Genomic DNA, 57545 nt, shown 5'->3' with positions numbered 1-57545 from the left:
ACCCATAAAAAGGATGGCGCTGGCGCACTCCATCCTTGAAGCCATGTCGCGATATTCTTGCTCGAACGGCCCGCCGCCAATCACATACAGCCTCGAGTTCGGGACATCCCGGTGCGCTATTTGGAACGCCTCGAGCAGATCTGGGAGCCCCTTCCTGGGGTGCAGGCCGCCGACGAAAAGGACGCTGGGAGATTGCAATGCCAATTCAACATGTGTTCGGTTCCCGGAACGGGCACAACCGATTGTTCCGTTCAAAACCACACGCAGGCGTCGAGCACTGATGCCACGCTTGATCATGGAAGCGCCAACCGCGTCGCTCACCGCTATGACGCGTGAACCCAACCCCATCAAGATAGCACTTTTCTCAAACTCATTGTGGACAGTTGTGATGAGGGGAACGCCCACGATCTTGCACACCGGCCATGCGAGCACTGCGCTCGTCATCATATGGGCGTGAACGATATCAGGTTGCCAATTTCGGACAAAAGCGCGCAAGGCAGCAACTGACCTGAGTGCGGACAGGGGCGAGCGCTGATGGGAGAGAGTGGTCTGAGAAACCGAGTTTTTAGATAGCAGCTCATCGAAATCTCCGCCCCCGCTGGCCAAACAGACATTATGTCCCAGCTTGGCCTGAGCGCAAGCAAGATCCACTGCTGCATGGACATGGCCGTTGGAGCGATTTGTGTGATTGAGAATATGCAATATGCGCAAATACGCCTCCGGGCATTTTGTGGTGATTGCTGGACTTTCAAGCCACTTTCGGACTGCCGCCACGTCAGGTCAGAGAACCGGGCGTAAATTGAAGCAAACGGTTAAGCTGCTGATGGACGGAGCGCTTCTTCGGCCTCCACAGTTGAAGATCGTGCAGTGGGTTGATAATTGAACCCGCCTTGTCGACCGAAAGATTCAATGCCGAATACGCGCAGTTTTTCTATTGCCTCTGCTGCATGTTGGGCGGCTCCCCGTCTGTAGATAGGATAGGCATGGCTAAGCACGCGGGCGCCTTCCAATCTAAGCTCGCCTTTGAAAAGGCCGTTTTCAGAGACGTGTTCACGAAAATCTGCTTCAGCGCTCTCAATCGTACCGCCTGCGTGATGGGCGATGACCTCGGCACCAAAATACTCTCGAGCGTCAACCAGGCCGTAAAAATCCGAATGCATAGTCAGCCGCTTCCAAGCGCCTTTGTACGAGAAATTGTAGATAATTGGCTGGCGGAAACCGCGGTCGCCTTTGAAACTGAAAAACAATCCGATCAGCGTGATTGTTTCGAGAGGAGGGCCGGGGTCCAAGCCGCATAGTGCGACCGTCCGTTCGATCGGAATGGTAGATATAAGTCTGCTGGTGACGACGATCCGATCTTTCGTGCGCAACCGAAACTGACTTCCGGCTTTCTCAATGCTTCTCATTTGCGCCGACAAACTGACAGCGACCCCCTCGGTCTCAAGCTTGTCAACAACCACTTTATACAAAGCGCTGAAGCCGGCTTTCGGCCTGGCCAATTGCCGATTTGGTTTGCCCGAAGGTCGTCGCGGGAGCAACCGCGATAGTAGCTTTCGCAACGACGCGTGCTCGCTGATCCACATCATGCGCTTTTTGGCCAAATCGATATCGATCTCTGTGGTCGAGATGCCGTAGAAGCGCTGCATGTACGACTCCAGCCCAGAACGTCCCAGCAGGTATTCCCCTATCCAGAAGCGCGCAAAGTCGTGCGCATTGTCCATTCGCCGCCTGAAGAGACGAGAAAAGATGACCGATGCGAATATCCTGACGGTGCCCACGGGGCCACTACCAAAGATGTCATCGCGGATCGAGATTGGATAGCTCGTCACCATTCCCTGTGGGTTCAATCGCGCCCACTCCGGCTCAATTGGTAGATACAGAGGTAGCAATTCTGGGAAATAGAACAGGAGCGGTGAATCATCCTGGAAAACTAAGCTGCCAATATCAAAAGTATAACCATTTGAAGACCAGTCCAGGTGATTTCCACCAACGTGCTCATAGTCGTCAATGATGAGAATGTTACGGTGTCCTTGACGCGATAAAATGGCCGCCGATACGAGCCCCGATATTCCAGCACCAAGTACAACTGCGTCAAATTCTTCCTCAAGGAAATAGGATGCGCGGTCCTGATGAATAAGGTTGTCGGTCATAAAACGTCCCCGCTCCACCGCTATATTTATGATATCTCAAAAAAAAGAATTTTAAAGTCTAATTGGCAGAACAGGCGAGATATCTGCATCGTTGTTGAATTTGGTTCTGATCGTAGCGCACTATTTGTCCAAATATCCGAGATTTTCTTTGACTATGGCTGAGCGGACCGATTTTATATCCGGTAGCCTATATGTAGGAAAACGTGGTACGTCTTGGTGATGCATTTCCAGTGTTCTTCGACGTCTCCGTTCGTACTTGGCTGATATTTTCGCGATCAAAGGATGGATAAGTGCAGCGCCAACGCCTTGATGCCCCCAAGTCCAAAGCTCGATTGTGGGTGACGGCCGATTTTCTGCCGGTAGGATACTCTCTAGAAAGGTCGCGTTCGAAGATTCGCCCTGCTTGCTGTTTTTCGCTCAGCATTGGCCGACGCTCTTTTGTGAAAGTAACGTTGCGTGGCTGCGTTTTGTCACGTGCCAACCAAGTGAGCCACAATGCTTGCCTTTAAAGCGGTTCAGGGTGCTAGCTGGCTAATCGTCTCGCGGTTCGCAGGAAAAATAGTCGACTTCTTTACATTGCTAGTTTTGGCACGGATTTTAACACCGTCGGACTTCGGGCTAGCCGCCTTGGGTATGTCTCTTGTTGCAGTGGTGGACACTGTGCTCGAGATGCCCGTGACCCAAGCGCTATTGCGCTTAGACGTAATCGATAAGACGCATCTCGATACGGGTTTTACGTTGAGCATCCTGAGAAGCGTACTGATTGCGATCATCATCTTTTGCGCTGCATGGCCCTTTTCATTCTTCAATGATAACAGCGCGCTTGTACCCCTTGTCGCAGTTTTGACGGTTGGCCCCTTCGTCAAAGGTTTCAACAGCCCCGCGATGGTTCATTTCGCGCGTGATTTGGACTTTAGACGGGCCTTCATGATGGAGTTCAGCGGCAAATTTTTCTCATTCTTTTTGACGATCTCGATCGTCTTATTGGGCGGTGGATACTGGGCGATTGCTGCGAATTTTGTGTCAAACTGCATCATTTCGGCAATCGTATCCTATGTACTGGCACCCTACAGGCCGGCATTCTCACTGGCACGCTTCTCAGACTTCTCGAGTTTTATAGGTTGGTTCAGTGGGTCTCAGCTTGTCTCCGCGTTGAATTGGCAATTCGACCGCGTCTTCATCGGAGCGGCCACAGATAATGCAACACTTGGCCGATACGCGATTGCAAGCGATTTGGCTGGGTTGCCATCGCAGAGTGTGATTGGGCCTGCCATGCAGTCTGTCATGTCAGCATTTTCGCGTATTTCCGGGGATGTGGAGCGTCTCAGGCTCGCATTTTTAAAGACTGCCCGTTTTGCGATGTTGATATCGTTGCCGATCTGCGTGGGGATTTCCCTGACGGCAGATCTGCTGACGGAGATATTGCTTGGTGCAAAATGGCAAGGTGCTGCGCCGGCACTGAGTATCCTCGCCCTGTCAGTGATCACGACGCCGTATTTCCAAACCCTTTATTCGGTGGGTTTGGCGGTGAATCGCCCAAATATTCTCTTCAAACTAAATGCCATAGACCTGATGTTGCGGATTATTCTAATTTCGACGGGTATCTTGCTCTACTCCTACATAGGCGCGAGCGTAGCGAGAGTGCTCCTGTCTGTCATCATGTTCGGCTTCTACGTTTTGGAGGCTCGCCGATTGCTGTCGCTCAACATAGGTGTTCAGTTAAAAAATCTCTGGAAAGTGGGGGCAGCCAACGGGTGCATGGCGGTCATCGTTCTAGCATTGCGTTACCAACTTGTCGGGTATCCGTTGAACCATACCGTTGAGTTGGTGATGGTGTCTGCGGCTGGAGCAGTCGCCTATACGCTTTCCCTTCTGGCACTGGGGATGAGACTTTCCGTCGGCCGCGGCAGGTTCGAAATCATTGACCAGGCATGAAGCCCTGCTTGACCGCGAAACCGGTTGACGTGACCGCTAGTGTGGTCGGCCAGTTCGTCCGTCGGCGCTGATCGTTTCACCCTAGCGGGGACCGGGATTCATTGGGTTGAAGCCGCCAAAACGCTTCATTACTTTTCCGTTGCCCGAATTTTGATGGTGAAGTAACGCGCTAACAAGCATAGGACAAGGAATAGTTAGGGTCGATTTGAAAGCCCCGGAATTTCCTCAACTTGAAACAGCACTGTTCAGGGCGCTGCATCAACAAGCACACCGCGCTGGTAGTTGGTTGTAAGCATAATCTGACGGGCAGTGGACGCGGGACGTCGCGGGCTGCGTCTTGAAGCGGTCGAGCGAGACAGCACTCCTTCGATCAAGGTTTCGTCTTTCATCTGGTCGAGCGCCACCACCGCAGCATTTTGCTGGTTCTCAGGTGGCGGTGGCTCGCCTTTACTACGCCTTGGCACGGTTAAGGACGGTGCCAATTACATTTGCTCCGGCCCTGCGCAGTTGTTGAATTGTGTCAATGGCCTCATCGATTGTCGTGCGTCCCTCAGTAACGACCACCACAACAGCATCAGCATGTATGGCCAACGCCAACGCGTCTGTCGATCCTGTCAGCGGTGGCAGATCTAACAAGACATCGCTGGAGATGCGAGCTGTTTCAATGAGACGAGAGACTCGACGATCTCTGAAGTCGGCGAATAGATTTGATTCCGCATTCTTCGAGTGAATAGGGAGGACGGCGATGTCATCACAGTCGCCATGTGTAAATATGACTTCCTCGGGCTTCACGTCTGCGATCAAGATGTCCGCGAGATTCGTCGCCATGGATGTCTCTTGCGAGGCATTGTCAGGCAATTCGTTCACATCAGCTTTGAACAGTGTGACATGGCGGCCGCTATGGCTGATTAATTGGGCCAAACTCAAGCAAAGTGTGGACGCTCCGCTCGGTGCGTCCCAGCTGGCTATGGCAACGACGACGCTTCGTTCGCTGCGGACCGACGAGCAAGCAATCTCGATGGACGTTCGAAGATTGCGGACTGCAGCAGCGTATGGACTGCGGGGTTGACCAACAACCATGGCAGCTCTGTAGCCATCTGACCGCCAAGTTGCATTGCTGCGGCTACCTGCATCCGGAAGGATGCCGAGGCAGACTACACCCGTCTCTCGTGCCAACTCCTTGGCATTGCGAATTTTGCGGTTGAAGGCCAGGTTAAGTGCAAGGCTGAACAACCCGATCAATAGACCCAGCACTCCTCCCAAAGCGATGATGAGTGAGGTCCTGGGGCCGGACGGGCTCAACGGCGCCAAGGCTGCGCCAATGACGCGGGCATCCGCGTCCGGCGTTCCGATCGCTGGTAACGCTCCGTTTTTGATCGCTGTTGTGGCAGCGTCAACCTGCGCGTTGAGTGCATCGAGACGCCATTGTAAGGCCTCGGTACCGGAGATTGCCATCTGCAATTTAAAGGCGACGGATTGCAAGATGTAGGCTGAGACGGCCGCATTCGCTACAACTGCCGGCAAATCTCTCTCAGAGGATGAAAAGTCTATTTCTATGACATAGGATTGGCCAAGACGGCGAGCCTCGATGTGTCTGGTAAAGTTCAAAAATGCCGCCTGGCGAGCATCGGTTGTCTTTCTAAGCTCTTCCTCTCCCCCCAGGCCGACAGGGGTGGGAGTGGCCTCTTCCATGTCGAGTGCCGTGGAAGTCCAGGGAAACGCGGACCTCAACCGGCTTTCCGCCACAGCCCTTAAACTGGAGAGCAGTACGCTCACCTTGGATGGAGGGCGCGGACCGAATTCCGGATTTTTCTGCAGTTCGAGCGTGTCGAACACGGTACTCAAAAGACGCTCGGAACGAATGATTTGCAATTCACTGTCGGCGCGGTTCAAATCGAGCCCCTGTGCACCGCCGTCCTGACCAGACACGGCAGCTTGGCGCCGAGGTTCCAGGAGAAGGGTCGCCGTCGCTGTGTAAACCTTCGGAAGCGAGTGCGCATAGACCACTCCGAACGCAAGACCGACTGTGGTAAAGACGACAAGTTTATATTTATGACGAGTTGCAAGCACCCCAGCTGAGCGTAGAAGTGCAAGTGGTCCTTCGTTGACAGTTTCTGCGGGGGTAGTGTCAAAGCGCCATAGTCGCGAAGCGCGCTCCCAAGGTTGCGGACTGTTATTCGTCATCTCGACTTCGCTCCTACATTGACTTTAAGCGTACGGCTTGCAGAGGACAGCATTGCGGCCTTCTCAGGCGTGATTTTCCCACACACCACATCTGCGATGGCAATCAAGTTGCCCTTGGCTCGCCCGCGTCGGTCAATAAACGGCTCCGGCTTCAGGGCTTTTACGAAATTGCTCAGCATGTTTGCACCGATGTGCGTAAAGACCCGCTTTGACGACATGGTACCCTTCAATAGGAGATAAATGGGATTGGCGATCTGAGAGTAGCCGAGGCGGTCTCCTGCGACGCGGCCGCTTTTGACTCCCATATGGACGCCGAAAGCATCAGCGCCCTTGACGAGCCGACCGCCCGGTTTTGCAATGGCTGCTGCAAAATCCCGGTCCTCAAGCCAGCCATACAGTACCAACCGCTCATCGAAGCGCGTGTCGCCAATGGCGCTGACGCGAAACGCCATATTGCAGCCGTAAGGACTGTAGGGCTCTATCCATGTCCAATCGCAAGGCGGGGCGGAATCGATGAGACGGAGGCCCTCGTCGAAGGAGACGGCATCTCCAGTGATGCCATCTTTGAGGACGCGACCGGTAAAGCCAATGACCTGGCTTTCGTCGCGAAACGTCGCGGCGGCCTTCCTAAGCCATTCTTTATCTGCGATGAAATCGTCGTCGAAAAAAGCCACGATCTCGGCAGTCGGCGGCAATGCGCCAAGCGCGGTGTTTCGCTGTGCGGCAAGACCTGGAGGGCCCGTCAACACGGTCACCGCCGGGTTGTCAACAAGATCGCCGGCATCTGCAAGATTGACACATGAGACGATCAATGTCTCAGGCGCAAATGTTTGCGTACCAAGCAGATATTGAACAGTCGCCTTCACAACCTCAGGCCGTCCCCTTGTCGCGACAACCACGGCCGTGCGGGGAAGGCGTGGCTGCGGTGGATTATAGGATTGTGCCTGCGACGAGGGTCTCTCGAGCAAATCGAGATAAACTGCAGCTGCGTCGCACCATCGAAAGCGTTGCGCTTGCTCGTGACCGCGCCCGACAAGATCGGTACGCAATTCGGGCGAAAGCACCAGGGCCCGAATGCTGTCGACCCAAGCCTTAGCATCGTTCGGCGACGCCATTAGAGCTGCATCTCCACAGACTTCGGGCATGCTGGCACAGTCGGACGCGACAACCGGGCAGCCGCGCGCCATAGCTTCGATAATCGGAAGGCCGAAGCCCTCCGTAAACGATGGAAAAGCTAAGCAGAGGGCATTGTCGAGTAGATAGGCTAGATCGTCGTCTGTCACGCGCCCGATAAATTTTACGTTGGGACGACTTTGAAGAATGTCGGCCGCGTAGATTCCATCTCCGCCACCGGCAACCACAAGATTGATTCCAATCGCATCCAGATCTGGCGCCGCATTGACGAGCAACGACAGATTTTTGTGGCGCGCCCGTGATCCCAGAACCAGTACAAACGGACGTCCTGTCGTTGCTTCCAGGACTTGAATGAAGTCAGGTGCAATCTGGGCTTTTGCCGGATCCCATTTCAAGGCGTGTTCATGTCCATTGGGAATAACGGCAATATCTTTGAGGGAGACGGGCAAATGCCGTGCGATTTGGCGGGCTGCAGCGTGAGACACGGCGGTGACGCGGGCTGATCGTTGCGCCAGCACCGGCTGCAGCGTCTGATAGGCTGCGCGGAACGTGCGCCCGTAGCTCTCAGGGGACGCAAAGACATTTGCGTCGTGAATACAAAGGATTTGATCGGTCTTTAAAAGCGGCGCCGTGTTGCACAGGTTCAAAAGACGCCCCTGGCATCGCGCTGGCAGTATGATTTGCTCCCAGGAGTGGCCAGCGAGTGGGCCAGCCTCAATGAGGCTCAGATTCGCCAAGCCGAGATCGCGAGCGCCCCGTGGCGACACAATCTGCACGCGCTTCGCAGATGTTGCCAACAACTCATCCAACGCTTTGACAACATTTGTCGCGTACCGCTGCACGCCAGTTGCCTTCTGGACAAGGAAGCGACCGTTGATCGTGAAGGATGCCGTCTCACTCATGACTTAACTCCTAGGAAAGGATAGGGTATTGCGGCTGTCCGTGTCGCGCGCTCTGGCTCTGCTGTGGCTAAGGCTGCCAGCAGATAGAAGAACAAGCCTTGGTCAATTGCCGAAGACACCAAGAGATCTCCGAACATCAATCCTAGACAGCCATTACGGGCCGAAAGCCGGACATCTGCGGTGAAACTTCCAGGAAGGCCGCGGCGCTTGAGCAAAGCACCATAGGTAAAAGCGCAATAGAAAAATAATCCCGGTAGCCCGACATTTGACAGCAATGCGAGCAGCAGGCTCGAAGTACGCGCGGTCCCCAGACCAACACCCAAGTAATAGCTATCTACAAAATTCTTAATGCCGAGCGCGTTCCAAGAATTGCGTTCAATCCCTGAATCGGTTGACGCTTTACCAAGAACAACGAGGTCGGCGTAATTGTAAACGATCTTCGACAAAACAGGGTCGATAGCGACCCAGAGGCAAACCGCCAGCATGATGATGGGAAGGAAAATAATTGCCGCTGTTGTTAAACTGCGAGTCTTCTGACGACCGCTCAACGACAGGGCGGTCACATAAAGAAGAACGAGGATCACAGGAGCGCCGGCCAGGCCTGTCGATGACGTGGACAAAACGACAAGGATAAGCGAGATCAAACCGGTAAGTCCGGTCAAAAAAGGGCGTCTGCCACACAGCCAAAGCGTTGTGCAGAAAGCAAACGTACCAAGCGCCGTGCGTGCGAACGATGACGTTTCGGTAAATGATCCGACGATGCGCTTGACACCTGCAACCTGTTCATCCGTGTGAAGCGTGTATCGTGCGTTTCTCATGAAGCTCAGAACCGCTTGAGTTCCCGTGCTAAAGGTTGCGATATCGAGAAAGGCGAATACGACAATGAGCACCGAGCAAGCCAGCAACCCCGCGACAAGAGAATTGAAGCCTCGATGAGTTGATGCAACGGCAACGGTGATGGCAAAACAAATAAAATTACCAACCATGTAAACGCTTTGCGTCAAATTGCTGGACACAGTGGTCAGGGGAACGGTGGATCGAGTTTCGCCATAGACTGTGCTGCCGAGCGGCACGATCTGTGTAGCGCCTTCCAACAGGCGCGGTAAAAAGTAGGCGCTGATCAGTCCGTAGATGACCAGACCAGCAAGCCAAAAGCCAGGCTCGGAGGGGCGCAATGCCTGGACAAGGGCGCGCGCCTCCTCGCGCCGGGTCATGACACCCAATGCCAGAAAACCAAGAATAACGTGGCCTGGTTGGATATTCGCTGCGCCAACGAGCATTGCCGCAGATGCGCCGAAAATCGAAGCGATGGCCGCCGCGATAATTGTTGTGTTACTTCCCCGAAGGAGGCAATAAAATCCTATCAAGATCGTTGCAATGCCGATCGGCTCGACACTCATGCCAGCACACGCAACGGTGTCGCCACACACTGATGGCGAAGCCAGAAATATCTGCTGAAATGGTTTCGAACCACCGCCATCAACTGTACTCTATTAAACACGATATTTCAGGGGTTCGGTGAGCCTCACGTCGACGCGTCCATGTCTGGTGAGACATGCCTGTCAGAGGTCGACATCGGTTCACCTCTATCGGTAGTCTTTAGGCTGCGACCACGCGCCGGCCGTAGCGTTTATTTATTGGTCGTCGTACCGACCGCATGGCACGACAGCGTTGGTCTTTGACAGCACTTGTTCTTGAGAGTGAAGAGGCGGGAAATGGTTGTCATCTCCCATGCTCAATAGCTGCCACGCGTACTGAGAACGGCCGGAATAGTTTTTGCCATAATGACGAAATCGCCAACTAAACTTCGCTCTGCCACGTAGCGAACGTCAATTTCGACACGCTCGGAATAGCTTGTCTCGCTTCTGCCGCTCACCTGCCAGAGACCCGTCAATCCCGGTCGAACGGCTATGTAGTCAGCAATGTGAGGTCCGTAGAATAAAGTCTCGCTTTGTGTGATAGGGCGAGGACCCACCAAACTCATATCCCCACGAAGCACATTCAATAGCTGTGGAAGCTCGTCGATGCTGCTGCGACGCAAACTGCGCCCAAACGCCGTTACCCTAGGGTCTTTCTTGAGCTTTCGACTCGCATTCCATTCTGCTTGTATCTCCGGATTATCCTTCAGGTGTTTCTCCAGGATCTCATCGCTGTTTTTCACCATAGTGCGGAACTTGAAGCAGTGAAACGGCACGCCGCGCTTTCCGATGCGGCGATGGGCTATCAGGATAGGCGCCCCCTGGGTCGCCAGTAAAATCAGGGACACCATTGTGATCAATGGCAGCAACGCCACCAGAGCGATTAAGGCTAAAAAGGCATCTATCAGGTATTTGAAGAAAATTCCAAATCTATCCTCTGCTTTTCGGTGATCTACAGTTACCGGCGGCGGGATAGATGCAATATTCGCAGTAGGCTCCTCCGATGCGTCAAAGCCAGTGATCAGATCGACGCTTTTCATTCGATACTCCTCAATGAGACAACGCTAACCACCTACGGAGGCTCGGCTTTACACTCTGAAGATAGGTTAACAAGTAGTAAAGGGTTTGACAATAACATAATTAAACAGCATCATTTCCTCGCGACATTTAAACGTAGGTATGCAGTTAATCAAAATTCGGAGTCGTCCGATATATTTAGGTGAAGCAAACTGAATATGTTCTTGGATAAAGTATGGTTTATGGTCCTTTTGCTTCATATTCGCGAAGCACAATTCAATAACATAATCAATGGGGTTGCGTTTGCGTGTAGCTATAATACATTACTGGCTTGTTGGAATGCGTGGTGGCGAAAAGGTCCTCGAAACACTCTGCAGGATGTATCCATCTGCTGATATCTACACACATGCATATGACCCAACGGTCATATCAGAAGTAATAAAGAGTCATAAAATTATCACTACATTTATAAATCGACTGCCATATTCTACTAAGCTATATAAAAAATACCTTCCATTGATGCCAATGGCCTTAGAGCAACTTGATCTAAGTGAGTATGACCTTGTGATAAGCAGTGAATCGGGGCCAGCAAAAGGAGTTCTGCCTATGCCGGGCGCGGTTCACGTCTGTTACTGTCATTCCCCCATGAGATACATCTGGAATATGTATAATAAATATTATGAGAGCTCTGGATTGGTCACGCGAATGCTGATGCCTCCGCTTGCTCACTACTTGCGCAACTGGGATGTTGCGACATCTAACAGGGTCGATCACTTCTCTGCTAATTCCGCAACCGTTGCTCAGCGTATCAAAACTTACTACCGGCGCGACGCCCAGGTAATCCATCCTCCTGTTGATACCAATGCATTCAAGGCGGCCGCCATGCATGATGTCGGCGATTATTATCTGATGGTCGGAGAACTGGTCAGTTACAAGAGGCCGGATTTGGCCGTGATTGCCTGCAACCTCCTGAAAGCCAAGCTTGTCGTGATTGGCGGCGGAGAGATGCTCGAGCGAATAAGAAAACTTGCTGGACCGACTGTGACGATCTTGGGGCCGCAACCGTTTGACGTATTGAGGCACCACTATGCCCATTGCCGCGCGCTCATCTTTCCAGGGGAGGAAGATTTTGGGATTGTTCCTGTGGAGGCCATGGCCAGCGGTCGTCCTGTTATCGCCTACGGGAGAGGAGGGGCGACAGAAACGGTTATCGCGGATGAAAGCGGGGTCTTTTTCGATGTCCAGACCACGGAGGCGCTTATAGACGCCATCGAGAGGCTCGAAAAGATTGATTTCAATCCCGCCGCTGCTGTCAGGCGTGCCGGAGACTTCACCACCAATGCCTTCGTGGAGAGGTTTGGCGCTTTTGTCGATGAGGCGATCAGTCCCGCTCGTGCGATGAGGACGGCATAAAGATGCTGATTGCGAAGATTGCCAAACATCAAAGTTCAATTGGGGTGTAACCATGCGTTCAGCAGTTTGGGAGAGAGCCACGTCTAACGTCTTGTTGTTGTGCCAGCCATTGCGACGGCTGCGTATAACCCCGACCTGGCGCCTGCTGCTTGGATCGATTTTCGGCCTAGCGATCCAAAGTGGGTATTCTGCCCTCGCGGAAGATTACATCCTCGGTCCTCAAGATAAATTGAAGATCCGGGTGTTCGAATGGCGGCCGGTAACCGGCACCGCATTTGAATGGGTCCCGTTGAACGGCGAGTTTGTTATCTCTGCCGCAGGAACCCTGTCGCTGCCGATTGTCGGAGTGGTACCGGCGAGTGGGCTTACCGTCGATCAGATCTCAGATTCGATTGGCGAGCGGTTGAAGAACCAAGTCGGTATGCAAAAGCGACCTAACGCCTCGGTTGAAGTGTCGGAATATCGGCCGTTTTTCATCGCAGGTCTGGTGACCAAGCCTGGAAAATACGCTTATAGTCCTGGGCTGACGGTGGTTCAGGCGCTCTCCATGGCAGGGGGGATGACAGGTCCTGTCGATGTGAACGTGATGGGTCTGCAACGTGATGTGCTCACAATGCGGGGTGATCTTCGTGCTTTGAATATCGAGCGTTTTGGGCTCCTTGCCCGCCAAGCGCGGGTCGATGCCATCATCAACAATCAGCCTTCCGTTGTCTTTCCTCCAGAACTAACGACCCATTCGGGTCAGGCAATTGTCGATCGCATCATGAAAGAAGAGGCAGACCTCTTCGATACCCGCCAGCGGTCGATCAGCGCTGAGATCGTCGCACTCAATGAAGCAAGAGTTCTTGCTTCGAACCAGATCGAGGCGCTGCAGTCGAAAGCCACGTCCCTGGCAAAGCAGATTGACTTGGCCAGTAAAGATCTTGGAACCGTCAATAAGCTGGTATCTGCCGGACTGAGCGTGTCGGCGCGATCCTTGGGCGCCAGCCAGAATCTGGCAGACCTCGAAAGTCGAAGTCTTGATGTTTCGCTGGCCAATTTGAAAGCCCAGCAAGACGTTGCGAAGGTTGATCGGGACATAACCGATTTACGCAATCGCTACCGTGTGGATGCGTTGACCGAAGCAGCGGACGTCAGGGCGAAGATTGGAGCCAATGCTGAGAAAGTGCAGACAACGCGCGCGCTTTTAGACAATATTGCGCTACAAGCGCCTATGGTCGCCAACTCAGCCGTGGAAGACGGGTTGCAGTCATTTGAAACGACGATTGATCGACTGGTGAACGGTCATACCAGGACCCTCGCGGTGGGCGACAATGACGCGGTCGAACCCGGCGACCTCATCCGGGTTGAAAAATTGCCCGAGACAAATCTCGGTGCGCCGCAGACAAATTCTCGCAGGCCGGGCCCGTCAGACCAAAAACGCGACGGTTTTTAGAATCGGTCTTCTAAGTTCATCGATTTTTATCGCTGCGCGCGGGCAGAGATTTGCATAAATCGGGCGGCTGCTATAGACAAGATGGCACTGCTATTGTTGGCGGGTCTCGGAGCTAACTGTTGATGCATTGGAGTTTCTTAGTCTGGATTTTGGTGGGCATGGTGTGCGCCATCAGACTTCCAATACTCCATTTCACGCTTGTCGTGATTGCCGGCGTTTGCGTCTACGCAGTCCTTTTTCAGTCGTCTTATGTTTCCGCCGGACAACTGTTGGTCTGGTGCCTCATCTACGGCGCGCTTCTGCAGTTTGGGTATGTGTGCACACACTGTATCTTTTATCTCACCTACATCAGAACGGCGGTCAAAGAACGACGCTCGTCCAGTCAAAAAAATCGGTCCGGATCTTAGCCTGATTGAATGTGCTGATCGAATATTTCCAACGACACATGACAAAATCTTTTTCCTTCCCAATCTGGTGAGGATGTCATCTGTGCTCCGTTAAGCGCTCGATAATAGCCACCTTTAGCCCTTGTTGGTTGCGATGGGAATTGACAACTGGCCCCACCGATATTGTCTTGAAAGACAATTGGCCGATCAAATCACACAGTCTGACCGTCACAACCATGTGGCACCCGGTAGAAGGCAAGGTGACGCGCGCCGCGTTAACGGATGGTTGTGAAGAGGTCATTTTTGTCCAGCGAGCGCCTGACGCAATCGAATGCTTCCCACTGAGGAAACGCCGATCTCATATAGGCTTCGTCCGGAATCTTGTGATCTTTTCCCCAGTGTGGTCGGGCTGAAAATGAGCGCATGAGATCCTCGAAAGGGCGCAGGATCTCATCTTGTTCGCTTCGTTTAATCATCCAATAAATATTGAAACAGACAGCATCCTGGCCCGCATTTGGGCCAAGGTAGGACAGGTTATTGCCCTTGACGAATTTCATTTCCATAATTTTTCCGAAGTTTCTGCTAGCAAATTGACTTGCTGCGATACGATCCACAACACGCTCCCAGTCCTTCGTGTCGACCGAATATTGCATACTGATCCGAACGTCACTTTTTGATCGTGCTTTTGTCGCCGGCACGTTTGAGCGTATTATGTCTTGAGCCAAATGCACAGCCGGGCGGATTATCGATCTCAGCATCGACTGCCGTCTTGGCTCCCAAACTGCATTTCGATGGCTGACATAGGGATTGAAGCCCTCATGCCTATCTTGCCGCTCTTCCAGGCAATCGACCTTTATCTTGTTTGTGCCGAGCGACCAGTGGACCCAGACGTGCGAGTATCGCGACAACACGGCAGTGCGGGTCGCCATAAATTCGTCGAGGTCGATCTCAAGTTTGGTGTAGCGGACCCACGGCATATCAATTGCTTGAAAAACGACTTTGGTGATGACCCCAAGCATGCCGACTGAGACCCTGGCCGCACACATCTCGGCCTCAGACACCAATTTTCTATCGAAAGTCTTGAGCTCACCGGAGGCAAGCACGACGTCCATCGACACAACGAAATCGGACATTGTACCGCTCCGGTGGTTTGTGCCGTGCGTCGCCGTCGCCACCGCACCGCCCGCGGTCATTTCTGGAAGAAAAGCGAGTGATGGTAGACACAGGTTTCGCCGACCGAGCGCGCGTGTAATATCGCCCATGCGCACGCCGGCGTCGACCGTTATGGTCTTTGCAGCCCTATCGATGACACAGAGCCTTCGCAATCCATCCAATTGCAGAGAAATTCCTTTTGTGAAAGAGTGTTCAGACCAAGAGTATCCAAGGCCCATAGGCCGAATTTTCAAACCAGAAGATGTCGCATAAGATACAGCGCGAATGACATCATCTATAGATCGTGCGCGTATTACCTTGGCTGGATAGAAAGTCTTGAAGCTATCATATATATATACCATATTTTATCCAAATACAGATGAACGATTGCGACGAATGAAGAAACGTTCTCGAAGGTATATAAATGAAATTGCACCGTCTACATAAAATCTGTGCACCTGAGAAATTTATTTAACTATCCCGAAGGATTATGCAATAAAGATGAAAGCGCATTCATCTTATATATTGGTTTGCCTTTCGGCGGAATATTTCCGAATAGTATTGCCAGTTTTTTCAGATCAAATGACACGTTTTGATATGATATTGAGTGTTCCAGCATGCCGATTGCTGGCAGATTTCTAACTCTTGAAGACAATTTATTGGGTTGTACTGCGAAGGGTTCCGCCCGATAATTTTATCCTGTAAATCCTGTAAATCCTGTAAATCCTGTAAATCCTGCACCTCGCGCGTCGATGGGCGACCTTGGCCTGTTACGCTCGCTGCTGCCAACCTTTAAACTTTGCCCAATGCGCGGCAGAGTTTCACCGAAGTCGGCGAGATCGTCATCCTTAAATGGATGCGAGAACCTTTGTGGTCCCAATGGAACCATTCTTTCGTACCGTCAGCGTGGACTGTCCGCAGGTAAGTGGCCTCACATGTCGAATTACGGTATTCTCCGCGAAAGTTTATTCATTGGTAAGACAAAGCCCCGTCACGCCGCCAATGTCGGCGACAGGCTGTGGAGTAGCCTGCCGTATCGGACGAATGGCGATGATTATCGACGACACACTCGGTGGGTGCTTTAGCAATCAATCTTCAGCGTGGTCCTTTGCCAGCGCTGCGACAAGTCCTATGATGCGCTTTCTGATTTCTGACGATCGGATGCTTGAGAACGCACGGTTGAGATTGCTGCCTTCAATGGTGGCAACGAATTGCGTCAAGTCCCTGAGCGGGGATATCGCATCGCCATCGTCGTGATCAGGCTGCGGCTCATTTCCTTCAAAAAAATAAGAGACGGGGACTTCGAGGATCCGAGCGATGTTGCTCATACGACTGGCACTGACGCGGTTGGACCCCTTCTCATATTTCTGCACTTGCTGGAACGTGACGAACAAACCATCAGCCAAGACAGTCTGGCTCATTCCCTTGATCCTGCGCTGCAGCTTAATGCGCCTCCCGACCTCAATATCGACCGGATCTGGTTGTTTCGAACTCGCGGTCAAATGATCTTTTTCCTTTTCAGATCGACGGTCAACCGTTATCGATTTATTGAATAGCCTTGGAATGAGCAATGAGTCTTATGCCGTTCATGCATATCCCGGCCGAAATTCTCCGAGTTTGTTAAGAAATACCTTGGTTATTATCTCAGTCTATCTTGACAGATATGCAGGGCATTTGCCCTTACGACGATCGTTTCGTGGCTTCATCGAGGACGTTCTGTGCCGTCATTATACGCTTACTTCAGAAGCGGAAACATCAGGGTCCGCACGTCCCATCCCCGACGCTCTCACTTTTGCCACGTCAGCCGCAGCACACCAGGAATGCGATGACCATTCCGAGAGCGATAATCGCAACATTTGCAGAAACACCTTCATGGCGGACAGAAATGCAGGGCGGGCCAGTTGCCGCGCAGCCGCGGTATCGCAAAAGCACAGTTGCGAAACAGGGATCAACGGTAAAGATGCCAAGATGAGAGCAACAGTGCGGTTTTCGTTAGGTGATCGGACTCGTCGACTTGGAGACGTCGTGCTTGATCCCTATGTCTTCCCATTCGGCGACGCCGGCTTAAGGCAATCTCCATCGCGCGACCTTCACACGTGTGCCGTAACGAGGGTGGACTTGTCGAGCAACAAAAAATTCGCTCTCAGTGCTGCGTTCGTGTGTCGTCAAAATTTCATATTTGCTTTGAAACCATTGTTAGCGAAGGGCCGTAGCTATCGCTGTATCCATGACGGATACGCGCCATCGGCGTTAGGGAGAGGCCTTTATTCGAGGGGCCAGAAAAACCGGGAAGAATTCCATGATCAAGTCCACACTACGCATAGTCGCAGTCGCGGCTACGCTTGCAGCAGGCACCATGCTGGCACATGCCGAAAACCCAATGGTTGGTGGCGCGGCAATGTATGCTGACAAAAACATCGTCGAAAACGCTGTCAACTCAAAGGACCATACGACACTGGTTGCAGCCGTCAAAGCGGCGGGCCTCGTCGAAACCCTGGAAGGTAAAGGGCCTTTCACCGTCTTCGCACCAACCAACGAAGCCTTGGCGGCTCTGCCGGCAGGTACGGTCGACACGCTCCTGAAGCCTGAGAATAAGGACAAGCTGGTCAAGATCCTGACCTGCCACGTGGTTGCTGCCGACGCCATGGCGGCGACCGTCGAAAAGATGATCAAGGACGACGGCGGCAGCCACAACATCAAAACCGTCGGAGGCTGCGTGCTCACGGCAAAGGAAGACATGGGCAAGCTCACCCTGACGGATGAAAACGGGACGGCCGCTACTGTCACCATCGCTGACGTGAAGCAGTCGAATGGTGTCATCCACGTCATCGACAAGGTACTTCTGCCAAAGATGTAGTGCCAAAATTGGGCGCATTCTATGCGCCCAATTGCCAGGGCCACGCGTGTCGCCCGGACTCAGAGCCGCTTAAATAGCTTGCGGCGGTTGCCCTTCTCGATTTTCATTAGGATCGAAAGGAGATGCTGCCATGAAAATTTTGCGGCTTTTGTTGGAGGGCAGTTGCGCCAGTGGCTGGAGTGCCGGCAACTCTGCAACAATCACCGGCGCTCCACTCTCGATGGTCACTCGCGACCGTTCCGACCTTGTTGCGACGGGCGACACGACATCGGCTGAAGATCGCAGGCTTGATGTGCGGTCAAACTTGTGTAACGCTCGCTACCTGCGAAGTGTAGATGAGCCGACCACTCGACTGCCAGGCAACATTTGGTCAAGGCGTGGTCAAAGTGTCAGAGATAGACGCCCCCGGCACGAGCTCGCTGAGCACCGCCAGCAACGCTATCGTCCGTACCCACGTTGCCTGCGCGCGAGATACCATCTTGATCACCGGCCTGTCGTCCTGAATTCTGTCTGCGAGCCTGGCCATCGCTGCCCTGCCCCTGGCTTGTGCCGGGTTGTTGCTGCTGCTGACCCTGGGGGCTCTGCTGGTTGTTGCTCGATGTGTCCGGCGCTGTGTAGGTCACGGTCATGCGATCGACGCTGTAGCCCTGCTGGCGCAGTGAATCGATCATCGCGCTCTGGTCGTTGCTGAGCTGCCTGTAGGCCTCAGCGGAATGGACCTTGAGATCGACGGAAAGCTGCTCGCCCGAGAGCCGCATGGTCGCGGTGACGATCCCGAGGTTATCCGGATTCATCTGAATTTTCAGAGTGTTCATAATTTTGCTGGCACTGGTCGTCGCCGATGCTCCGGTCAGCGCCGCATTAGGCTGCATGGCCGCCGCCCAGTCCTTGTTGCCCGTCAGTGAATTGGCGACCAGTGCCGAATTCGAGCCATCGGCGAGGCCGACGAAGCGTCGGGAGTCGAGGACAGTGACGGTGGCCCCGGTGTCGCCGCTTGCCGATTTGATGTCGAGCTGAGGCGTATCGTCCGCATTCCGGCTCGCTGAGAGATCCAGCGACTGTACCTTGCCACTCGCCCGATCGACGTTGAACGTTACGGGGGCGTCACCGTCGGTAGATGTGCCGGCAACGGCATTGCCCTGACCAGCGCTGCCCATTGACGGCGCCAGCATCGCCATGCCTACGGCAACGGCGTCGCCGCTGTCGTCCGCGGCGTCGGCCGGAAGCGCATTTGCAACAGAGGCCGCGCCGGGATCGATCTTGCCATTGCCGGTGTGGAGCTGCCCGGCTGCGGCAAGGACGCTGGCTGAGGTCTGTGCGGGGATGACGGCGGCCGACAAACTGGCTCCGAGCAGCGACAGCACGTCAGCCACCGCGCCGCTGGCGACACTGGCGTCTGATGCATTGGCATCGGCGTCCTTGTTATCGTCGGAGGCAGCGCCGCTTTTGCTGCCCTTGACGCCCGGAATGTCACCTTTGACGGGTGTGGCTGGCTCGCCTGTCGCCGCGCCGGCAACGACATCGGCCAATTGCTGGGCAAGTCCAAGTGGCGAAGTTGCCTCAAGATCGCCCGGTTTCACCGAGGCTCTGGATGTCTGGTCGTTGACGGCGTTGGCTGCCGCGGCGAGAAATTGCGCGGAAGCATTCACGCTGTCATTGCCGGGCCATTGCACTGCAACTGACGGCACTGCCAACGACGCTGCATTCGCCTGATTTTGATCGCCTGATGCGCTTCCTGCAGCGATGGCCTTTGCATCGCCCGTTGTCGGCGTCGTCAGGTTTTTGCCATCCTGATCACTTGCCGATCGGTCGAGAGCGTCCCTAAAGCCATGCGGGTCATCACTCTGCCTCCCGTCGCCGCCAATTCCATTCTTTGGAGAATTCACACCGACTGCGCACGCCGAACCCGTTGCCATAATGACGTCCGCCATATCTTTTCCTTTTTGCCTCGGAACTCAACTGCAGAAAAGCGCACTCATGGGCAGGTGTCTAGGATGACTATCAAAGAAGGATCCCGCCGGTTCGACGTTGCTAATCGAATTGAACCGCTGTTGCGGGCTCCTTCATTCTGTCGCCAACGCTATTTGCCATTTGTGATATTTGATGCGGTTGCCTCATTCAGGCCTCTGCCTCAGGCTTAATCGTTAGAACTTGCGTCAGGCTTTGCGCATCATGCGGATGCCGAGAGCGTACACCCGTAGGTTGAGGAGTTTGGCGAGCGCCCGTGGCTGGGGACTTTCAGATACAATATTGGCCCCTCCCGCGGCAGTCACAAGAGGCCGGACGTGATCCGACCTCGAGAAACAGTTCACGCGGCGGCATAGGGCGGGTAATCGATGTAACCGTGCGCATCGCCACCGTAATAGGTAGTGCGATCCGGTGGGGTCAGCGGCCAGTCATTTCGCAGCCGGGCCACGAGGTCCGGATTGGAGATGAACGGCTGGCCGAACGCGGCCAGATCGATCGTGCCGTCTGCGATCAGCTTGTCGGCGCGCGCGCGTGTCATGTTGCCAGCCAGGATCAACGCCGTGGCGGGAAGGCTCTTGCGGAAGTCGCCGAGCAGACGAACGATGCTGTCAGAGACCGTCTCTCCCTTGGTGTCCTCGCCTCCGACGTAGCCCGATTGGTCCATGATATGGATGTAGGCGATGCGCCGTTCGCCAAGCGCCGCGGCCAGTGCCGAGTAGGTCTCCTCGATCTCACCGTGATGCGGCATGTCGAATAGCTTGCCAAAGGGCGACAGGCGGATTGCAACACGCTCGCGGCCGATCCGGGAGATGGTGGCATCCACAACTTCGAGCGCGAACCGCAGACGGTTTTCCATCGTGTCGGCGGCGTAGCGGTCCTTGCGATCGTTGACCTCGGGGTTGAGGAACTGCTCGAGCAAGTAGCCGTTGGCACCGTGGATTTCGATGCCGTCGAAGCCTGCTTCAATGGCGTTGCTGGCGGCATTGGCGAAGTCGCCAACAACACGCTCGACCTCCTCTGTCGAAAGCTGGCGTGGTTTCGTTGTTTCGATAATGGCCGGAATGCCGTTCTCATCGTATCCAAAGGCGGTCGCGCCTTTGGCGATTTTCGAGCTGGCGCTGACGGGATCGATGCCACCTGCCTGGATCGAAGGGTGGGACACACGGCCGACATGCCATATCTGAGCGAACATCCGGCCGCCCACGGCACGCACGGACTGTGTCACCAGACGCCAGCCGGCAATCTGCTCGGGCGTGAAGATGCCGGGATTGAAGAGATAGCCCTGACCCTCACGCGAAATCGGAGTGCCCTCGCTGACAATCAACCCGGCTGTGGCACGCTGTGCGTAATAGAGGGCGATTGTCGCGTCGGCAGCATCGTGTGGAGCGCGCGAGCGGGTCATCGGTGCCATGACCACCCGGTTGGCAAGCTGCGATCCGGAAAGATTGAATGGGGTGAAAAGATCTGTCATGCGGTGTCCTCGTTTCCAACTGACCATCTTAATAATGCCTGTCGCGCAAAATATTTATAGGCTACAGTTCCGATCATTGCGGAAGAAAGGTGGTTTATGGCAGAGCCCGTCGATAGTCTTGCCTCGCTCCGAGCGTTCGTGGCCGCAGCCGACACCCGAAGTTTCAAACTGGCGGCCCAGGAGCTCGGACTTTCCTCCTCGGCAATCGGCAAGGCCATTGCGCGGCTGGAGGGACAATTGGCGACGACGCTGTTCCATCGAACGACCCGCACCATCTCGCTGACCGAGTCGGGCGCCATCTTCCTGGTCCGCGCCCGCAGGATGCTGGAAGAACTTCACGCCGGAGAAGCAGAGTTGGCGGAAGCGGCGGGAAGCCCACGTGGCAAGTTGCGCGTCAGCCTTCCTTTGACCGGCTCGCTCTTTACCAGAGCGCTCGCGGCGTTTGTCGCCGAGTACCCACACGTCGAACTCGATCTGGACTATAGCGATCGCATCGTCGACGTTGTCGAGGAAGGTTTCGACGTTGTGATCCGGACCGGGGACACCGGAGACTCCCGGCTGCTTCACAAAACCCTCGGTAGCTTTACCTGGCTCCTTGTGGCAGCACCCAGCTACCTGGAGAAGCACGGAGAGCCGAGAGCGCCACGGGAGCTTTTTGACCATGTCTGCCTACGCCAAAAATTTTCGTCCGGACGGATAGCCCCGTGGCCGTTGAAATCTGCGCCGGGACAGCAGGTGCCGGTTAGTCTGAGCGCAAGCGTCATCGACCCGCTCCTCGATCTAGCTCAGCGCGGCGGGGGTATCGGATGTTTTCCGGAATTTCTCGTGCGAGAAGGGCTGGCAAACGGACGGCTACGCTGCATTCTTGAAAATGAGGTCGACCGTAACGGGGTCCTGACGATGTTATGGCCAGCAAGCCGTTTTCGTGTGCCGAAAGTCCGTGCTTTTGTGGACTTAGTGTCGAACGAGGTCAGGGCGGAAGTCGCTGGTGCTAAGCGGCTTTTACTATGAAGATCCCGACCTTATGTTTATTGCACTCGTGCTCAAGAGCTAGCGTCGTCAGACCTTCTGGCCTCGGTCCGGACGGCCAAAGCTTTGCGCCGAACCCGCTACCGCGCCGGCATGAAGACGGCCGCTTCTTGGCTTGGATGTCGCCGGCGGTGATCGAATACAGCACCAACTTAAGCCAAGCTGCAGAGCTGCCCACCCTTTAAGATCGAGCGCCCGCACCCGTAAATGACCACTCGGGGTTTTGGTATCCCTGCTATTTCCCAACTATGTCCCGATTAAATGCCTGATGACGGAGCCCTGGAACGGAACGGCTCATAACTGGTTGTCCCGTGACTCAAAAAAGGAATATGCAATGACCAAGCGTGCCGAGACGTCGCCACCAAAATTATCCCGCCGGGCCGTCGTAGGCGGTGCTACTGCAGTCGTAGCCACTGTGGCTTTGGCATCACGCCAAACAAACGCGGCGCAACCATCTACCGCAAATCCGACTGAGGTGAAAATCAGCAACCCGACAGAGCTCTATCCAAAGCCACCGTTCAAATCACAGACGCAGCCTTGGCCTGGCCTCGCTAGCAAGATGGATCCCAAGCCAGATCATGGCGAGACTAGCTACAAGGGATCGGGACGTCTTGCCGGCCGCAAGGCCCTGATCACCGGGGGAGATTCCGGCATGGGGCGCGCGGCAGCCATAGCGTTCGCGCGTGAAGGTGCAGACGTTGCAATCAGCTATCTGCCCGATGAGGAGCCTGATGCCCGTCAAGTCATAGAGCTCATTAAACGAGAGGGTAGAGTAGCAGTGGCGCTACCCGGCGACATCCGGGACGAAGCGCGTTGTGGCAAGATTGTCGAGGAGGCAGTGCGCCAGCTTGGTGGGCTCAATATCCTCGTCAACAACGCCAGTCGACAACAACAGCGCCCGTCGCTTCTCGATCTCTCCAGCGAAGATTTTGATGCAACGATGAAGACCAATCTCTATGCGATGTTTTGGCTGACAAAGGCGGCGCTTCCGCATCTGCCAGAAGGATCGGCTATTATTCAGACAACGTCGGAACAGGCTTACGACCCATCCGAAGACCTGGTCGATTACGCGATGACGAAGGCTGCGATGATGTCCTTCACCAAGTCGATGGCAAAACAGCTCGGCCCGAAAGGCATCCGTGTCAATGGCGTCGCCCCTGGACCGATCTGGACACCGTTGCAGGTAAGTGGAGGTGCCACGCAAGTCAAACTCATGTCCTTCGGCGGCAACACCCCGCTTGGCCGGCCCGGCCAGCCTGCCGAATTGGCGTCAATCTACGTCCAATTCGCCGCGGCCGATGCGAGCTATGCGACTGGTCAGGTGTACGGGGCAGCCGGCGGCAGTGGCCAACCGTAAAGGCAGGGATAGCAAAGAAATCAGCTGCCAGTCGATCTCGCGGCAGAAGAGCGCATCGATGTACTGGTAGGAGACCGATTTATCGGGACGATAGAAGGTCACGTCTACCCAGTTGCGCATGCGCGGCATCAGCTTGGTCACGAGTATGCGCGCCAGCCAGAAGACGGGTTCGCTCTGACCCTGCGTGTCGGGATGCAGGGTGTCCGGCTGGACGGTGCAGCGGTTTTTCAGGAGGCCATCGAGGAGATGGATGGCCTCCCAGACGCCGTGTGGAATGAAGGTCATGAACAGCGCAATGTAATTGTCGGAGATATGGTGGTAGGCAATGCCACCGTGGGCGCCATAGCGTATGTGCTGCCAGTCCAGCAGATTGTTTTCGCGCAACGAAATGTGAGCGCTATCTGCGATCACCGCCTGACCGGCGTCCCACAGTTTCGGCAGCTCGACACGGTCATAGACATTGATCAGGTAGGTCATTGGAGCCTCGAGCTTGACTACATCGATATGCTGGGCATTGAGCCAGCGTAGGGTGTCGGCGCTGGCGATGCCAACGGCATAGCGGGCGGTCTGGAGATCCTGGCGTGCTTCAGCAAACCCGCCAGCGTCAGGCGGCCGGAAGCATCCCGCGCTTTGCCGCGGATAAAGACGAGATCGACTTCACTCAGACCGTATCGGCGTCCCAGTTCCTAGCGGGTGAGACGCTCGTCGGAGCGAGGGTAGGCAGTGCGGTCGATCGCTGTCATAAAGGTGTCCGGAAAAGCGTATGCCGAAGGGGTCGTGGAAACTGCCTAAATCAAAGGCTGCGGGGCATAGCGTTCCGCCGTCCGGAAAGGAATACGTTAAAGGACGGCTTAAGCCGGCATCCACACCGCAGCAAAACCATTCGGAGCTCTATCTGCGCGTTTCCACGCCCGACCAGAAACCGGACCTGAATGTGACGGACTGCGAGCTTATGCCGAGCGCGCCGGTCTCGATATAGTCGGAGACTATTGCGACATCGCCGTCTCGGGACCAAGGAAGGCCGCCCGAGGCTCAACGCCCTGATGACCAGCGCCCGCAACCGCGATCTCGATTGTGTGCTGGTCTGGAAGTTTGACCGCTTCGCACGCTCCACGCGCCATCTCCCTACCGCTCTCGAAGAGTTCGACCATCGCTGCATCCGCTTTCATCAGCGTCCAGGATCAGATCGATACCGCCAGCCCGATTGGCCGGGCCATGTCCACCATCATTGGCGCCATGGCCGAACTGGGAGCCATCCCTGTTCAGCGAGTGGGTCAGCCGGAATGAAAGCCGCCGCCCGCGCAAAAACATCTTGGCCGGCCGAAACTCCTGCGCGGTTGGTCAGAGAAATCGAAACGCTTGCGGCCTTCACCGATGACCATGGAGGACGGTACGCCGGTCCTCGGCAGTCTGGAAATCAAGGGGCGGTTCCTGGTTCTCATGGTCAATTCCGCCCAAAGGGCGCGGAGAGGCATCGAGCTCCTGCAGAACGTTCTCGGCAAAATGGTGCGCACGCCGCTCACCAGCATTCAGAAAATGGAACAGGCTGAACAAGCCTACGCGGGTCGGCAAACGACAGCTGACGACATCCCATTGGATGTCGCCGCCACTCGTGCATGACACGCTCGACAAGCAGTACCATGCCATCCTCGACGAGCCCGTTTGCATGCTCGGCAACAAGTCCCCGCGTGCCGCCGCCGGTACCAAGGTCGAGCGCGAAAAGGTCGCCGAGTGGCTCAAATATCCGGAAACTCGATCCGCCAGCATCGGCGCAGACGACCCCATGGACACCTATGATTTCTCATGGATGTGGGCAGAATTGAGAGTCGAGGATCTCAGGCGATGAAACCAGCAGCCCAAAGTTCTTCTTGACCGGTCTTACACGTATCCTGCCTCTACCCTAATTTCACTTTGACCTCGGCAGGAGAGGCGGCATTTTCCGCCACCGCGGCGGGGAACGTTTTGTAAATGCCTCAGCCGCTCAGCATGCTGCGCATGATGCCTTAGGCGAGCCGAGAGCTCGTGGCAGCCCCTCAAACGCAGTTGGCGACCCAGGGTCTCCTAACGCATAGAGACCCGAAACCCGTCCCAAATCCACTGAGCCAGATCACCAAGACGCCACCGCACAACCCCATCCAGATATGGCGTGGGGCCGCGCTCAATGCTTTGTGCAAGGTGTGCGCTGGTCTTCATTCAGCAGTGACGGCTTGCCCGGAGCCGTTTCGTTAATCAGCCCGTCGGGACCGCGTGCGTTGAGCGTACCAGCCAGTTGCGCACGATCTGAACTGTCACACTGCCGATCCGAGCAGCATTTGTGCGAGAGCCGCCGAGCACGATCGGTATCTCGCCTCTGCCGAGCCAGACGCCGCAACCCATCCCCGTCATCGTCTGACCGCAACGAAATCGCCGAACCCATCGCAAACCCCCGTTTGCGCCATCGATACAGACTCGCCGGATTTTGGAAATCCCAAGATTCGGCATTATTAAAGGTTGGTAGAAGTCTGTGACATCGATAAAAAGACCGCAGATGCCGCGTCATGAGGCGTGGTTTCGACGCGCTTCGTCCAATGGATGACAGATGTCATCGGGGTGACCAGAAATCGACGAGGCGCCATAGCTTGGAGCTCAGTTCAGGCTTAATCATGAGACACTCCGAGGGCGATCGCATCTGCGACCTCGATGCAGCGATCGGAGAGCGTCGCGGTCGCAACCCGCAGGTAGTTGCCCGGCAACAGCGAAAACTTGGCTCCGGGATAGACGGCGATCCCGCGTGCTGCAAGAGTGACCATCGCGAAAGCTTCAGATGAAACAGGTACCCACGCGCAGAGGCCGCCGCCGTGTGCTGCATCTATGTTCCGATCCTGCAGCGCCTGGACGAGGTCACGGCGCCGCTGTGCATAAATCGCCTTGGCGCGCTGGAGAGTTTCTTGTGTTGCCGGATCGCGAATCAGCCAAGCGCCGGCGGCCTGCAGAATGCGACTCGTCCAGCCGGCGCTAAAACTGCGGTAGGATTGGATCTGTTCGACGATCGCCTGTGAACTCGAAAGTACGGCAAGACGCAAGTCCGGTCCGTGCGTCTTTGAAAAAGAGAGGATGTGGATGACCCGCTCGGGAAAGAGATGCCCAAGCGACTGCCGAGGCTGGTCGGCAATGTCGGCAACACCATCGTCTTCGACGATCAGCGTATCGGTGTGTCGAAGGATTTCGGCTAGGCTGCTCATTCGCTCGGCGCTGACGCTTTGGCCGGTGACCGAGTGCACGCGCGGCTGAAAGACGAAGGCTACGGGGCGGTACTTCGTAGCTGCCTCAAGGGAGGCGGGCAGGGGGCCGTGGCGATCGCATTCGACGGGAACAATGCGGGCACCACGATCTTCCAGAATGTCTAAAAGTCGCATGGCGGTTGGATTCTCGATCGCTACGGCGTCGCCTGGCATGACCAAAGCGTTCATCATCGTATAAACGGCGTTGTAGCCGCCGTTGGTTGCGAGAAAAGCCTCGGGCTGGTAGGGCCAGGTCTCCCGGACGGCGGCTTCCAGTTCCGGCAAGATACGGCTGCGTTCATAACTGTTCAGATTCTCTGCGGATGCCCCATAGACCATCGCTTCGGTGAGCTTTGGAAGCAAGGCTATGTCCGGTACCGCAGCCGTCAGGTTCAGCACGTCCATGCCGTAGTTGCCGGAGCTTGCAAGCCGTTCAGGCTTTGCGATGAAACGATCGCCGCGCACCCATGTGCCGTTGCGTCCACGGCCGCTGATAATTTTCTGGCGTCGCAACTCGCTCCAGGCTTCAGAGATCGTCGCGGGGCTGATACCGAGCGCAAAAGCGAGATCGCGGATGGCAGGCAGCTTGGTGCCGACGGGCAACGCGCCGCCGCGGATGAGCGCGCTGGTCTCGATCGCAATACCCCGGATCGTCCGATCGGTTATTTTTTCAGCAAGCCAAATTGCATCCCGAATTTCGCTCATTTTTCCATCATATTTAATGTTCAATAACGTAATACCATTTGATCAGCTTGATTTGAACATTTAATCATCGGCCTACAAAAATATTTCTGAGTGGATACCGATGACGATTACTCTTCGACTTGCCCTGCGTGACTGGGACTATATGACGCCCCTTATCCTTGGAGATGTTTCGTCGTCGAAGCTTGATATCAAGGTCGAGCGCGTCGGCACGCTCGTCCCCCATGTCGGCAAAAGCGATACATGCGACGCGGCTGAAATGTCGTTCAGCCGCTATGCGCAGTTTTGCCTCGACGGAGACAAGAGCGTGGTGGGCATTCCGAATTTCATCATGCGCGGTTTCCGCCATCGTTGCGTTATCACCCTAAAAAACAGCCCAATTACTGAGTTTTCGCAACTCGCCGGCAAGCGAATCGGAGTGACTGGCTGGCGTGACTCGGGCAACACATGGACGCGTGCCGCTCTTCGCCGCGAAGGTGTCGATGTCGAAGACGCGATGTGGTTCGCGGGGCGACTCACCGAGGCGCACCCGATCACAGATCGTCTTGATGGCTTCGGACGGGAAGGTCGCATCGAGGCAACTCCTGGCGAGCGACCCATGATTGATCTCTTGATGGAGGGCACGCTCGACGCCATCTTCACACCTTTCATGCCGGATGGCTTTTTTGCCAAAGACTCCCCCTTTCGCCAGCTTCTTTCCGATTTCCGAAGCGCCGAGCGTCGATATTTCAAAGAGGTGGGATATGTGCCCGGAATGCACCTCATCGGCATCAAGGCAGAGATCGTGGAAGAAAATCCTTGGATCATCTCCGAACTGAGTGAGGTCATCGACGAATCCCAGCGCGTTTGGTTGAGCAAGCGCCGCAAATATGCCGATACCTCGCCCTGGATGTTCGACGAACTGCTTAAGTCCTCGCTTGAACTGCCAGAAGGTTGGAGCGCAAGCGGCCTTGCCGCAAACCACAAGATGATTGTCGACTTCGCCGGCGAACTCCACGCGCAGGGCATCCTGCCGAGACAGCTTTCGCTGCTGGAACTCTTCAAATTCGACACCGATGGCAGCCGAACCGCCCTCGCAGCGTAACTTCGACCACCAGGACAGCCATCAAAAAGGGGAATGACCATGTCGCTGAAAACAATGACCTCCTACCTCGCCTTGGTAGGCATGATCATTTCGGGCGCCGCGATGGCTGAGGACGCGGCTTTGCCTAAGCTATCGGTCAACGCGGACCTGCATGCCAAACTTCCTGATGCCATCAGGACGTCAGGAAAGATGATCTCGGTCAACAACGGTTCGTTCCCTCCCTACGAGATAGTAACCGGCACCGTGATGACCGGTGCCAGCGCCGATCTGACTGAAGCACTCGGCAAAGTGCTCGGCGTCAAGATCGAGCACGAAACCGTTGGTGGTCTTCCGGCATTGCTAGCCGGCGTGAATTCCGGCCGCTACCAGTTCGCCTTCGGGCCGGTCGGCGACTACAAGGATCGTGAAACGTCCAATGACTTTGTCGATTGGGTGCAGGAATTCGTTGTGTTCGCCGCTCAGAAGGGTAACCCAAAGGGTATCACCTCACTGGATACAGCCTGCGGGCAGCGTATATCGGTCATGGCAGGCGGATCTGCCGAGCGGGTGATCAAGGCCCAGTCTGACAAGTGCAAGGCCGACGGAAAGAACGCTGTCCAGGTACAGTCCTACACCGACCAGCCGAGCTCGATTTTAGCCGTCCGCTCCAAGCGCGCCGATGCATTCTTCTCCTCGCAGGCACCGCTCACCTATTTCGTTAGTCAGGCCAATGGCCAACTCGAACTGACCGGCATTGGACAGAAGAACGGCTTTGAGGATATTTTCCAGGGCGCCGTCGTGCCGAAGGGGTCGCCGCTCGGTCCGATCATGGTGGATGCGATAAAGGTGCTGATGGACAACGGCACCTATGCCGCAATCATGAGGAAGTGGGGCCTCGAGAACAATATAATCAAGGCGCCTGGCATCAATCTCGGCGGACAGCTTCCCAAATGAGCACGAATATCGAACCCCATGCACCGCCTTCGGGCGGTGCAGACTTCCGCGATGTCGCAACGGCCTACACACCGTTAAGGAAAGGGCGCCTTGCCCTTTGGGCGGTCATCGCGATCATTGTTGCGGATTTCACCTGGATCGTCGCCAACAATAAGAATTTTGGGTGGCCCGTGGTCGCCCAGTATTTCTTCGATCCAACCGTCATCAGCGGCCTTTATGTCAGCCTTGGGCTGACTGTGATCGCCATGGTCATCGGCGTTGTGCTCGGCCTGCTGATCGCCATCATGCGAATGTCCGATGACCGGCTGGCAAGCGGTTTTGCCTCGCTGTTCATCTGGTTCTTCCGCGGCACGCCGCTGCTGGTGCAGTTGATCTTCTGGTACAACATGTCGACGCTATTCCCACAGCTTTCGATTGCAATCCCCTTCGGCCCGTCGCTGATCAGTTGGGACACCAACTCGGTCATCACCCCGATAACCGCGGCAATCGTCGGCCTCGCGCTCAACGAAGCAGCCTATATGGCGGAAATCATCCGCGGAGGTCTCCTGTCGGTTGATCGCGGCCAAGCGGAAACGGCCGAGGCTTTCGGAATGACCAAGGCGCGCGTCCTGCGGCGGATCGTCATCCCGCAGGCCATGCGCTCGATCGTACCGCCGACCGGCAACCAGCTGATCAGCATGATCAAGGCCACGTCGCTGGTCAGCGTCATTGCCATGGCTGACCTGCTCTACTCGGTACAGTCGATCTACAACCGGACTTTTGAGATCGTACCCATGCTGATGGTCGCCGTTCTCTGGTACCTCCTGATTACATCGGTGCTAAATATCGGCCAGAGCTATATCGAAGCTTACTACGGTCGCAGCGACCGTCGGCCCGGCGGCACGACAAAGACTGTCGCAGTTCCCAAAGAGGAGGCGAGCCATTGACCGCAGTATCCACTGCAGCTGGCGATACCGCAAGACCGCTGGTGCAGGCCCGTAACGTCCACAAATCTTTCAACGAACTCGAAGTGCTGAAGGGTATCGACGTCGATATCATGCCGGGCGAAGTGGTGGTCGTTCTCGGTCCGTCAGGCTCGGGGAAATCCACCTTCCTGCGCTGCATCAACCATCTCGAAGCCATCCAGCAGGGATACATTGAGGTGGATGGTGAGCAGATCGGCTACACGGTCCGTAACGATCGGCTCCAAAAGCTTTCCCAAAATGGGATTGCTCGCCAGCGCCGCAAGATCGGCATGGTGTTCCAGCAGTTCAACCTCTACCCGCACATGACGGTGCTGCAAAACATCATCGAGGCGCCGGTTGGCGTTCACGGCGAAAACCGCAAGGCTGCAATCGAGAACGCCAAGCGCCTGCTGGAACGTGTGGGCTTGTCGGAGAAGGCCAATGCCTATCCCCGCCAGCTGTCCGGTGGCCAGCAGCAGCGCGTAGCGATTGCCCGTGCCTTGGCGATCAAACCAAAGCTGATGCTCTTTGACGAGCCGACTTCCGCGCTTGATCCCGAATTGGTCGGTGAGGTGCTGGCGACGATGAAAGATTTGGCAAAGCAGGGCTTGACGATGATCGTGGTTACTCACGAGATCGGCTTCGCCCGCGAGGCTGCCGATCGGGTTGTCTTCATGGATGGCGGCCATATCGTCGAACAGGGCACGCCTGAAAATGTGATCAGCAACCCGCAACACCCGCGCACGCAGGCCTTCCTGTCGCGATTCCTGTGAGGCCGCGTGCTCAGCGGTCTCTCACGTCGGGCCCATAGAACAGCCGGCCCCATCGCACGGTCGTCTCGGTACAGAGCATGCAAAAATATTGGAACTAAAATGACCATCGATAACGATTTCGCCCGCCTTTCGGATTTTGAGCCAATGGACGACACACTACGCGCTATCCGCCGGCATCTCCACGCCCATCCCGAGCTGTCGTTTGAGGAGGTGGAGACTTCCCGTTTCGTTGCCGACAAATTGGAAGGCTGGGGCTACGAGGTGGCGCGCAATGTCGGTGGCCACGGAATCGTTGCCCGTATGACGGCTGGAGCCGGCAAAAAAAGCATCGCCATTCGTGCCGATATGGACGCTCTGCCGATCATGGAGCAGACCGGCAAGGCGTATGCCAGCCAAGTGCCGGGCAAGATGCACGCTTGTGGTCATGACGGTCACACCACGGTATTGCTGGGCGCTGCCGAATATCTCGCGCGCACGCGAAAGTTCAACGGCACGGTCAATCTCATTTTCCAGCCCGCCGAAGAAGCCGGTGGCTTTAGCGGCGCCCAGGCGATGATTGATGACGGCCTTTTCGAGCGCTTCCCATTCGACGCCATCTTCGGCCTCCATAACCACCCGGGCGCGCCCGAAGGCAGTTGGCTGATGCGCTCTGGACCGTTGATGGCGGCAGCCGACACTGTTGAAATCCGGATCACCGGCAAGGGAGGCCACGCCTCGCGCCCGCATCTAACTATTGACCCGGTTCTGGTTGCCTGCAACCTGGTCGTTTCGCTGCAGTCGGTGATCTCCCGCAACATCGACCCAACCCAGACGGCCGTTATAACAGTCGGCGCCATCCACGCCGGCGAGGTCGCCAACGTCATACCTGAATTCGCCAGGTTGCTAATGACGGTACGCTCGTTCGATCCGAAGGTTCGTGAGACCCTCGAACTTCGCATCAAGAAACTCACGCAGTCTCTCGTCGAGGGCTTCGGCGCAGGCGTCGAAATCGACTACACCTACGGCAATCCGGTAGTGGTCAATTCTGAGAAGGAAACCGAGTTTGCCAAGATGGTGGCCGAGGAGCTGGTGGGTGCCGGAAACGTTGCGCTTTGTCCGCTCATTCCAGGCAGCGAAGACTTTTCGCATTTCTTGCAGCATAAGCCCGGCAGTTTCCTGCGTCTCGGCAACGGCATGAAATCGGCTATACTACATAGTGCCAAGTATGATTTTGCCGACGACAGCCTGACCGCCGGCGCAGCGATGTGGGCGCGGTTGACAGAACGCTACCTTGACGAATGAGGAATAGACTGCATTGCCGGAGACGCACATGCCCGATAATGTGCGCTGCGGGCCACAGCGGTAAAGGCCAGGTAGCGCCAACAGAAGTTGATGTTGGTCCACATCCGGGACGGCTAGCCAACACGTAACTCGGGCTCCCCTGCGCAGATATCGGCTAGGAACTCTGGGAAATGCCGCACCCGGGAAGGCATGCGGTGTCCTCCGGCAATGATTGCGTTGATTGGAAGAAGGGGCGGCGTGTGCTTATCGAGAATTCGCGCCACTTCCCCGGAGGCTAGCACAGCTGTGAGTAACCAACTTGCATGGTGAGCGATGCCTAGACGCGCGAGGGCCGCGCCCCGGACATGTTCCGCATCGTTGGTGCGGAACGAGCTCGCGCTCTCAACGGTAAGCTGCTTACCGTCAACAGTAAAATCCTACCCGACAATATGGCCCTGATGGACGTTGCCAATCCGTTGGTGCGCGTGCAACTCCTCAAGCATTTGCGGCGTGCCGTAGCGGGCGAGATAGCTGGCGGAGGCCAAAGTTATCATTCGCATGTCGCCTATTCGTCGAGCAACCATAGAGGAGTCGGAAAGTTGGCCAATGTGGATCGCGATTTCGATCCTCTCCTCGATAAGGTCGATGTGACGGCCGGAGACCTCGAGTTCGATGGCGACGGGCGCTGATAGGTTTTGCCTGCCGTGAATGCGTTGTGGCCAACAGCCTGCAGGATATCGTTCTCGGTATAATTCATGTTGCGTTCGTTACTTGAGCAGAGGATACGAGCCCGATATCGAGCGTAAAATGGGAGCCGAGGCTTTCCTCAGAGGACCTGCTGTCGGCGCAAAACTGAAGGACACGCCACTCGGCAAGAGAGATGAGTTCCTTAAGCCGTTCGGCCGCCTCGACAGGTTCCGCGAGGATCTTCATCTGTTACACCTCCTACCAGACCCGCTCATACAATATCGTGTCGAACGCCGGATCCGTCGAGACGAAGGTGGAATGCTCCAGCCGCGTCTGGGCGGCGAGTGTGCGGTCCCACGGATCGCGGTGATCCCAGCCGAACACGGCTGCAAGCTCGGCATCCAGATCGCTGATGGCCCAGGTCTGCAGTGCGCTTGCTGTGACGGCGGCCCTAAGTTCCTGTGGCTTGAGGTCGAGCTTGTTCAGGCGCATCATGTTGTCCAGCTCATAGAACGTGACCGCGCTGACGAGGACAGCGTACGCCTTGTCCTCAATCATCGTTCGTGCCTTTGTGGACAGGCGATCACTGCCAATCGTCCGCCAGTAGACGGCGTGGCTGTCGAGCAGGATTTTCATTGCGTGGTTTCGCTACCGTCGGATTTGCCTTGCCATATGCCGGTATCATCGTTCCAGTCGCCTGCATCGATGGCGGACTGCTCGGCATCCGTGGTATCGAACAGATCGTCGGGCAAGCCACGATGGCGCAGAAGGCCAAAGGGACGCTTGCCGCCGTCGGCCGCCGGACCGATGCGCGCGTAAACTTCATTGCCGCGCATGATGACGATCTCTTCACCCTGGTTCGCACGCTCAAGAACCTCGGCAAAGTTCTTACGCGCCTCGCTGATCTTGTAATGCGTCTGGGCCATCGTATCATCCGCTTTCAGGTTGAAAACGATCATACCACGACACCGTCATGCGTACGATCAACATGTACATCTCACCTCCGATAAGCAATATATGTCGACGATACAGACGGAATTGCCTAATTTCGTGTGCCGGATCTCTGCTGGCCGCTCGGACACTGATGCAAGCTCGGTGCTGGTAAAGGACGGGACAGCTGTCCGCTTTGCTCGCATTTGGGGGCTCTGACAACCTCAGTATCCCTAGGCGCCGGATAACTGGTCGCCCCAATTGACATGCCTCAGGAAGCGCTCCTTCCCGGGTAGCTCCTTCCAGATAATTATACTCCAGTGAAATTTGCAGTTGATTTCCGTGGCGGAATGCGGTTCAAATACTTATACCGCAGTATAAGTTTCGTTGGTTTCGCCATGGATCGTATTCCGCTTTCACCTGTGAACAGACCGCAGATATCTTGGTCGCCAAGAAGACTGTGGGTTGCCGGCGCTTCGGCTGCCCTGCTCACCGGCTTTGCATCGGGCCCTTCTGACAGCAACCATCATATCGCTCCGGGACTATCTACACAGGTCAATAAGTCTAGTGGCGTAGGCGCGACTGTAAGAAAGCCTGCGGTGCTGTCGGTGGCAATCCCAGCGTCTGGATCTGTCGCGATCAAGCAGGCTGCCGTCCCGGCACTTGAAGCGACGAACTTCAACCAGCGCTTTGAAGGGCCGCGCGACGAAGATCGGAAGTGGGATAGGGCTCTTCTGTTTGAGGTGGACGGAGAGTCGGATAATAATCCCTCGAGCTTACCTGGAAAGGCGCCTGATAGCGCGACTGCACGGCGCGAACGCACCGTGCAGTCGCCCATTGGTGCTCATTCTCTTGAGAGCCCGCCAGCATCTCCGGTCACGGACCTGGACACCAGCTTGAATGTCGATGCCAGCGGGTCAACAGCACAGGCTCGCCCCGATCTTTTATCCGGCATCCCCACGGACTTTGCGAGGCTCGCGCTGGCGATTGCCGCGACGGATGGAGTTGATCCGAACTGGGTGCTTTCGGTCATGCGGGCCGAGAATGGCGGCTTCGATCCAGGCTTGGTGAGTTCTGCCGGCGCCATCGGACTAATGCAGGTGATGCCACGCGTAGGCAAAGCCTTCGGTGCCAAGGATTTGACCGATGCCGAACAAAACATCCAGGCAGGCACGAGGTTTCTCCGGTTCCTTATCGATAAGTACCGAAATCCGGTGCTGATCGCCGCGGCCTATAATGCCGGCGAACCCAACGTCGACCTTCGCCACTCCCTGCCGCTGAACCGCGAGACCGCCGACTTTGTCACACGTGTCGTCGGATACTATACCGGCACAGTGGTCAGGCAAAGGCATCCGCAAGCTATCCCGCCCTCAGCTCCCGTACCCATCTCGCCGCGCGCCGGGCCTGCCGAGCGAGTTAGATCCCCAATGCTTGTCTTCTCTGCTGCACAGCCGATCCCGCCGGACGCCCGTCCTCAGCGTGAGGAAGGGCGTAGAGATGTTGGCGGACCAGTCAAAATCGTCAAGGAAGAGGTGTCTAAATGAATCCCATCGCGTTCGCAGCCCACACGGCCGCTCTCTATAGCAGCGTTGCCTGGTCCTCCATGGCTCGGCGAAAATGGCTCGGCAACGCCGCCATTGTGCTTGCGGCAAGCCTGATTCTGCTCGCCGCCCAGTACGAGCCGGCGGCGGCACAGAACCTCGATCGTCTCCAGCAGGCGGCTGATCGGCTGGTGCAATTCTTTACGGGCCCGTTCGGCCGCTCGGTCGGCGCGATCGCCTTCATTGGCATGTTCCTCGCAGCGGCCTTCGGATACTGGTCGTGGGGGGCGCTCCTGCGTGTCGGCGGATGCCTTGCCGGTATGTTTGCCGCAGCCGAACTCGTTGACTTCCTCGCCGGCGGGGGGACGTGAGCATGGCGGGTAATGATTCCGACGGGCGTGACGACTACATCGAATCCCATCCGGTTATTCTCGCGCTGACGCGGCCGCCAACAGTAATGGGAATACCCTACACATATTTCCTGGCGGAATGCTTCATCTCGCTGATGGTGTTCTTGATCTTGGGATCGATCCTATGGTTCCCCGCATGTTTCGCCATTCTGCACGGCATCCTCTACGTGCTTACCGTAAAACTCGACCTCTGGTTCTTTGAGATCGTCGGTCGGCTGAGCATGTGCGGCGTCAATCCTCTTGGCCGGAAGCTCGGCGGTGGCGTCAGAACCTACGGGGTGTAAGCGATGAACACGATGGCGAGATCGCTGAAAGGAAGTCTGTCGAGGGGCTGGGAGATCTTTGCGGATCGCCGTGTCGCGACGCATGTCCCTTTCTATGTGCCGGTCGAGAACGGCATCATCCGCCTGAAGAACGACTGCCTCGTCTCGACCGTAAAGCTGACCGGCTTTTCCTTCGAGACGGCCGACATCGAGACAATCAACATGCTGCAGCGACAGCGCAACGCCGCCTTCCGCGCGATCTCTTCGATCGGCAGCTTTGCGCTCTATACGCATGTCGTTCGGCGCAAGGTGGCGCCCTCGTTACCCTCGGCTTTCGCCGATCCTTTCATGCAGTGTCTCGACCATGTCTATCAGAAGAGCATCTCCAAGAACGAGATGTTCGTGAACGACACCTATGTCTCGCTGGTTGTGCGGCCGATGTTCAAGAAAGGGTCAGCTCTTTCCCGCATCATGGGCGCCGGCGGCACCATCGTGCGCAAGGAACAATTCCGTGCGATGCGCGACAAGCTGGTCGAGGCGACGCGGGCACTGGAGAAATCGCTTGGCATCTACGGTCCGAGGGTCCTTCGCGACGTGCAGCGCGTGCACGCGGACCTCGGGAATAGCAGGACGATATTCCGTGATGTGTCGGAAGACATGGTGATCGATGAGACCGCGCAAAAAGTCTGGTTCTCCGAACAGTGCGAATTCTTCTACACACTTCTGAATGGCGGACGCGTCCGGCCGATCAGGCTTGGGACGATCCCGGCCGACGAGTTGCTGCCAGCGCGCAGGACATCGATCGGCAACCGCATCATCCATCTGCAGGGCGACACGCCCGATGACGACCGCTATGCGGCGATGGTCTCCCTGAAGGAGTATCCGCCCGAGACCGGCGCAGGCATGCTCGACTATGTCCTCAAGCTGCCGTTCGAGCTGGTGTTGACCCAATCAATGTCCTTCGTCGATGATATGGCTGCGCGCAGTCGGATAGAACGACTAGACCGCCAGATGTCGAAGGCCGACGAAGGTGGATCCAGCGTGCAGGCCAATCTCGACATCGCTCGCGACGAGCTCGCACGCAAACGCGTCGCCTTCACCGAGCATCATCTGACCATCATGCCGATTGCCAAATCGACAACGCAGCTCGACGACGCGGTGGCACTGATCGGAAACGAACTTGGTGCGCTCGGAGCGTCATATGTCCGAGAGGATCTGAATGCAGAACCGGCCTACTGGGCGCAGCTTCCCGGGAATCAGGCCTATATCGCGCGCCGGGCTTTGATCTCGACACTCAACTGCGCGGGCTTAAGCAGCTTCCATGCCTATCCCTATGGCAAGCCGGACGGCAACCACTGGGGCCCAGCGATCACCATCTTTGAGACGACCTCCGGCACGCCCTTCTTCTTCAACTTCCACCAGGGGGATGTCGGGCACACGACAGTGTTCGGACCGACGGGATCCGGCAAGACTGTCATCATGGGCTTCCTCATTCTGCAGGCCTATCGTGTCAGCCCGCGCCTGAAGACAATCGTCTTCGACAAGGATCGCGGCCTCGACATCATGGTGCGGGCGGCGGGCGGAACTTACATGACGCTGGAGCCCGGCAAACCCTCCGGTTGGAACCCATTGCTACTCGATGACACAGAGGGAAACCGGGTTTTCCTGTACGGGCTTTTGAGCTTCATGCTTAAGCCGTCGAAGGAAGGCGAGAGCCTGACGCCGCAAGAAGAATCAATCATCCGCAGCGCGATCAAATCTGTCCTCAAGACGAAGGACAGGTCGTACCGCCGTCTCTCGTCGTTGCGGGCACTGCTTGCCGGCAGCGAGAGAACGGAGGGCAGCCTGATCGCCCGGCTCGACAAATGGGTCGACAAGGGGCCCTATGCCTGGCTCTTCGACAATGCCGAGGATATTCTCGATATCTCGAGGCCGATGATCGGCTTCGACATGACTTCGATCCTCGACGATCCTACGGTGCGCACCGCAGCACTTCTCTACATGTTCCATCGACTCGACGAAATCTACGACGGCAAGGCGCCGATCATCAATCTGATGGATGAGGCCTGGAAGCTGCTCGATGACGATGAGTTCAAGCGCACGCTAAAGGATTACTTCAAGACCATCCGGAAAAGGAACGGTCTGGTGATCTTCGGCACGCAGTCGGCCGACGATGTGGTGCGCTCGAGCGTCAGCCGCACGATCATCGAGCAGACGTCGACGAACATCTTCTTCGCCAATCCGAAGGCTGACGAAAGCTCTTACATGGAGCACTTCGGCCTATCCCGGGCCGAGTTCGAATGGGTCAAGAACGGGGATCCGAATTCGCGCTTCATGCTGATCAAACAGGCGAAGAACAGCGTGATTGCCCGCGTGGACATGTCCCACATGCCCGAGTTCATCAAGGTGCTGTCAGGCCGGGAGGAGACAGTGCGTGAGGTCGAGATGCTGCTAGACGAGCATGGAGAGGATCCGAAGAACTGGCTGTCGAAATTCTGCGACTGGAACGTGGTAGCGGTCGATGAGCAGCGCAAAGCGTCTTGAGAGAGTTGCAGTCGGCTGTTTGGCCCTTGCTGCGGTTCTTGCTGGCAGTACGAGCCATGCGCAGGTGCCGGTCATCGACAATGCGCGCCAGAAGATCCAGCAGGCGACGTTGAACTGGTACCAGGGCTATCAGGCCGATACCCGGAAGCTGAAAGGCGCCTCGGGCGGCACGGCCGACAGCGTGGCACCCGGTCAGGGTTCCGGCGCGCCCGATGATTGCTCGGCGGACGGCATGGCGGGCGGCACCGCGCCGGCGGCGCCATCTCAGCGCACGCCGAGCCAGCAGGAAGTTGCCAGCATGGTCGAGGGTGAGGCAATCCGGCAGAGCGTCGATCCGAATTTCGCGCTGGCGATCGCCGAGCAGGAATCCCGCTTTCGCCAATCCGCCCGCTCTGCGGTCGGAGCCACCGGCGTCATGCAGCTGATGCCAGGGACAGCCGCTCAGCTCGGCGTCAATCCCTACGATACACGCGACAACATTCGCGGCGGCGTGAAGTACATCAAGCAACTCCAGGGGATGTTTGGCGACCGCTACGACCTGATCGCCGCCGGCTACAATGCCGGCCCATATCGGCAGTCGCTGCAGAACGGCCAGGTCCCCAACATTCCCGAGACCCAGGACTACGTCAAAAAGGTCTCTGCCTATTATGCGCGCAACAAGGCTCAGAATGGTGACCGCACCCCGACGCAAGGTGCCGGCGAGCCGGAAACCGTCAGCTACGGGAACGGATGCGGCGAGCAAATCAAGAAAGCCGTTGACCGGAATACGCAGGCGCAGGTCGAGCGCGGTTCGGTCTGGAACGAGTTGCTCGGAAAATCGACCGAAGCGAACCAGCAATATCTTCAGCGCCTAAAGGCTGGCCTTCAGTCGTCATCAGCGAGCCTGCGCGGGACTGGCGGCGGCAATGCCAAAGATTACGACGGCTCGCTTGCGATGGCGCAGATCCAATGCCCGACCAATATCATTGATACCGGCGGCACGCGCTGCTTTGCGGTGCCGTCGAGCGCGAGTACCGAGCAGATCCAGCGCTGGCTCTTCGACCTGCAGGAACAGGCCCGCGCCGATGGCAACGTCGCGACTTTCTCGGTGATGCAAGATCCCGCCTTGGGCCTCGTAACAGTCGTCGATGCCAGACCCACCGCGAAGTGAACGGACAGGAGAGGACAGTTACATGAAGATATCACTCTTAGCGGCGACTTTGAGCTTGTTGGTTGTCGCTCAGGCGCAGGCACAGGTCCCTGTCAAGGATTCGGAAAACATCTCGCTCAGCGAGGAGATCAAACGACTATCGTCGGAGATCCAGCAGGACACATCCGTCGTCAAGGACAACACCACGAAAACTCTGGCAGCGATCACAGGCGACCGGACGCAGGATGCCAGCCAGTTTGCCAAGCTTGCGACCGGCAATGGCTTCAGCATGGGACAGGCGCCGGATTTCAGCACTATCCTATCGAGCAACCAAGCTGTGTTCGGAGGGATCGGCGGCCAGTTCCAGAACACCGCGGCCAAGCTGATCAACGGCCTCAACCTGGTAAAGATGGTGGTCGATAGCGCCAAGGGCGGCGGGCTGTCAGGCGCCAACCAAGTCTATTCGCAGGGAATCAATGCACTCACCACGCTCACCGCGCTCACCGACGCGATGAACAGCGCGACGAAAGACCGGCAGAACTCGTTCATGCAGGCCACGCAACAGATCGGAACGGCAAAAGACCTGAAAGGGGCTCTGGAGCAAAACACCCAGATGGTGCTTCAGGGGAACCAGACCGCCAACGAAGCCGTCGGCTCGTTGAACAACCAGGTCATGCTGCTGAACCAACAATACAAGGCAGCGCTCGCCACCTCATCGCAGAACCTCAAGACCTTCGCTCCGCTTCCCGACAGCGTGATGCGTGACGGCGGAACCGCGCCACAGGGCAGCTCGGTTCGTGATCAGTTGAAGGCTTTCGAGGAGCAGAACCATTGAGGGTCACCCACTTGCTGGCGATCGGCTTTGTCGCGCTTACCGGTTGCGCCGGGAAATACGAGCAGATGGCGAAATGCTCGGCCGACGAAAACCCTGTGCCGGCACCCAGCTACGGGACAGAGCTGAAGCCGACAGCTGCGGAGGTGGCGGTCGAGGCGGCAACCAAAAACGATTGCGGCCCAATGCGCCCTGTCAATCAATTCCAGGATGAGACATGGATCCCGTCAGTTACGCGATAAATTTCTATGGTGATGCGCTTCGATATTTCGACAAGATCAACGAGGCGTCTCTCGAAAGAGCATGGGGTTTGTTTGCCGAGAACAGCAATCTGGTCTCCGGCATACTGGCGATCTTCCTGATCCTCTACTTCCTCTGGGGCGCGCTCGGACTATCCAGCGTTTCCCTGCAGGATATGGCCCTTACCGCCTTCAAGCTTACACTCGCCTATGCCCTGATCATGTCATGGGCGAATTTCTACGACAATATCGGCCAGTTCGTGTTGTCGGCACCGCAGGATCTTGGCTCAGCCATTTCCTCGGCAATGGGTGGTCAGTCGGCGGGTTCGGATATCGCGAGCCAAGTCGCCAGCATGGCGCGCAAGGTCTACGACTTTGCCATGCAGCTCTTCAATTCCTATGAATCCGGATGGCTGCCGAACGTCACCGGCGCCGTCGTCGTTTTCATCGTTCTTGTGTTCGGCCTGTTGCCGATGTTGCTGATCCTCACCGGCGTCACGCTGTTTGCCAAGATGATCACCGCTGTCATGCTGGCGATCGGCCCGATTGCCATCCTTTCCTATTTCTTCGGAATCACGCGGTTTCTCTTCGACGCATGGGTGAGGGGTGTCGCCTATGGCATGTTCATGCTGCTCTTCACTTACATCATGGCCGGGCTGTCGTTCGGGTTCCTGATCGGCATGATGGACACGATCAACGGCGACATGGCCACCAAGGAAAACGCGCTAGCGATCGTGCTTGCCATGGTGCTTTATCTGGCTCTGATCTCTTATTTCATCTTCCAGGTCCCCGACTTTGCGCGCACGTTTTCCTACGGCACCGCATTCTCTGGTGTTCCGGGCGGCGGCGGGGTTGATACCGCATACAGTGCTACCCGCAGACAGTTGGCCTCCAGCAATTCACGCGCCGGCCAAGCAGCTGCAGTCGGGCTCGGCATGCTGGCTGGACCGAGAGGGGCCGTTACGGCAGCAGCTCTTGCTGGTCGCGGCGGCATCGCCGGCGCCGGCGCCCTCGGTCGGATGCTGACCAATCGTCGGCGCAGCAGCGAATGACCAAGAGAGCAAGAACGGCTTTAAATTTCTCAAAAATAGCGACTTCGAGGTTCGAGACTTGGCATTGTTCAGACGGCAATTGAAAGCGGCGCCAGCCGACCGTGTCCCCGGTCCCCAGGATATCTACGACCAGCATCTTTCCTGGGGCGAGAAGAACCGCTCCCTTCGCACTTTGATCGGTCTCATCCTGCTGGTCTTCGCAGTGGCCGGCTGGATCGTCGCCGGCGTGCTTTCTTTTTCGGTGGCGCAACTGTTTCCGCTCGTGCGCACAGAGGTCGTGCCGCTGATCGTCGATAAAAACACCGGTTACATGGAAACCGTCACCACACTCGACAAGGACCGCACGAACGTCTCCGAGATCCAGGCAGTTCGCGCCTCGTTCGTCGGCAATTATGTCATCCGCCGCGAAACCTACGACCCACGCTATCTGTCCGAGAACTTCGACATGATTGCGCTGTGGTCGGAGCCGAGTTCGCCGGCGTTCAAGGATTATTCGGACTGGATGAATCCCTCCAATCCCAGAGGTCCGGTGAAGACGCTCGGAACGACCGGTGAGATCAGACCGGAAATCCTGTCGGTCAATCCACTCAATCAGACGACGATGTCGGTCCGGTTTGAAACGAGAGAGCGCCAGCGTGGCGGCGAGGTCGTCAACCGGTGGTCCGCAACGGTTCGCTATAAACAGATCAACCTTCCCGCCAGCAATCGGGTCCGGCTTTACAATCCGCTGGGCTTCGTGGTCACCGAATATGTGAAGGTCCCCGAGACCATGCCTTCGGGGCTCGTTCAATGAAGCGCAGGATGTGGATAACCGCCCTGTCGCTGTTCTTGGCGAGCTCGGCTGCCCAGGCTGAACTTCTCGCCCGCCCCGGCAGGCTCGACCCCCGGGTGCGGACACTGCCGTATTCGGCAGAGCAGGTGTTTGTTCTGACCGGCACCTACGGGATGGTCACGACAATCCTGTTCGGCGCGGACGAACAGATCACGCAGGTCGTCGCAGGGGATACAGTGTCCTGGCAGATCCTGACATCGGCCGATCGCCGTTCGCTGACCCTGAAACCGATGGAAAAGGACGCCCCGACCAACCTCTCGGTGGTGACGACCAAACGCGCCTATTCCTTCGACCTCGAAGTGAACGATAGCAAGTCTATCCAGAACCAAACATACAACCTGCGATTCATTTACCCGGAAGATACCGGCCTGAAGGGAACGGCAGAGCTCTGGAAGCAGGCCCAGGACGCCGAGCGAAATCCGAACATCAAGAATATTCGCCGCGACAAGGTCAATTACGACTACGGCTTCAAGGGCAGTGATGCAGCCAAGCCGCTCTGGGTCTTCGACGACGGGCTGAAGACCTTCATGAAGTTCACAGGCGATGTGCCCGCCATCTTCATCGTCGACGCCAAACGTCGAGAAAGCCTCGTCAATTATCGACGGGAGGCGGATTACATCGTCATCGACACGGTCTCGCGGCAATGGACGCTGCGCTACGGCACTGAGAACGAGACCTGCCTGTTCAATCTTCGCACAGCCCCTGCCGATGTGCCGGCCCCGATCGAAGGTGCCGTGGCGCCAAAGCGGCTCGGCTCCGGTGGGCTCCGGTCCGAACCCAAGTCACGATAGGAGGCACGATGTCGGATCCGAACTATCACTCGATGGACACCGATACCGCAATTGGCGGCCAGGTCTGGCGATCCGGGATCGGGTTGATGCGTCCGATGGCTGTGGTGGTCGCGATCGCCGGTATCGGCGTTGTTCTCTACTTCCTGTTTTCCGGCGGTGAGCGGGAACCGACCGTCGACACGACGCCTCGGGAAGAATTCCGCCCGGTTCAGGCGCCGAGGAACGAGGGCTTCAATCCGCCGGCGCCGCCGCCCTTGCCGACCGTCCAGGTACCAGAGGCTCCTCCGCCCCCGCAACCCCCGCTGCCGGAACCAGTCGTGCCGGCCCCGGTCCAGATCGCGCCGCCGGTCGATGTCGATTGCTCCAGGGGAAACAATCCCGACAATCCAAGATGTATCGAGCTCGCCCGAAAGGCGAAGCTTCTCGAGCGTGTCCGCTCGTCCGCTGTCGTCTTCGATCAATCCGAGCAGAGGAAAGGATCCGCATCGGCTTCCTCCGATGCTTCGGGAGCCGGCCTGGTCGGCGCGAACGGCCCGTCTGGGGCGCCCTACGGTGGAAACCCCGATGCCGGCGGCGCTACAGATGGCGACCGCGCCTTCCTGAAGGCGATGGGTGGCCAGGGAGTGGAGGTCTCGACGGCCACTGAGAACCGGCGCATCGATGCCTGGATCCCGCAGGGCACGATGATCCGCGGTACGCTCGAAACGGCTGTGAATTCCGATCTCGCCGGCATGGTGAAGGCGATCGTCCGGGAGGATGTCTATTCCTTCGACGGCCGCCGCATCCTCATTCCCGCAGGCTCCTCGTTGATCGGCGACTACAAGTCCGGTGTCGAACGCGGGCAGGAGCGCCTCTTCATCGTCTGGACCCGGATGATACGTGGCGATGGTGTTTCGGTCCAACTTGGCTCCTACGGCACCGACCGTCTCGGCCGCTCCGGCATGACCGGCGTCGTCGACCGGAAATATTGGGAGCGGTTCGGGCCGCCGGCGCTGATGACGATCATCGGCGGCGTGACTCAATACATCGCTCAGCTCGGTCAGAAACAGGATCGCAGTATCACGATCGTCAATACGGACGGAACCGTGACCAGCATTCCCCAGGACAACGGAACCACCTCGCAGGATCGCGCACGCGAGATCGCTGCAGAGACCATCGCGTCAGGCATTCAGCAGCTTGCGACGGAGGCGTTCCAGGACACTAAAAACATCAAGCCGACGATCCATATCGCCCAAGGCTCCGATATCACCGTGTTCGTCACACGAGATCTGGATTTCTCCGATCTCTATCCAGACCCGGTCCGCGAAGCGTTCGAGCGCTTGCGCAGAAAGAAGCTCGGCAAATGAATGCTTGTTTATCGATCTCCGCCGAACAACACTTCCTGTCCGAGGCGCTCGAGCCCATCAAGACGTTTCTCGACGATCCCGGTGTGGTCGAGATCTCCTGTCAGCGCAGCAATGAGATCTGGCTGGAACGCATCGGTCAGCTCAGCATGGTGAGGCAGGCGGTCGATGGGCTCGACCAGGAGGCGATCCGTCACATGGCGTCCCGCGCGGCGTCGTTCACCAAGCAAACCGTCAATGCCGAGAACCCGTTGCTGTCCGCTACCCTGGTCGATGGCGAGCGCGTGCAGTTCGTCCTCAATCCGACCTCGGCGACAGGACATGCTTTTTCGATCCGCAAGCAATTCATACGCCGGTTCGATCTCGGCGACTACGAAAAGGCCGGTGCCTTCCGATTCACCAAGGTCACCGGCGACGACTATATCGACGATGTCGATATCGAGTTGTCACGTTTGCTGCGGGCCGGAAGGGCACGCGGATTCTTGGAGCTCGCGGCTGTCCATCACCGCAGCATGTTGATCTCTGGCGGCACGTCGACCGGCAAGACGACGTTTCTCAACACCATGCTCACCGCCATTCCGAACAACGAGCGGTTCGTCTTGATGCAGGATACTGCAGAACTGGAGCCTTGCCAGGAAAACGTCGTTTCGCTGCTGGTTTCGAAAGGAGGACAGGGCGAGGCCCGGGTGACGATGACCGATCTCCTTGCGTCGGCGTTGCGCCTGCGGCCGGATCGCATTTTTATGGGCGAGCTGCGCGGTGACGAGGCCTTCGACTTTATCAACGCGATCAATACCGGCCATCCGGGCTCGATGTCGACGATCCACGCCAACTCGCCGCATCACGCTTTTAACCGACTGTCGACGCTGGTGCTCAACAGCAACGTCCGCATGGAGCGCGACGACATCATCCGCTACATCCGCTCGATCATTCCGATCGTGGTCCAGTTGAAGAAGAGCGATGCCGCCGGTGGCCGCGGTGTCAGCGAGATTTACTTTGCCGACGAGGTGGATGAAGATGGCAAGCGTCGACACGGACACGCAGGCTGATCGCCCGAAGTGGACGGAGCTTCAGAGTGCTTCGACCTTCACTTTTCCGGTCGCCGTACTCGGGGCCGTCGCGGTGTGGCTGTTGTTCTTCACGCTGATCTACGACGCCTATGTTACGTCATTCGGATCGACCTCCTATTACGACTACATCGCTCAGGCTCGTCTCCTCGATAGCCTTGTTTATACATGGTCCATCGTCCGGGCCCGCAACACGGTCGGGCTGTCGCTGCTCGCCCTGTCCCTCGCCACGCCGTTCCTGTTTTTCCTGCTGTGCATGTGGATGCTGAAAGGGGGTAGGGCGCTATCGCGGAAGATCCTCTATCTCCTTCACATCAGGTCGATGTTCACCCTGATTGCACACTCGGCACTCATTTTCGCCGCCGCCTATGGCGGTGTCGCCGTCTACGGGATCGTTTTTTACCTCGTGGCGACAAGGGCCGGCGGACATGTCGATATTGCCGACTACTATAGCAATCACCTTGCAGCGATGTATCAGGCACCCTTCGGTGCGACCGACGCGGCAGGCGCATATCGGAAGCCCTCGCGACAGACAGTGATCGGCGCACTGGCGGGCCTGGGGGCAGCAGGCGCGCTAGTCGGGGTTCCAATCGGCGCCGCGATCCAGAAACGCCAACGGATGATCATGGGCAAAGCGCGGCTGGCAACCTTGAAAGATGCCGCCGACTTTCAGTTGCGTGACAAGTATGGCATCGTGCTCGGCTTGAAACAGGGGCTGCTTCTGCGCAATGACGGCGACCAGCATGTGATGGTCATCGGCTCGCCGGGACAGGGCAAATCGCGCGGCTTCGTCATCCCGACCATGATGAGTTTTAAGGGCTCGCAGGTCGTTCTCGATATGAGCGGTGAGCTTTTCGAGGAAACCTCAGGCTACCTTAAGGACAGGGGCTACGAGATTTTCCTGCTTGCACCGGGGTCCAATTTCACCGACGGCTACAATCCGCTGGATCTGATCAGTGCCGATCCCAACCAGAGGATCACAGACCTGCAGAAACTCACGCAGATGCTGCTCCCGGAACGTCTGCGATCCGATTCCTCCGATTTCTGGGAGGAAAGCGCCAGGATCCTGCTGACGGCAATGCTGGGTTTCGTGCTCGAATGCCCTGATACCCGCAAGTCGCTCAGCGAGCTCTACCGTATCCTCAACTCGATGTCGGATGAGCGCAAGGTGATCATTCAGCTTCTGGAAAACTACGAGGCCGTCCTGTCCGACCAGACCCGTATGCAACTGACCAAATTCGCCGGGCGCCACGAAAAGCTCGGGGAGGGCATTGCAGCGGAGATCGTCGCCAAGCTCAATTTTCTGCAGAACCCGCTGGTCGAGGCACTGACATCGATTACGTCAATCCCGATAGACGCCATCAGAAAACGGAAAGTGGTGATTTACGTTCAGGCCGACTGGAATGCCATTCAGATCTACGAACGGCTGATCTCGATGTTTATCCAGCAAATGGCCGACAAGCTCGTGCAGATGGGACGGTTGCGCAACGGCGAGCACGAAGTACTGATGATGCTCGACGAGTTCGGCAATGGTGGCCGCATCGACACTGTCCTGACACTCGCTCCGCTGATCCGCAAGAACGGCGTTCGCTTCGTGTTCATTCTGCAGGATGGCGCCCAACTCGAACGGCTTTACCAGCGCTCTGGCCAAAAGATCCTCATGGGTGCATCGACGATCAAGCTGTTCATGAACTTCCAGAACCAGGAGGACGCGACGGCGGTGTCGATGGCAGCTGGCAGGACGACGGAGTGGGTCGAGCAGTCATCCTATACCCATCGCCATGGTCGCCGCGATCGATCGATTGCAAAGGTGCCGGTTTCGGTCGATCTTTTGCCGGTTAATACGCTGATGATGATGAAACCCGAGGAGGCGATCCTCCAGGTCACCGGCATGCCGCTAATGCGTATCATGAAACTGGACTCCGGTGGCGAGCGCATGTTTTCGAAGGCGCGAAAGTTCAAGCCGGCGACACGGCCATGCATGGAGCCGGTCGAATGGACGATCGCTGATAGCGACGCAGTCAAGCCAATCGTGGCGGACCCTGAGGCGGCCATCCCTTCGAAAACGAGAAGCCCGCCGCCCGGGACTCAAAGCGAGATCGACTTAGGCGCCGTGCAGCGACCGCCGCAACCACAGAATATGCGCTTCATCGTCAAGGACGGGGTACGCTACGTCTATATATCATCGCTCGACGAACTTCGTCATCGCCTGGATCTCGACGAGAAACGTGAGGCCGGTGTCAGTCCGGAAGACCTGCCCAAGGGGAACGGCGTGCGGGAACCTGATAGCCGAAGGAACGGGCCGGCCGGCCGGCAGGAGAAAGACGCCGGAGGCAACCGTGCTCCTCTCCTTGCCGAGGAGGGTAGCGATGTCGAGATTGATATCGATCGGGAGAAGCTGGCCCGTAGCGTCTATTCAGGATCTCCAGGAAAAGCGCGAAATCCACCAGGTCGCATTCCGGATTCTCGTGACCAAGGCGGCGAGCGCTCCATCGGCCCGGCCATTCTTCAACGTCAAGAGGTCCGGGAGGTATTCGGAGCGGATATCAAGGCCTTGAATGACGTGATTTTCCAACGGGCTGATGGCGCCTCATTCGAGCCAGCGACGCTGAACGCCGATGTCGAGCTTTTGATTGGACGTCTCTGCGAACGCCTGGCGAGCGAGAGTTCAAAAGCCATTCTGCAGGAGTTCGCTGACGTTGCGCGAGATCCGCTGGGTGAGGAGAGGACGCAGGTCGAGACCGATGGTGGCGTCGACTAGCTGATAGGGTTGGCTTGTCAGTACCGTTCTGTTGTCCAAGACCTCGTGCAGGGTCCACAATAGTTGCCAAAAAGGGGAGATACCGTGGCGGAAATCAAATACTTCAGGCGTGGAGGTCTTTCGACAGAGGAAAGCCTCGATCGAATTGTCGACGCTGCCAGAAACGACGGTGGCCTTTGGTTGATGATCAAGGAGCGCGCAATGGAGACACGCGCGCTGACGGTCGAGTTCGAAAGGCTGGGGGCAAACCCCGGCGAAATGGAGAGGCTATTTCCAAGGCGCCTGACACCGACGATCTCTGAGCTGGTAGACGAGCTTGTGTGGTCCATCGCTGGAGGCTGTCCGCCGGAGATGAGGGTTCTTGTTCAAGATGCGTTGCTCCAGGCAGCGAACGCAGAACTCGATGCGAACAGGGGGCGGCCGTCGTGAAAAGACGGGACTGACGAGATCATCTCTCTATTTGTTGTTCGTCGACCATCGCTAGAGGACTTGCAGACCGGCTGCGCGTAAGCCTGCACAGCGCGAAGCCGTCACTCGAAATCCACGTTTGGCAGAGGAAGGAATGCCATGCTACCGCCGGTCCTCTTGCACGGGCCGAGCGCAGCAGTGTAAGACCCGTGAGGACCGTGTGCACAGGTACTGAGAGACAGTCAAAATAGCGTTTAGGCATAAGCCTATCGTTTCGCAACGACGACAGGAATTGGATGAGCAGCGAAACCTCGAGAGCATTCCCCATCGGTCGCCGCAACGCCACGTTCCATGGCTGCGACATACTATACGGCCGTCGCCCAATGCGATCCACGGTGGAGGATGGCTGTCGATGCCACGGCTGAAGGGCGATGCCTCCAATGACCGGCAAGACGTCTCGCGCCTGACATCTCTTTCCTTTCAGGAAAGACTTGCCATTGGTCTGGACCGTTTGAAATCCGAGCGCGGATTGACGAACAAGGAGCTCGGCGAGCAACTCGGCGTGTCGGAAGCCTATATGTCGCAAGTGACCCGCGGAATGCGGGACGTGAAGCTGACCACGCTCGACAAGATGACCCGAGAGTGGAATGTCACGATAGAGGATTTGTTCACGGTTACTGACGACGATCTCGCCCGCATTGCTGCGAAGAAGGCGCGCCGAAGCCAGAGGAAGCCCCCCAAGCCGTTGTCCTGAGTATCGCTGCCGTGGACGCAATGTCGCGCCAGCCACTAATGGTCCAAATCGAACCAAAATCGCTGCTTCACACCTTTGTCGTTCGGGATATCGAAAAAGTAGGGCTCATTCCGTCGCGGCCTTGGTGTCGCAATTTGTTCGATACAGCTGTCGCCCTGGTTACCGAAAACGCGTCGTACAGTTGTAACCTTGAGCGCCGCGTTGGATCCACGCTGACTTGGAGACCGACATAAATCGACGGTCTTGATGCATTGGTTGGGTTCACCCCGCAAACCGGCGTCGCCTTGCGAACTGTAACCGGCCGTGGTTCCGGCCGGGCAGTCTTCAAAGATGACATGGCCGGGCTTGCCGGCATTGGCTTCATGGCAGACCGGCCACGAAAAGGCCGGGTCATTTATCGCGGCAATAAGGCGCGTCATCGGCGCAACGCAGTAGGGAACGCCATGCCAGGATGGGTTTTTAGATGCCGCGCATAGCAGAACCTGGCATCCCCAGGACACGTCGTCGGCCTTTGCGGCGGTGACAGCCGAAACAGAGGTCGAGCCCACCATCAATATGGTCGCAAGTACGAACGGTCTCACTCTATGGCTCCTTTCCCATGGTCATTGGACCTGCGCCCCTGTTTCGCCGATTATCGCGAACGACAGCATTCCAGGTTGTGTCGCCCCGGCGAATGAGCCCCTGGCGGGTGTGATCAAGTCGGTGCAGGTCACGCCCGGTTCGGCTTGACGCGCTTTACACTTCGAAATCCGGATCGAGCGGTCGGATCTGGTAATCGCAGCTGATGCCTCCTCATCGTTGGGAGCGTCGACTTGCGACTTTTGCTTACCCTCATCCGTCAGCCGTAAGATCTCATGCTCAAGCTCTGACGCCTGGCGGCTTCGCGCCATCTCGTTGACCGCGTAGCCGGCAGCTGTTCCAACAACAAGACGTAAGCCACCACGACAGCTTACCGACGGACTTGTTCGCCGTCATAGTCAGTATCCCTCGACGCCCAGCCGCCTCAGGACGATGGCCGGGTTGGTTTCGCAATCCTTTTTCCAGTCGACATGCTGGGCGCAGGCGTAGGCATATTGGCTGAGGTCGGCTGAAGAGAGATCCGCGAGCGTGTTGCCGACTGCCTTCCACTTCTGCACGTCCGCTGGATCGCAGCCGGCGCCTGCGGCACCGCAAAAGTCTGGATTACGCTGCTCGATCTGCGTCCGGCTAGTGCTTTCTTGTCCGGTCGCCATCGAAGCACAGCCGGACAGCAGCACCATCGCCATGGCGGTTTTTGGAAAGTGGCTCATTAAGCCTCCGTGCGTGTTACTGAGCGACAGGGAATTGTTCGGGCTCACAGGCAACGGCAGAGGTAAGCCGCTGTCGTGGTCTGGCGAAGGGCCTTTAGCCGTGTCTCCAGTGGCCACCGATGCGGTGTAAAGCCATGGAGGAAGCAGATCTGGCGAGGACCAGACGCCGTAACCGAGCCCTCTGGCCTTCCTTTCAATATCGAAATAGGCCGGCACCTGAGGCTCGCCGCGATAGTTGAATGCGTAGCCTATGCCTTCTGCAATCGCCGTCGCGGCAAGGTTCGTCTCCCCGACAAAACAATGGGCGAGGATCATGCCCCTTCCGTCGCGGTCGATCGGAGTACAATTGACGTCGTGTCCGAGTGTACGAAGGATCATCCATGCGCGCGCAACCTGACCCGCTGGCCACGTTACACCATCGCTCAACGCCGTCTGTTCGATGCGAGGGGCTTCATATCCGGCAAGCCGCACCACCTGTCCGCTCCTTTTGAATTCAAACGTCGTGGTATCGACGACCTGAACTTTTCCATAGATCTGCCGGGGCAGGTCGGCCGGACGGTTCTGCCCTAGCGATCCTGTCGCCGTCAGTGTGAACAATATAATTGAGAACGGTACAGTTCTCATCGCTGCGCTCCGGCAATTTTTGTGAGGACCGGGATCGGGTGCGGCATATCCGAATACGCCCAGAGGCCCGCGCGCGCTGATCGCGCACTCTCCTCCGCCACCCTATATCCGGGGACGATCAACTGACCGGTGTCGTCAATCGCCGCAAATCCCCATCCCTGGGCAATCATATAGGTTGCCAGATCATAACGCCGTTCACCTGTCGTCGTCTGGCAGGCAACCACAGCGTTGTTCTGGTCGATATTTCTGATCGTCGTGCAGACCGGCCTGGTGTCTCTTATCATTGCCTGCGCCATAATCAGGTTGAGCTGGCCACAGTCTCGCACAGCGCCCGGGGAAATCGTGACAGACGTCCCTCGAAGACACGTCTGCAGGCCGTAGAGACGATATCGCCGTCCGCCTGAAACCCAGGTATCGCCTGTTTCGAATTGCGCCTGCGCTGGAAAGGGAGCAAATCCAGTTTGACCCTCGATCTTGCTGTCCTCGACTAGACCTCCACCTCCATGCGCCTGAACCAGCGTGATCGGAGCAGGGCGTGCCGCTCCAGGAAGGGTCGAGCCTCCAAGCATGGGCATGATGGTGATCCCGGCGTAGAAGCCAGAAGCTAGGAGCGTCGACATCAATATCAGGAACCTCATCCGGATCATTTCATGGAAGGATTGGCGCGATGGCGTTCACCGTAGGGGTGGACGAAATAGGTATTTGCCCAGATTCCGACCCGCTTCCTGTGCGCATCTTCCTCAACCTTGGCATAGTCTGGAAATATCGGCCAGCCGGCGCGGTCACGTGCGGCGAAAGCCAGTCCCCTGCCGATGAGCGTCTCGGATATCGATTGCACTGCACCATCCTTGTTGAAGAAGCATTCGGCATAATGCACCGGCGGCGTGCCCCGATTTTGGCCGAGGACGTGGCACGGAAACGCGTCGCCTGCCGCCGCCTTTGCCTCGGCGAGTACCGCGATCAACCCGGCCAGCGAGATCATGGCGCACGTCGCCTGTAGGCCTGCAAATGCAATCTGCTCGGTTGAAAGGCAACCCTGAGCGCCAGCCAACTTAACCACCGTCCCGTCGGAGGCCAGAAACGCGCTGCCGCCCAACGCGCTCTGAGGTCTGATTGTTTGAAGATGAAGTCGCGTGGCAAGCGATGACGTATCGAGGGGCGTCTGCGATGCAGGAACAAGATCTTGCCCCTGGGCATAGGCCGTTTGATATTCGCTGACGAACTTCGCAGCCGTATCATCCTGTGCTGCGAGCGCAATGGCCATCGTCGCATTGGCAAATGTGCAGAAGAATAAGCAGTTAAACCACCACGCGCCAGGATTCATGCTCGCATTCCGTAATCTGTTGGCAATCTGAAACATGCACAAAATTATACTGCAGTGCAAGTCTGGAAAATCATCGGCGATTGGGTTATGTCTCTTGGGACTACGGAACATGCGCATGGAGAAAGGCGATGTCAGCATACCGGAAGGCTCTCAGGCTAATAACCTTCCCATTTCGGGCGGCGTGGGTCCTGATTTTGATCACGAACCTTTTGGTCGTATCGGCTGTCTGGGTGTCGTTGGCAGCATTCGTTTCATACGGTCTTGCTTTGACGATTTCATACGCCTTCCTTCCGACGGAGTGGACCCGGGGGCTTTGGCATTGGGCGGCAGAGCTCTATGCCCAATCCGGTTGGTTCAGCGCCGCAACCACATTCTGTTTCGTGCTGCTTTTACTGCCGATCCTGAAGTTCTGGCCGGCCAGAGACTCGCAAGCGAAAATAGCGCGTGAGCGCAAAGCGACACGGCAGAATAACGATCTGATCGCTGCGCGGCAGCAACGATTAGCGAAGCTTCGGGAATGACGACGCCATGACAGTCAAACCACTCTCGCTCGCCATCTCGACGTTCAAGGGCGGTGCCGGAAAATCGACCTTGAACATCAATCTCGCAGCCGAATTTGCCCAACAAGGACACCGGACGCTGCTGATCGATTGCGATGAACAGGAGTCATCGACGCGCTGGTACAATGTCTCCACGAAAAGGGGACTTCTTCCGACCAACGGGACCCTGCTGCATCTACGCGTGGCTCCGGAGGACAGGTTTGTGGATCGCCTGGCCGACGCACCGGAGGCCGATATCCGGATCTATGATGTCGGCGGATATGTCCATCAACGCGCAATCGACGTTTATTATGAGTGTGATGCTGTTCTTATCCCGGTTATACCGGAGCCGACGGCCGCGACCTCGGCCATCAAGGTGGCGACAATCCTGAAGGAGATTTCCAGAAAGCGGGCTGAGGGACCAATTCCGTACGCTGCGATCTGGAACTATGTCGACATGATCGCGCTCAAACACAACCGCTCGCTGCCCGAGGTTCACGCCATCCTCACAAGCGGCAGAATTCCGGTAGTGGACACTGTTGTTCGCAAGAGCAACCACTTCAGCGATGTCGGAGCCGGCTTCGGCTCGCTCTATTCGAAGCTCGCCAGCATAGAGAATAATCCGGTGCTGACGCCGTCGGCAAAGCGTCGCGCCTCCGAGAGCGTTCTCGACGCGATCGATCTTGTAAAAAGGATCAACAACGAATTCATCAACCTACTGCAGGTGGAGGCCGCATAGCGCAATGTCGAGGGAAAGAATACCGGCTGGAAACATTCTCGCTCTTGGTCGATCTAGAGAAGATCGGGCGAAGGACGTGGAGGAGACGGCGACCTTCTATATGCCAACCAACGTCGATCTTGGAAAGCTTATGCCCGAGGAACCTCCTCGAACAAAAGAACAGCAGGCAACCGTCCGCGGCGCACCGCAACAGCGCCGTACGTCTGGCAAAAACGTCCGGACCAGCCCTTCAAAGGAGGGAAAGAATCCGCCTGCGGGCAGCCTCATCACCAAACGAAAACGTATTTCGCTTTATCTCGACGACGACGTGCTCACAAAGATCTTTCGGGTTTCGCTCGAGCGTCACGAGCAACTGTCATCGGCTACGCACCGGTTGATACTTGAGGCTCTGCAGGCGAGGGGGCTATAGGAGAGATGCGCCAACCGGCTATTATGTTCCGTCTACCACCGCACGTCCTGGTTAATGTGGAGGCCCTTGCCAGACGGCTCGATGTGTCTGCCAACATTGTCGCCAAGCTGATCGTCACGCGGGAAATCATGCATGTTCCTGCAATGCTCGTAGAACATGACCGGCAATTGGCAAATATGCACCAGTTTCTGCGCGAACTGGCCTTTCGAAACGAAGCGTTTCTCTCCGACAAGGGAGCCGAGATTGCGGCAGTCGAGCCGATTATGGACAAGCTTGCGCAGGTCATGGCCGCTCTCGACGCCATTCGCGATGCAGCTTTTGTCAGACCGTCAACCTATATCGCCGACCTGATCGGGAAACACGATGAACGACCTTTCCAGAAGTCGCTCCGGATCTAGACCGGGCTGTCGTCGGCTGCCAAGCTATTTCGAGCTGATCAACGACGAACTGCGTCGACGCGGCGGGGGCGGGGGCGTAAAAAGGTCGATACCGGCGAGACTGGCCGCTCCGTTGACGAGACAGGGCGGGGCGGCTACGGCATTCAGTCGAGCCGCCGGCAACAACGCCGTTGTGGTCAAAGTCCTGTCTTATGGTGCCGGTGCTAGTTCGATGCGCAACGTCCTTGCCTACCAAAGCAAGGAGGAGAAGGCGCGCGACCAGGACGGCCGTGAAGTGTCCGATCTCAATGCCACGGTGCGGTCATGGGAGCGCGAGTTTGGAAATCGGAAAGGCAGCGATGATATTCTTCGCTTGGCTTACGAGCTCGAAAGCGCAGACCGGGAGCGGGTTGCCCGCGCCCTCGGCTCCCTCGCCGACGAAGGGTTTCGCGAGGTCGGCGATATCGACCGGACCTATGCATTCAGTGTGGGCGCGAGTGTTAAGGGTGGTACGCGTCTGCATTTCGCTCTTGTGATTGCCCATGAGAAAAAGGATCGATCTGACCGCAGCAGCCGAAATCGCATCGCCGCCGAAATCGACAACGTAGGTGCGATCGACGCTCGTTTGAACAAGGTGTTGAGGCAGGAAGGCATCACACCAGTTTCGCGCTGTCCGGTTGAATTTTCATCTGGCCCGAAAGGCCTGACTGAGACCTTTCACGCCATGCAGCGAGGAGATGCGGAGGTGACGATCTCGACGAAGACGCATGTCGAGGAACGCCCTGGCGCGAGCGGGCGCTACAAGCAGGGCACGGCGCGGCGTGAAGTTAGCACAAAGGATCACAAACAGCTGACGGCCGAAAGCAAGATTATCGGTGCCCTTCTGCAGACCCGCCAGCCGAGGGACTTCATGCACCTGCTCTTGTCTGGACCAGCCAATGTCGATCGCGACCAGTTCGTCCTCGCCGGGCGTGACTTCCTCAAGCAGCAATTTGTTGGGCATCGCTATGCCTACGCCATCCATAACCGTACCGATCACGGAAAGCATCCACACCTGCATGTCATCGTTGCGCTGCGCAACACCAGTGGAAAGATGCTTAACCCCAACATCCGCGACTTCACCGAATGGCGCTCGCGCTTTGCGGAGAGGGCGTGGGAGCGTGGCATCGCAATCGGTCTTCAGAAGCGCGTCGACCGTGCAGCCCCGCCGCCCGTCAAACGATGGGAATGGGAAATGTTTCGGCGGATGGGAGCAACCGCGCCGTCAAATGTAATTGAGAAGGTTAGGTCGAAGATCCGCGACACGCCGACCGCACCGAAGAATGAAGGCGCACGGGTGAGGCTCGACCAGAGCCGACGTTCAGTCGAGCGCGTCATTCAGATGCTTGAAGGGGTCGCCAGGGACAGATCAGCACCCAGTACGGCACGAGAAGTGAGCCATGATCTCTGCATCGGTCTTCGGCGCGAGTATGGCAGGCTTGAAGCAGCGGTCCGCGAGGGCCGTGATCCCACACGGGAAAAAGGTGAAGAACACATGCTGCGGTCCACACCCATCAGCGCCAACCAGGCAAAGGCAGCCAAGGAAACGATAGCAACAACCGCCAGCAATGCGGCAGCAAAAATAACGGATTCGTCCGATCGGCAGATCTTTGAGCAGGCGACGAAGATCATAGGAAAGGTTGTCGGACTACAGTTGGATGCAAGGGTTGCAAAGCAGCGGGATCGTATCGATGCAAGCCAGGTCAAGCGTAAGTCGGAACCCCTTGAAACAAAATCGGCCTCCGGTCGTGACCACATCGACGAGCTTAGAATAGTGAACAAGAGCTCGAACAATCGCTCTATCGATGCAGCTCGCGTCGCTCGCTCCAATGCCGAGCGCGACCGACCTGAAAAAGAT

At 56.9% G+C, this 57545-nt stretch carries 54 protein-coding genes and 2 pseudogenes (2 of these 56 cut by a window edge); 35 read left to right on the top strand and 21 right to left on the bottom strand.

Features of this window, described 5'->3' with window-relative positions; translation table 11 throughout:
- A protein-coding gene (locus tag J5274_RS24055) for a glycosyltransferase family 4 protein (protein WP_219275373.1) crosses the window boundary here: on the bottom strand, positions 1-711 show its 5' portion. Its footprint begins 387 nt before the window's first position; the window shows 711 of its 1098 coding nt (coding positions 1-711); the start codon lies at positions 709-711; its stop codon lies beyond the left edge, outside the window.
- Positions 712-812: 101 nt separating this feature from the next.
- Complete coding sequence (locus tag J5274_RS24050) at positions 813-2150, bottom strand: NAD(P)-binding protein (protein WP_219275372.1); 1338 nt, start codon at positions 2148-2150, stop codon at positions 813-815.
- 495 nt (positions 2151-2645) lie between these two features.
- On the opposite strand from J5274_RS24050, the gene J5274_RS24045 reads away from it, so the two are divergent.
- Positions 2646-4085 carry a lipopolysaccharide biosynthesis protein gene (locus tag J5274_RS24045; RefSeq protein WP_209186118.1) on the top strand — a complete coding sequence of 480 codons (1440 nt, stop codon included), beginning with the start codon at positions 2646-2648 and terminating at the stop codon, positions 4083-4085.
- A 450-nt stretch (positions 4086-4535) separates the two neighbouring features.
- Here the strand turns inward: J5274_RS24045 and J5274_RS24040 are convergent, their stop codons facing one another.
- The 4 genes from J5274_RS24040 to J5274_RS24025 all read right to left on the bottom strand — a co-directional run bounded on the left by J5274_RS24040 (position 4536) and on the right by J5274_RS24025 (position 10763).
- The gene (locus J5274_RS24040; RefSeq protein WP_219275371.1) at positions 4536-6269 is read right to left on the bottom strand and encodes a Wzz/FepE/Etk N-terminal domain-containing protein; all 1734 of its coding nucleotides are present in this window, start codon (positions 6267-6269) and stop codon (positions 4536-4538) included.
- Complete coding sequence (locus tag J5274_RS24035; protein WP_219275370.1) at positions 6266-8305, bottom strand: glycosyltransferase; 2040 nt, start codon at positions 8303-8305, stop codon at positions 6266-6268. Before J5274_RS24035 ends, J5274_RS24040 begins: the two co-directional genes overlap by 4 nt.
- Complete coding sequence (locus J5274_RS24030; protein WP_219275369.1) at positions 8302-9705, bottom strand: hypothetical protein; 1404 nt, start codon at positions 9703-9705, stop codon at positions 8302-8304. Before J5274_RS24030 ends, J5274_RS24035 begins: the two co-directional genes overlap by 4 nt.
- A 335-nt stretch (positions 9706-10040) precedes the next feature.
- Entirely contained in the window at positions 10041-10763 is a 723-nt protein-coding gene (locus J5274_RS24025) for a sugar transferase (protein ID WP_219275368.1), read from the bottom strand.
- Positions 10764-11079: 316 nt separating this feature from the next.
- On the opposite strand from J5274_RS24025, the gene J5274_RS24020 reads away from it, so the two are divergent.
- A complete protein-coding gene (locus J5274_RS24020; protein WP_209188154.1) occupies positions 11080-12153 on the top strand; it encodes a glycosyltransferase in 1074 nt (357 codons plus the stop codon).
- A 52-nt stretch (positions 12154-12205) separates the two neighbouring features.
- Positions 12206-13588, top strand: a complete 1383-nt coding sequence (locus J5274_RS24015) for a polysaccharide biosynthesis/export family protein (RefSeq protein WP_219275367.1) — start codon at positions 12206-12208, stop codon at positions 13586-13588.
- A gap of 661 nt (positions 13589-14249) precedes the next feature.
- Here J5274_RS24015 and J5274_RS24010 read toward each other — a convergent pair.
- Both J5274_RS24010 and J5274_RS24005 read right to left on the bottom strand, forming a co-directional pair.
- Complete coding sequence (locus tag J5274_RS24010) at positions 14250-15488, bottom strand: FAD-binding protein (RefSeq protein WP_209186123.1); 1239 nt, start codon at positions 15486-15488, stop codon at positions 14250-14252.
- Positions 15489-16214: 726 nt separating this feature from the next.
- Positions 16215-16547 (bottom strand): helix-turn-helix domain-containing protein, encoded by a 333-nt coding sequence (locus J5274_RS24005; protein ID WP_209188081.1) that lies wholly within the window; start codon positions 16545-16547, stop codon positions 16215-16217.
- An 878-nt stretch (positions 16548-17425) separates the two neighbouring features.
- Between J5274_RS24005 and J5274_RS24000 the strand changes: the two genes are divergently transcribed.
- Positions 17426-17983, top strand: coding sequence for a fasciclin domain-containing protein (locus tag J5274_RS24000; protein ID WP_219275366.1), 558 nt, complete (start codon positions 17426-17428; stop codon positions 17981-17983).
- A 69-nt stretch (positions 17984-18052) separates the two neighbouring features.
- Here J5274_RS24000 and J5274_RS23995 read toward each other — a convergent pair whose 3' ends face one another.
- The 3 genes from J5274_RS23995 to J5274_RS23985 all read right to left on the bottom strand — a co-directional run bounded on the left by J5274_RS23995 (position 18053) and on the right by J5274_RS23985 (position 21422).
- Entirely contained in the window at positions 18053-18211 is a 159-nt protein-coding gene (locus J5274_RS23995; protein ID WP_153816490.1) for a hypothetical protein, read from the bottom strand.
- Between the two features lie 161 nt (positions 18212-18372).
- Positions 18373-19914 (bottom strand): flagellar hook-length control protein FliK, encoded by a 1542-nt coding sequence (locus J5274_RS23990; RefSeq protein ID WP_219275365.1) that lies wholly within the window; start codon positions 19912-19914, stop codon positions 18373-18375.
- Between the two features lie 377 nt (positions 19915-20291).
- Positions 20292-21422: an alkene reductase gene (locus J5274_RS23985; protein ID WP_209207429.1), complete on the bottom strand. Its 1131-nt coding sequence runs from the start codon at positions 21420-21422 to the stop codon at positions 20292-20294.
- Positions 21423-21518: 96 nt separating this feature from the next.
- Between J5274_RS23985 and J5274_RS23980 the strand changes: the two genes are divergently transcribed.
- Both J5274_RS23980 and J5274_RS23975 read left to right on the top strand, forming a co-directional pair.
- Positions 21519-22433, top strand: coding sequence for a LysR family transcriptional regulator (locus tag J5274_RS23980; RefSeq protein ID WP_219275364.1), 915 nt, complete (start codon positions 21519-21521; stop codon positions 22431-22433).
- 352 nt (positions 22434-22785) lie between these two features.
- The gene (locus tag J5274_RS23975; RefSeq protein WP_257625701.1) at positions 22786-23808 is read left to right on the top strand and encodes an SDR family oxidoreductase; all 1023 of its coding nucleotides are present in this window, start codon (positions 22786-22788) and stop codon (positions 23806-23808) included.
- Here the strand turns inward: J5274_RS23975 and J5274_RS23970 are convergent.
- A complete protein-coding gene (locus tag J5274_RS23970; RefSeq protein ID WP_257625744.1) occupies positions 23722-24312 on the bottom strand; it encodes a transposase in 591 nt (196 codons plus the stop codon). The genes J5274_RS23975 and J5274_RS23970 overlap by 87 nt on opposite strands.
- A gap of 539 nt (positions 24313-24851) precedes the next feature.
- Between J5274_RS23970 and J5274_RS29070 the strand changes: the two are divergent.
- From J5274_RS29070 to J5274_RS29055, 4 genes and pseudogenes are all read left to right on the top strand, one after another.
- A pseudogene (locus J5274_RS29070) lies at positions 24852-24917 on the top strand (hypothetical protein); the annotation flags it as partial.
- Positions 24901-25095 (top strand): hypothetical protein, encoded by a 195-nt coding sequence (locus tag J5274_RS29065; protein ID WP_257625749.1) that lies wholly within the window; start codon positions 24901-24903, stop codon positions 25093-25095. The pseudogene J5274_RS29070 and the gene J5274_RS29065, both read left to right, overlap by 17 nt.
- 87 nt (positions 25096-25182) lie before the next feature.
- Positions 25183-25428, top strand: coding sequence for a hypothetical protein (locus J5274_RS29060; protein ID WP_257625748.1), 246 nt, complete (start codon positions 25183-25185; stop codon positions 25426-25428).
- Complete coding sequence (locus tag J5274_RS29055) at positions 25406-25654, top strand: hypothetical protein (RefSeq protein WP_257625700.1); 249 nt, start codon at positions 25406-25408, stop codon at positions 25652-25654. Before J5274_RS29060 ends, J5274_RS29055 begins: the two co-directional genes overlap by 23 nt.
- A gap of 790 nt (positions 25655-26444) precedes the next feature.
- Here J5274_RS29055 and J5274_RS23955 read toward each other — a convergent pair.
- Positions 26445-27773, bottom strand: coding sequence for a PLP-dependent aminotransferase family protein (locus J5274_RS23955; RefSeq protein WP_219275363.1), 1329 nt, complete (start codon positions 27771-27773; stop codon positions 26445-26447).
- A 100-nt stretch (positions 27774-27873) separates the two neighbouring features.
- On the opposite strand from J5274_RS23955, the gene J5274_RS23950 reads away from it, so the two are divergent.
- The 5 genes from J5274_RS23950 (at position 27874) to J5274_RS23930 (ending at position 32785) form a co-directional block, all read left to right on the top strand.
- Positions 27874-28854 carry an ABC transporter substrate-binding protein gene (locus J5274_RS23950; RefSeq protein WP_219275362.1) on the top strand — a complete coding sequence of 327 codons (981 nt, stop codon included), beginning with the start codon at positions 27874-27876 and terminating at the stop codon, positions 28852-28854.
- Between the two features lie 39 nt (positions 28855-28893).
- Positions 28894-29787, top strand: a complete 894-nt coding sequence (locus J5274_RS23945) for an ABC transporter substrate-binding protein (protein ID WP_219275361.1) — start codon at positions 28894-28896, stop codon at positions 29785-29787.
- Positions 29784-30713, top strand: a complete 930-nt coding sequence (locus J5274_RS23940; protein ID WP_142831953.1) for an amino acid ABC transporter permease — start codon at positions 29784-29786, stop codon at positions 30711-30713. Before J5274_RS23945 ends, J5274_RS23940 begins: the two co-directional genes overlap by 4 nt.
- Complete coding sequence (locus J5274_RS23935; RefSeq protein ID WP_142831952.1) at positions 30710-31504, top strand: amino acid ABC transporter ATP-binding protein; 795 nt, start codon at positions 30710-30712, stop codon at positions 31502-31504. Before J5274_RS23940 ends, J5274_RS23935 begins: the two co-directional genes overlap by 4 nt.
- Before the next feature lie 99 nt (positions 31505-31603).
- Positions 31604-32785, top strand: a complete 1182-nt coding sequence (locus J5274_RS23930) for a M20 aminoacylase family protein (protein ID WP_219275698.1) — start codon at positions 31604-31606, stop codon at positions 32783-32785.
- A 113-nt stretch (positions 32786-32898) separates the two neighbouring features.
- Here J5274_RS23930 and J5274_RS29440 read toward each other — a convergent pair.
- From J5274_RS29440 to J5274_RS23905, 4 genes and pseudogenes are all read right to left on the bottom strand, one after another.
- A pseudogene (locus J5274_RS29440) lies at positions 32899-33384 on the bottom strand (substrate binding domain-containing protein).
- A gap of 133 nt (positions 33385-33517) precedes the next feature.
- On the bottom strand, positions 33518-33697 hold the full coding sequence (locus J5274_RS23915) for a hypothetical protein (RefSeq protein ID WP_219275360.1): 180 nt from the start codon (positions 33695-33697) through the stop codon (positions 33518-33520).
- A 12-nt stretch (positions 33698-33709) separates the two neighbouring features.
- Positions 33710-34087: a type II toxin-antitoxin system VapC family toxin gene (locus J5274_RS23910; protein ID WP_219275359.1), complete on the bottom strand. Its 378-nt coding sequence runs from the start codon at positions 34085-34087 to the stop codon at positions 33710-33712.
- Complete coding sequence (locus J5274_RS23905) at positions 34084-34377, bottom strand: type II toxin-antitoxin system Phd/YefM family antitoxin (protein ID WP_219275358.1); 294 nt, start codon at positions 34375-34377, stop codon at positions 34084-34086. Before J5274_RS23905 ends, J5274_RS23910 begins: the two co-directional genes overlap by 4 nt.
- Before the next feature lie 324 nt (positions 34378-34701).
- Here J5274_RS23905 and J5274_RS23900 point away from each other — a divergent pair, with 324 nt between their 5' ends.
- The 15 genes from J5274_RS23900 to J5274_RS23830 all read left to right on the top strand — a co-directional run bounded on the left by J5274_RS23900 (position 34702) and on the right by J5274_RS23830 (position 50347).
- The gene (locus J5274_RS23900) at positions 34702-35925 is read left to right on the top strand and encodes a lytic transglycosylase domain-containing protein (protein WP_219275357.1); all 1224 of its coding nucleotides are present in this window, start codon (positions 34702-34704) and stop codon (positions 35923-35925) included.
- Positions 35922-36293, top strand: a complete 372-nt coding sequence (locus tag J5274_RS23895; protein WP_142831946.1) for a TrbC/VirB2 family protein — start codon at positions 35922-35924, stop codon at positions 36291-36293. Before J5274_RS23900 ends, J5274_RS23895 begins: the two co-directional genes overlap by 4 nt.
- A gap of 2 nt (positions 36294-36295) precedes the next feature.
- Positions 36296-36616, top strand: a complete 321-nt coding sequence (locus J5274_RS23890; protein ID WP_142831944.1) for a VirB3 family type IV secretion system protein — start codon at positions 36296-36298, stop codon at positions 36614-36616.
- A gap of 3 nt (positions 36617-36619) precedes the next feature.
- On the top strand, positions 36620-39139 hold the full coding sequence (locus tag J5274_RS23885; protein WP_219275356.1) for a VirB4 family type IV secretion/conjugal transfer ATPase: 2520 nt from the start codon (positions 36620-36622) through the stop codon (positions 39137-39139).
- Positions 39117-40289, top strand: coding sequence for a lytic transglycosylase domain-containing protein (locus tag J5274_RS23880; RefSeq protein WP_219275355.1), 1173 nt, complete (start codon positions 39117-39119; stop codon positions 40287-40289). The genes J5274_RS23885 and J5274_RS23880 overlap by 23 nt, the downstream gene beginning before the upstream one ends.
- Before the next feature lie 22 nt (positions 40290-40311).
- Entirely contained in the window at positions 40312-41103 is a 792-nt protein-coding gene (locus tag J5274_RS23875; RefSeq protein ID WP_209186960.1) for a conjugal transfer protein, read from the top strand.
- Positions 41100-41342 carry a hypothetical protein gene (locus J5274_RS23870; RefSeq protein ID WP_209188087.1) on the top strand — a complete coding sequence of 81 codons (243 nt, stop codon included), beginning with the start codon at positions 41100-41102 and terminating at the stop codon, positions 41340-41342. The genes J5274_RS23875 and J5274_RS23870 overlap by 4 nt, the downstream gene beginning before the upstream one ends.
- A complete protein-coding gene (locus J5274_RS23865; RefSeq protein WP_219275354.1) occupies positions 41318-42391 on the top strand; it encodes a type IV secretion system protein in 1074 nt (357 codons plus the stop codon). Before J5274_RS23870 ends, J5274_RS23865 begins: the two co-directional genes overlap by 25 nt.
- Before the next feature lie 58 nt (positions 42392-42449).
- Positions 42450-43184: a virB8 family protein gene (locus J5274_RS23860; protein WP_219275353.1), complete on the top strand. Its 735-nt coding sequence runs from the start codon at positions 42450-42452 to the stop codon at positions 43182-43184.
- Entirely contained in the window at positions 43181-44014 is an 834-nt protein-coding gene (locus J5274_RS23855; protein WP_224129780.1) for a TrbG/VirB9 family P-type conjugative transfer protein, read from the top strand. The genes J5274_RS23860 and J5274_RS23855 overlap by 4 nt, the downstream gene beginning before the upstream one ends.
- A gap of 8 nt (positions 44015-44022) precedes the next feature.
- Positions 44023-45360 carry a type IV secretion system protein VirB10 gene (virB10, locus tag J5274_RS23850; RefSeq protein ID WP_219275352.1) on the top strand — a complete coding sequence of 446 codons (1338 nt, stop codon included), beginning with the start codon at positions 44023-44025 and terminating at the stop codon, positions 45358-45360.
- A complete protein-coding gene (gene virB11 / locus J5274_RS23845) occupies positions 45357-46406 on the top strand; it encodes a P-type DNA transfer ATPase VirB11 (protein WP_219275351.1) in 1050 nt (349 codons plus the stop codon). The genes virB10 and virB11 overlap by 4 nt, the downstream gene beginning before the upstream one ends.
- A complete protein-coding gene (locus J5274_RS23840; RefSeq protein WP_219275350.1) occupies positions 46375-49185 on the top strand; it encodes a type IV secretory system conjugative DNA transfer family protein in 2811 nt (936 codons plus the stop codon). The genes virB11 and J5274_RS23840 overlap by 32 nt, the downstream gene beginning before the upstream one ends.
- Positions 49186-49269: 84 nt before the next feature.
- Positions 49270-49614 carry a hypothetical protein gene (locus J5274_RS23835; RefSeq protein WP_219275349.1) on the top strand — a complete coding sequence of 115 codons (345 nt, stop codon included), beginning with the start codon at positions 49270-49272 and terminating at the stop codon, positions 49612-49614.
- Between the two features lie 391 nt (positions 49615-50005).
- Entirely contained in the window at positions 50006-50347 is a 342-nt protein-coding gene (locus J5274_RS23830) for a helix-turn-helix domain-containing protein (RefSeq protein WP_219258814.1), read from the top strand.
- A gap of 35 nt (positions 50348-50382) precedes the next feature.
- Here J5274_RS23830 and J5274_RS23825 read toward each other — a convergent pair whose 3' ends face one another.
- The 4 genes from J5274_RS23825 to J5274_RS23805 all read right to left on the bottom strand — a co-directional run bounded on the left by J5274_RS23825 (position 50383) and on the right by J5274_RS23805 (position 53584).
- Positions 50383-50898 carry a hypothetical protein gene (locus J5274_RS23825; protein WP_219259240.1) on the bottom strand — a complete coding sequence of 172 codons (516 nt, stop codon included), beginning with the start codon at positions 50896-50898 and terminating at the stop codon, positions 50383-50385.
- A gap of 426 nt (positions 50899-51324) precedes the next feature.
- The gene (locus J5274_RS29045; RefSeq protein WP_257625698.1) at positions 51325-52260 is read right to left on the bottom strand and encodes a thermonuclease family protein; all 936 of its coding nucleotides are present in this window, start codon (positions 52258-52260) and stop codon (positions 51325-51327) included.
- Entirely contained in the window at positions 52257-52880 is a 624-nt protein-coding gene (locus J5274_RS23810; RefSeq protein WP_244615525.1) for a thermonuclease family protein, read from the bottom strand. The genes J5274_RS29045 and J5274_RS23810 overlap by 4 nt, the downstream gene beginning before the upstream one ends.
- 23 nt (positions 52881-52903) lie before the next feature.
- Complete coding sequence (locus J5274_RS23805) at positions 52904-53584, bottom strand: thermonuclease family protein (RefSeq protein ID WP_142831918.1); 681 nt, start codon at positions 53582-53584, stop codon at positions 52904-52906.
- 115 nt (positions 53585-53699) lie between these two features.
- Here J5274_RS23805 and J5274_RS23800 point away from each other — a divergent pair, with 115 nt between their 5' ends.
- The 5 genes from J5274_RS23800 to J5274_RS23780 all read left to right on the top strand — a co-directional run.
- Positions 53700-54032 (top strand): hypothetical protein, encoded by a 333-nt coding sequence (locus J5274_RS23800; protein WP_153816493.1) that lies wholly within the window; start codon positions 53700-53702, stop codon positions 54030-54032.
- 80 nt (positions 54033-54112) lie between these two features.
- Complete coding sequence (locus tag J5274_RS23795) at positions 54113-54862, top strand: ParA family protein (RefSeq protein ID WP_142831914.1); 750 nt, start codon at positions 54113-54115, stop codon at positions 54860-54862.
- A gap of 4 nt (positions 54863-54866) precedes the next feature.
- Positions 54867-55271, top strand: coding sequence for a hypothetical protein (locus J5274_RS23790; protein ID WP_142831912.1), 405 nt, complete (start codon positions 54867-54869; stop codon positions 55269-55271).
- A gap of 5 nt (positions 55272-55276) precedes the next feature.
- Positions 55277-55669, top strand: coding sequence for a hypothetical protein (locus J5274_RS23785; protein ID WP_161991009.1), 393 nt, complete (start codon positions 55277-55279; stop codon positions 55667-55669).
- Positions 55635-57545: the 5' portion of a relaxase/mobilization nuclease domain-containing protein gene (locus J5274_RS23780; RefSeq protein WP_219275348.1), read on the top strand. It continues 105 nt past the right edge of the window; 1911 of the gene's 2016 nt are visible here — the first part of the coding sequence; the start codon lies at positions 55635-55637; its stop codon lies beyond the right edge, outside the window. The genes J5274_RS23785 and J5274_RS23780 overlap by 35 nt, the downstream gene beginning before the upstream one ends.

The sequence above is a fragment of the Rhizobium sp. L51/94 genome (assembly GCF_019355555.1).
Taxonomy (GTDB): Bacteria; Pseudomonadota; Alphaproteobacteria; order Rhizobiales; family Rhizobiaceae; genus Rhizobium; species Rhizobium rhododendri.
Note: the sequence above shows the minus strand (reverse complement) of the source record. Positions and strands in the feature narration are given on the sequence as shown.

Coding starts and splice junctions, on each gene's coding strand:
- J5274_RS29055 (WP_257625700.1), top strand. CDS start 25,406: ATGTCGCCGCCACTCGTGCATGACACGCTCGACAAGCAGTACCATGCC.
- J5274_RS23905 (WP_219275358.1), bottom strand. CDS start 34,377: ATGGCCCAGACGCATTACAAGATCAGCGAGGCGCGTAAGAACTTTGCC.
- J5274_RS23830 (WP_219258814.1), top strand. CDS start 50,006: ATGCCACGGCTGAAGGGCGATGCCTCCAATGACCGGCAAGACGTCTCG.
- virB11 (WP_219275351.1), top strand. CDS start 45,357: ATGAATGCTTGTTTATCGATCTCCGCCGAACAACACTTCCTGTCCGAG.
- J5274_RS23880 (WP_219275355.1), top strand. CDS start 39,117: ATGAGCAGCGCAAAGCGTCTTGAGAGAGTTGCAGTCGGCTGTTTGGCC.
- J5274_RS23855 (WP_224129780.1), top strand. CDS start 43,181: ATGAAGCGCAGGATGTGGATAACCGCCCTGTCGCTGTTCTTGGCGAGC.
- J5274_RS23910 (WP_219275359.1), bottom strand. CDS start 34,087: ATGAAAATCCTGCTCGACAGCCACGCCGTCTACTGGCGGACGATTGGC.
- virB10 (WP_219275352.1), top strand. CDS start 44,023: ATGTCGGATCCGAACTATCACTCGATGGACACCGATACCGCAATTGGC.
- J5274_RS23955 (WP_219275363.1), bottom strand. CDS start 27,773: ATGAGCGAAATTCGGGATGCAATTTGGCTTGCTGAAAAAATAACCGAT.
- J5274_RS23795 (WP_142831914.1), top strand. CDS start 54,113: ATGACAGTCAAACCACTCTCGCTCGCCATCTCGACGTTCAAGGGCGGT.
- J5274_RS23825 (WP_219259240.1), bottom strand. CDS start 50,898: ATGGTGGGCTCGACCTCTGTTTCGGCTGTCACCGCCGCAAAGGCCGAC.
- J5274_RS24045 (WP_209186118.1), top strand. CDS start 2,646: ATGCTTGCCTTTAAAGCGGTTCAGGGTGCTAGCTGGCTAATCGTCTCG.
- J5274_RS23885 (WP_219275356.1), top strand. CDS start 36,620: ATGAACACGATGGCGAGATCGCTGAAAGGAAGTCTGTCGAGGGGCTGG.
- J5274_RS23990 (WP_219275365.1), bottom strand. CDS start 19,914: ATGGCGGACGTCATTATGGCAACGGGTTCGGCGTGCGCAGTCGGTGTG.
- J5274_RS29045 (WP_257625698.1), bottom strand. CDS start 52,260: ATGAGAACTGTACCGTTCTCAATTATATTGTTCACACTGACGGCGACA.
- J5274_RS23940 (WP_142831953.1), top strand. CDS start 29,784: ATGAGCACGAATATCGAACCCCATGCACCGCCTTCGGGCGGTGCAGAC.
- J5274_RS23865 (WP_219275354.1), top strand. CDS start 41,318: ATGGATCCCGTCAGTTACGCGATAAATTTCTATGGTGATGCGCTTCGA.
- J5274_RS23810 (WP_244615525.1), bottom strand. CDS start 52,880: ATGTCGACGCTCCTAGCTTCTGGCTTCTACGCCGGGATCACCATCATG.
- J5274_RS24020 (WP_209188154.1), top strand. CDS start 11,080: ATGCGTGGTGGCGAAAAGGTCCTCGAAACACTCTGCAGGATGTATCCA.
- J5274_RS23840 (WP_219275350.1), top strand. CDS start 46,375: ATGGCAAGCGTCGACACGGACACGCAGGCTGATCGCCCGAAGTGGACG.
- J5274_RS23895 (WP_142831946.1), top strand. CDS start 35,922: ATGAATCCCATCGCGTTCGCAGCCCACACGGCCGCTCTCTATAGCAGC.
- J5274_RS24035 (WP_219275370.1), bottom strand. CDS start 8,305: ATGAGTGAGACGGCATCCTTCACGATCAACGGTCGCTTCCTTGTCCAG.
- J5274_RS23930 (WP_219275698.1), top strand. CDS start 31,604: ATGACCATCGATAACGATTTCGCCCGCCTTTCGGATTTTGAGCCAATG.
- J5274_RS24030 (WP_219275369.1), bottom strand. CDS start 9,705: ATGAGTGTCGAGCCGATCGGCATTGCAACGATCTTGATAGGATTTTAT.
- J5274_RS29060 (WP_257625748.1), top strand. CDS start 25,183: ATGACCATGGAGGACGGTACGCCGGTCCTCGGCAGTCTGGAAATCAAG.
- J5274_RS23945 (WP_219275361.1), top strand. CDS start 28,894: ATGTCGCTGAAAACAATGACCTCCTACCTCGCCTTGGTAGGCATGATC.
- J5274_RS23985 (WP_209207429.1), bottom strand. CDS start 21,422: ATGACAGATCTTTTCACCCCATTCAATCTTTCCGGATCGCAGCTTGCC.
- J5274_RS24040 (WP_219275371.1), bottom strand. CDS start 6,269: ATGACGAATAACAGTCCGCAACCTTGGGAGCGCGCTTCGCGACTATGG.
- J5274_RS23800 (WP_153816493.1), top strand. CDS start 53,700: ATGGAGAAAGGCGATGTCAGCATACCGGAAGGCTCTCAGGCTAATAAC.
- J5274_RS24015 (WP_219275367.1), top strand. CDS start 12,206: ATGCGTTCAGCAGTTTGGGAGAGAGCCACGTCTAACGTCTTGTTGTTG.
- J5274_RS23785 (WP_161991009.1), top strand. CDS start 55,277: ATGCGCCAACCGGCTATTATGTTCCGTCTACCACCGCACGTCCTGGTT.
- J5274_RS24025 (WP_219275368.1), bottom strand. CDS start 10,763: ATGAAAAGCGTCGATCTGATCACTGGCTTTGACGCATCGGAGGAGCCT.
- J5274_RS24000 (WP_219275366.1), top strand. CDS start 17,426: ATGATCAAGTCCACACTACGCATAGTCGCAGTCGCGGCTACGCTTGCA.
- J5274_RS23950 (WP_219275362.1), top strand. CDS start 27,874: ATGACGATTACTCTTCGACTTGCCCTGCGTGACTGGGACTATATGACG.
- J5274_RS24005 (WP_209188081.1), bottom strand. CDS start 16,547: ATGAGCCAGACTGTCTTGGCTGATGGTTTGTTCGTCACGTTCCAGCAA.
- J5274_RS24050 (WP_219275372.1), bottom strand. CDS start 2,150: ATGACCGACAACCTTATTCATCAGGACCGCGCATCCTATTTCCTTGAG.
- J5274_RS23875 (WP_209186960.1), top strand. CDS start 40,312: ATGAAGATATCACTCTTAGCGGCGACTTTGAGCTTGTTGGTTGTCGCT.
- J5274_RS23980 (WP_219275364.1), top strand. CDS start 21,519: ATGGCAGAGCCCGTCGATAGTCTTGCCTCGCTCCGAGCGTTCGTGGCC.
- J5274_RS23805 (WP_142831918.1), bottom strand. CDS start 53,584: ATGAATCCTGGCGCGTGGTGGTTTAACTGCTTATTCTTCTGCACATTT.
- J5274_RS24010 (WP_209186123.1), bottom strand. CDS start 15,488: ATGGTATATATATATGATAGCTTCAAGACTTTCTATCCAGCCAAGGTA.
- J5274_RS23975 (WP_257625701.1), top strand. CDS start 22,786: ATGACCAAGCGTGCCGAGACGTCGCCACCAAAATTATCCCGCCGGGCC.
- J5274_RS23890 (WP_142831944.1), top strand. CDS start 36,296: ATGGCGGGTAATGATTCCGACGGGCGTGACGACTACATCGAATCCCAT.
- J5274_RS23790 (WP_142831912.1), top strand. CDS start 54,867: ATGTCGAGGGAAAGAATACCGGCTGGAAACATTCTCGCTCTTGGTCGA.
- J5274_RS23915 (WP_219275360.1), bottom strand. CDS start 33,697: ATGAAGATCCTCGCGGAACCTGTCGAGGCGGCCGAACGGCTTAAGGAA.